Origin of the sequence: Paraburkholderia sp. BCC1876 (genome assembly GCF_902833695.1) — a bacterium.
Taxonomy (GTDB): Bacteria; Pseudomonadota; Gammaproteobacteria; order Burkholderiales; family Burkholderiaceae; genus Paraburkholderia.
In genome coordinates this window covers 284,913-339,791 of sequence record NZ_CADFGI010000008.1, presented here as the reverse complement: position 1 = coordinate 339,791, position 54,879 = coordinate 284,913, and the positions used below count along the sequence as shown (strand labels likewise).

The 54,879-nt window shown below is 61.7% G+C and carries 64 protein-coding genes (2 of these 64 running past the window's edge); 41 read left to right on the top strand and 23 right to left on the bottom strand.

The features are described from left to right. The 7 genes in view from HWY05_RS27510 to HWY05_RS27480 are tightly spaced (at most 12 nt apart) and all read left to right on the top strand, a layout consistent with a single transcriptional unit that may run on beyond the window. Positions 1-109 carry the final stretch of a secretin N-terminal domain-containing protein gene (locus HWY05_RS27510; protein ID WP_176060330.1) on the top strand. Its footprint begins 1,517 nt before the window's first position, so only the last 109 of its 1,626 coding nucleotides appear in the window; the start codon falls outside the window, past its left edge; it ends in the stop codon at positions 107-109. Between the two features lie 8 nt (positions 110-117). After that, on the top strand, positions 118-1,404 hold the full coding sequence (gene pilO2, locus HWY05_RS27505; RefSeq protein WP_176060329.1) for a type 4b pilus protein PilO2: 1,287 nt from the start codon (positions 118-120) through the stop codon (positions 1,402-1,404). Next, positions 1,391-1,978, top strand: a complete 588-nt coding sequence (locus tag HWY05_RS27500; protein ID WP_176060328.1) for a hypothetical protein — start codon at positions 1,391-1,393, stop codon at positions 1,976-1,978. The genes pilO2 and HWY05_RS27500 overlap by 14 nt, the downstream gene beginning before the upstream one ends. A gap of 2 nt (positions 1,979-1,980) precedes the next feature. Beyond that, the gene (locus HWY05_RS27495) at positions 1,981-4,212 is read left to right on the top strand and encodes an ATPase, T2SS/T4P/T4SS family (RefSeq protein ID WP_176060327.1); all 2,232 of its coding nucleotides are present in this window, start codon (positions 1,981-1,983) and stop codon (positions 4,210-4,212) included. Then, on the top strand, positions 4,209-5,351 hold the full coding sequence (locus tag HWY05_RS27490; protein ID WP_176060326.1) for a type II secretion system protein: 1,143 nt from the start codon (positions 4,209-4,211) through the stop codon (positions 5,349-5,351). Before HWY05_RS27495 ends, HWY05_RS27490 begins: the two co-directional genes overlap by 4 nt. 12 nt (positions 5,352-5,363) lie before the next feature. After that, entirely contained in the window at positions 5,364-6,020 is a 657-nt protein-coding gene (locus HWY05_RS27485; protein ID WP_244146713.1) for a type 4 pilus major pilin, read from the top strand. A 9-nt stretch (positions 6,021-6,029) separates the two neighbouring features. Further along, complete coding sequence (locus HWY05_RS27480; protein WP_176060325.1) at positions 6,030-7,247, top strand: hypothetical protein; 1,218 nt, start codon at positions 6,030-6,032, stop codon at positions 7,245-7,247. A gap of 736 nt (positions 7,248-7,983) precedes the next feature. Here HWY05_RS27480 and HWY05_RS27475 read toward each other — a convergent pair. The 6 genes from HWY05_RS27475 to HWY05_RS27450 form a co-directional block, all read right to left on the bottom strand. Beyond that, the gene (locus HWY05_RS27475; RefSeq protein WP_176060324.1) at positions 7,984-9,075 is read right to left on the bottom strand and encodes a CAP domain-containing protein; all 1,092 of its coding nucleotides are present in this window, start codon (positions 9,073-9,075) and stop codon (positions 7,984-7,986) included. Between the two features lie 249 nt (positions 9,076-9,324). Then, on the bottom strand, positions 9,325-9,693 hold the full coding sequence (locus HWY05_RS27470; protein ID WP_176060323.1) for a hypothetical protein: 369 nt from the start codon (positions 9,691-9,693) through the stop codon (positions 9,325-9,327). Positions 9,694-9,703: 10 nt separating this feature from the next. Further along, positions 9,704-9,889, bottom strand: coding sequence for a hypothetical protein (locus HWY05_RS27465; protein ID WP_176060053.1), 186 nt, complete (start codon positions 9,887-9,889; stop codon positions 9,704-9,706). Next, positions 9,886-11,073 (bottom strand): FlhC family transcriptional regulator, encoded by a 1,188-nt coding sequence (locus HWY05_RS27460; RefSeq protein WP_176060322.1) that lies wholly within the window; start codon positions 11,071-11,073, stop codon positions 9,886-9,888. Before HWY05_RS27460 ends, HWY05_RS27465 begins: the two co-directional genes overlap by 4 nt. Before the next feature lie 58 nt (positions 11,074-11,131). After that, positions 11,132-12,412, bottom strand: a complete 1,281-nt coding sequence (locus HWY05_RS27455; protein WP_176060321.1) for a hypothetical protein — start codon at positions 12,410-12,412, stop codon at positions 11,132-11,134. Positions 12,413-12,656: 244 nt separating this feature from the next. Next, on the bottom strand, positions 12,657-13,370 hold the full coding sequence (locus HWY05_RS27450; RefSeq protein WP_176060320.1) for a nuclease-related domain-containing protein: 714 nt from the start codon (positions 13,368-13,370) through the stop codon (positions 12,657-12,659). A gap of 485 nt (positions 13,371-13,855) precedes the next feature. Between HWY05_RS27450 and HWY05_RS27445 the strand changes: the two genes are divergently transcribed. The 7 genes from HWY05_RS27445 (at position 13,856) to HWY05_RS27415 (ending at position 18,620) form a co-directional block, all read left to right on the top strand. Next, positions 13,856-14,206, top strand: coding sequence for a hypothetical protein (locus HWY05_RS27445; protein ID WP_176060319.1), 351 nt, complete (start codon positions 13,856-13,858; stop codon positions 14,204-14,206). A 118-nt stretch (positions 14,207-14,324) separates the two neighbouring features. Continuing rightward, the gene (locus HWY05_RS27440) at positions 14,325-14,753 is read left to right on the top strand and encodes a hypothetical protein (protein ID WP_176060318.1); all 429 of its coding nucleotides are present in this window, start codon (positions 14,325-14,327) and stop codon (positions 14,751-14,753) included. 8 nt (positions 14,754-14,761) lie between these two features. Further along, positions 14,762-15,631, top strand: coding sequence for a hypothetical protein (locus HWY05_RS27435; RefSeq protein WP_176060317.1), 870 nt, complete (start codon positions 14,762-14,764; stop codon positions 15,629-15,631). Positions 15,632-15,643: 12 nt separating this feature from the next. Further along, a complete protein-coding gene (locus HWY05_RS27430; RefSeq protein ID WP_176060316.1) occupies positions 15,644-16,219 on the top strand; it encodes a single-stranded DNA-binding protein in 576 nt (191 codons plus the stop codon). Positions 16,220-16,377: 158 nt separating this feature from the next. Beyond that, the gene (locus HWY05_RS27425; RefSeq protein ID WP_208459115.1) at positions 16,378-16,911 is read left to right on the top strand and encodes a hypothetical protein; all 534 of its coding nucleotides are present in this window, start codon (positions 16,378-16,380) and stop codon (positions 16,909-16,911) included. 252 nt (positions 16,912-17,163) lie between these two features. Continuing rightward, positions 17,164-18,312 (top strand): primase-helicase zinc-binding domain-containing protein, encoded by a 1,149-nt coding sequence (locus tag HWY05_RS27420; protein WP_176060314.1) that lies wholly within the window; start codon positions 17,164-17,166, stop codon positions 18,310-18,312. Between the two features lie 83 nt (positions 18,313-18,395). Continuing rightward, positions 18,396-18,620: a hypothetical protein gene (locus HWY05_RS27415; protein ID WP_176060313.1), complete on the top strand. Its 225-nt coding sequence runs from the start codon at positions 18,396-18,398 to the stop codon at positions 18,618-18,620. 56 nt (positions 18,621-18,676) lie between these two features. On the opposite strand, the gene HWY05_RS27410 is transcribed toward HWY05_RS27415, so the two are convergent. The 4 genes from HWY05_RS27410 to HWY05_RS27395 all read right to left on the bottom strand — a co-directional run bounded on the left by HWY05_RS27410 (position 18,677) and on the right by HWY05_RS27395 (position 20,511). Continuing rightward, positions 18,677-18,922 (bottom strand): hypothetical protein, encoded by a 246-nt coding sequence (locus HWY05_RS27410; protein WP_176060312.1) that lies wholly within the window; start codon positions 18,920-18,922, stop codon positions 18,677-18,679. After that, positions 18,922-19,071: a hypothetical protein gene (locus tag HWY05_RS27405; RefSeq protein ID WP_176060311.1), complete on the bottom strand. Its 150-nt coding sequence runs from the start codon at positions 19,069-19,071 to the stop codon at positions 18,922-18,924. The genes HWY05_RS27410 and HWY05_RS27405 overlap by 1 nt, the downstream gene beginning before the upstream one ends. Before the next feature lie 101 nt (positions 19,072-19,172). Then, a complete protein-coding gene (locus HWY05_RS27400) occupies positions 19,173-19,496 on the bottom strand; it encodes a hypothetical protein (protein WP_176060310.1) in 324 nt (107 codons plus the stop codon). 10 nt (positions 19,497-19,506) lie between these two features. Continuing rightward, entirely contained in the window at positions 19,507-20,511 is a 1,005-nt protein-coding gene (locus tag HWY05_RS27395; RefSeq protein WP_176060309.1) for a PRTRC system protein D, read from the bottom strand. 1,156 nt (positions 20,512-21,667) lie between these two features. Between HWY05_RS27395 and HWY05_RS27390 the strand changes: the two genes are divergently transcribed. Continuing rightward, complete coding sequence (locus HWY05_RS27390) at positions 21,668-22,807, top strand: helix-turn-helix domain-containing protein (RefSeq protein ID WP_176060308.1); 1,140 nt, start codon at positions 21,668-21,670, stop codon at positions 22,805-22,807. 144 nt (positions 22,808-22,951) lie between these two features. Continuing rightward, entirely contained in the window at positions 22,952-24,412 is a 1,461-nt protein-coding gene (locus HWY05_RS27385; RefSeq protein WP_176060307.1) for an ATP-binding domain-containing protein, read from the top strand. 366 nt (positions 24,413-24,778) lie between these two features. Here the strand turns inward: HWY05_RS27385 and HWY05_RS27380 are convergent, their stop codons facing one another. The 10 genes from HWY05_RS27380 to HWY05_RS27335 all read right to left on the bottom strand — a co-directional run bounded on the left by HWY05_RS27380 (position 24,779) and on the right by HWY05_RS27335 (position 31,739). Further along, positions 24,779-25,450 (bottom strand): Lar family restriction alleviation protein, encoded by a 672-nt coding sequence (locus HWY05_RS27380; RefSeq protein WP_176060306.1) that lies wholly within the window; start codon positions 25,448-25,450, stop codon positions 24,779-24,781. 403 nt (positions 25,451-25,853) lie between these two features. Continuing rightward, positions 25,854-26,342 carry a hypothetical protein gene (locus HWY05_RS27375; protein WP_176060305.1) on the bottom strand — a complete coding sequence of 163 codons (489 nt, stop codon included), beginning with the start codon at positions 26,340-26,342 and terminating at the stop codon, positions 25,854-25,856. A 63-nt stretch (positions 26,343-26,405) separates the two neighbouring features. Beyond that, positions 26,406-26,726, bottom strand: a complete 321-nt coding sequence (locus HWY05_RS27370) for an ASCH domain-containing protein (RefSeq protein ID WP_176060304.1) — start codon at positions 26,724-26,726, stop codon at positions 26,406-26,408. Then, positions 26,723-28,063 carry a hypothetical protein gene (locus HWY05_RS27365; RefSeq protein ID WP_176060303.1) on the bottom strand — a complete coding sequence of 447 codons (1,341 nt, stop codon included), beginning with the start codon at positions 28,061-28,063 and terminating at the stop codon, positions 26,723-26,725. Before HWY05_RS27365 ends, HWY05_RS27370 begins: the two co-directional genes overlap by 4 nt. A gap of 117 nt (positions 28,064-28,180) precedes the next feature. Continuing rightward, positions 28,181-29,410 (bottom strand): DUF1173 family protein, encoded by a 1,230-nt coding sequence (locus HWY05_RS27360; protein ID WP_176060302.1) that lies wholly within the window; start codon positions 29,408-29,410, stop codon positions 28,181-28,183. 27 nt (positions 29,411-29,437) lie between these two features. Then, positions 29,438-29,749 carry a hypothetical protein gene (locus HWY05_RS27355; protein WP_176060052.1) on the bottom strand — a complete coding sequence of 104 codons (312 nt, stop codon included), beginning with the start codon at positions 29,747-29,749 and terminating at the stop codon, positions 29,438-29,440. An 11-nt stretch (positions 29,750-29,760) separates the two neighbouring features. Beyond that, on the bottom strand, positions 29,761-30,501 hold the full coding sequence (locus HWY05_RS27350) for a hypothetical protein (protein ID WP_176060301.1): 741 nt from the start codon (positions 30,499-30,501) through the stop codon (positions 29,761-29,763). Continuing rightward, a complete protein-coding gene (locus HWY05_RS27345; RefSeq protein ID WP_176060300.1) occupies positions 30,494-30,739 on the bottom strand; it encodes a hypothetical protein in 246 nt (81 codons plus the stop codon). Before HWY05_RS27345 ends, HWY05_RS27350 begins: the two co-directional genes overlap by 8 nt. A 129-nt stretch (positions 30,740-30,868) precedes the next feature. Continuing rightward, positions 30,869-31,063 (bottom strand): hypothetical protein, encoded by a 195-nt coding sequence (locus HWY05_RS27340; RefSeq protein ID WP_176060299.1) that lies wholly within the window; start codon positions 31,061-31,063, stop codon positions 30,869-30,871. Between the two features lie 124 nt (positions 31,064-31,187). Beyond that, entirely contained in the window at positions 31,188-31,739 is a 552-nt protein-coding gene (locus tag HWY05_RS27335; protein WP_176060298.1) for a hypothetical protein, read from the bottom strand. Positions 31,740-32,249: 510 nt separating this feature from the next. Between HWY05_RS27335 and HWY05_RS27330 the strand changes: the two genes are divergently transcribed. The 11 genes from HWY05_RS27330 to HWY05_RS27280 all read left to right on the top strand — a co-directional run bounded on the left by HWY05_RS27330 (position 32,250) and on the right by HWY05_RS27280 (position 40,601). Beyond that, positions 32,250-32,471 carry a hypothetical protein gene (locus tag HWY05_RS27330; RefSeq protein ID WP_176060297.1) on the top strand — a complete coding sequence of 74 codons (222 nt, stop codon included), beginning with the start codon at positions 32,250-32,252 and terminating at the stop codon, positions 32,469-32,471. 80 nt (positions 32,472-32,551) lie between these two features. Beyond that, the gene (locus HWY05_RS27325; RefSeq protein ID WP_176060296.1) at positions 32,552-32,920 is read left to right on the top strand and encodes a hypothetical protein; all 369 of its coding nucleotides are present in this window, start codon (positions 32,552-32,554) and stop codon (positions 32,918-32,920) included. Continuing rightward, positions 32,920-34,014, top strand: coding sequence for an N-6 DNA methylase (locus HWY05_RS27320; RefSeq protein WP_176060295.1), 1,095 nt, complete (start codon positions 32,920-32,922; stop codon positions 34,012-34,014). The genes HWY05_RS27325 and HWY05_RS27320 overlap by 1 nt, the downstream gene beginning before the upstream one ends. A 285-nt stretch (positions 34,015-34,299) precedes the next feature. Next, positions 34,300-34,605: a hypothetical protein gene (locus tag HWY05_RS27315; RefSeq protein WP_176060294.1), complete on the top strand. Its 306-nt coding sequence runs from the start codon at positions 34,300-34,302 to the stop codon at positions 34,603-34,605. Positions 34,606-34,710: 105 nt separating this feature from the next. Further along, positions 34,711-36,402, top strand: coding sequence for a PRTRC system ParB family protein (locus tag HWY05_RS27310; RefSeq protein WP_176060293.1), 1,692 nt, complete (start codon positions 34,711-34,713; stop codon positions 36,400-36,402). Between the two features lie 85 nt (positions 36,403-36,487). After that, positions 36,488-36,952 carry a PRTRC system protein E gene (locus tag HWY05_RS27305; protein WP_176060292.1) on the top strand — a complete coding sequence of 155 codons (465 nt, stop codon included), beginning with the start codon at positions 36,488-36,490 and terminating at the stop codon, positions 36,950-36,952. A gap of 11 nt (positions 36,953-36,963) precedes the next feature. Further along, positions 36,964-37,182 (top strand): PRTRC system protein C, encoded by a 219-nt coding sequence (locus HWY05_RS27300; protein WP_176060291.1) that lies wholly within the window; start codon positions 36,964-36,966, stop codon positions 37,180-37,182. 96 nt (positions 37,183-37,278) lie between these two features. After that, a complete protein-coding gene (locus HWY05_RS27295) occupies positions 37,279-38,421 on the top strand; it encodes a PRTRC system protein F (RefSeq protein ID WP_176060290.1) in 1,143 nt (380 codons plus the stop codon). 10 nt (positions 38,422-38,431) lie between these two features. After that, complete coding sequence (locus tag HWY05_RS27290; protein WP_176060289.1) at positions 38,432-39,157, top strand: PRTRC system protein B; 726 nt, start codon at positions 38,432-38,434, stop codon at positions 39,155-39,157. Further along, on the top strand, positions 39,154-39,792 hold the full coding sequence (locus HWY05_RS27285; protein WP_176060288.1) for a PRTRC system protein A: 639 nt from the start codon (positions 39,154-39,156) through the stop codon (positions 39,790-39,792). Before HWY05_RS27290 ends, HWY05_RS27285 begins: the two co-directional genes overlap by 4 nt. Beyond that, entirely contained in the window at positions 39,789-40,601 is an 813-nt protein-coding gene (locus HWY05_RS27280) for a PRTRC system ThiF family protein (RefSeq protein ID WP_176060287.1), read from the top strand. The genes HWY05_RS27285 and HWY05_RS27280 overlap by 4 nt, the downstream gene beginning before the upstream one ends. Before the next feature lie 72 nt (positions 40,602-40,673). Here HWY05_RS27280 and HWY05_RS27275 read toward each other — a convergent pair whose 3' ends face one another. Then, positions 40,674-41,018, bottom strand: coding sequence for a hypothetical protein (locus tag HWY05_RS27275; protein WP_176060286.1), 345 nt, complete (start codon positions 41,016-41,018; stop codon positions 40,674-40,676). Positions 41,019-41,355: 337 nt separating this feature from the next. Between HWY05_RS27275 and HWY05_RS27270 the strand changes: the two genes are divergently transcribed. The 10 genes from HWY05_RS27270 (at position 41,356) to HWY05_RS27225 (ending at position 49,551) form a co-directional block, all read left to right on the top strand. Beyond that, positions 41,356-41,817, top strand: a complete 462-nt coding sequence (locus tag HWY05_RS27270) for a glycine zipper 2TM domain-containing protein (protein WP_176060285.1) — start codon at positions 41,356-41,358, stop codon at positions 41,815-41,817. A 91-nt stretch (positions 41,818-41,908) separates the two neighbouring features. Continuing rightward, positions 41,909-42,301: a hypothetical protein gene (locus tag HWY05_RS27265; RefSeq protein ID WP_176060284.1), complete on the top strand. Its 393-nt coding sequence runs from the start codon at positions 41,909-41,911 to the stop codon at positions 42,299-42,301. 10 nt (positions 42,302-42,311) lie between these two features. After that, positions 42,312-42,788: a hypothetical protein gene (locus HWY05_RS27260; RefSeq protein WP_176060283.1), complete on the top strand. Its 477-nt coding sequence runs from the start codon at positions 42,312-42,314 to the stop codon at positions 42,786-42,788. Between the two features lie 372 nt (positions 42,789-43,160). Further along, entirely contained in the window at positions 43,161-44,684 is a 1,524-nt protein-coding gene (locus tag HWY05_RS27255; protein ID WP_176060282.1) for a hypothetical protein, read from the top strand. A gap of 28 nt (positions 44,685-44,712) precedes the next feature. Continuing rightward, entirely contained in the window at positions 44,713-44,850 is a 138-nt protein-coding gene (locus HWY05_RS38450) for a hypothetical protein (protein ID WP_244146712.1), read from the top strand. Between the two features lie 310 nt (positions 44,851-45,160). After that, positions 45,161-45,625 (top strand): hypothetical protein, encoded by a 465-nt coding sequence (locus HWY05_RS27245; RefSeq protein ID WP_176060281.1) that lies wholly within the window; start codon positions 45,161-45,163, stop codon positions 45,623-45,625. A 251-nt stretch (positions 45,626-45,876) separates the two neighbouring features. Beyond that, positions 45,877-46,122: a DUF3717 domain-containing protein gene (locus tag HWY05_RS27240; RefSeq protein ID WP_176060280.1), complete on the top strand. Its 246-nt coding sequence runs from the start codon at positions 45,877-45,879 to the stop codon at positions 46,120-46,122. A gap of 135 nt (positions 46,123-46,257) precedes the next feature. Then, positions 46,258-47,322 carry an ATP-binding protein gene (locus tag HWY05_RS27235; protein ID WP_176060279.1) on the top strand — a complete coding sequence of 355 codons (1,065 nt, stop codon included), beginning with the start codon at positions 46,258-46,260 and terminating at the stop codon, positions 47,320-47,322. Between the two features lie 113 nt (positions 47,323-47,435). Beyond that, complete coding sequence (locus HWY05_RS27230) at positions 47,436-48,347, top strand: hypothetical protein (RefSeq protein ID WP_176060278.1); 912 nt, start codon at positions 47,436-47,438, stop codon at positions 48,345-48,347. A 7-nt stretch (positions 48,348-48,354) separates the two neighbouring features. Continuing rightward, positions 48,355-49,551 carry a VWA-like domain-containing protein gene (locus HWY05_RS27225; RefSeq protein WP_176060277.1) on the top strand — a complete coding sequence of 399 codons (1,197 nt, stop codon included), beginning with the start codon at positions 48,355-48,357 and terminating at the stop codon, positions 49,549-49,551. Positions 49,552-49,625: 74 nt separating this feature from the next. On the opposite strand, the gene HWY05_RS27220 is transcribed toward HWY05_RS27225, so the two are convergent. Together HWY05_RS27220 and HWY05_RS27215 are read right to left on the bottom strand one after the other, a co-directional pair. Beyond that, a complete protein-coding gene (locus tag HWY05_RS27220) occupies positions 49,626-49,931 on the bottom strand; it encodes an H-NS family nucleoid-associated regulatory protein (protein ID WP_176060276.1) in 306 nt (101 codons plus the stop codon). A 172-nt stretch (positions 49,932-50,103) separates the two neighbouring features. Further along, the gene (locus HWY05_RS27215; protein WP_176060275.1) at positions 50,104-50,568 is read right to left on the bottom strand and encodes a hypothetical protein; all 465 of its coding nucleotides are present in this window, start codon (positions 50,566-50,568) and stop codon (positions 50,104-50,106) included. A gap of 410 nt (positions 50,569-50,978) precedes the next feature. On the opposite strand from HWY05_RS27215, the gene HWY05_RS27210 reads away from it, so the two are divergent. The 4 genes in view from HWY05_RS27210 to HWY05_RS27195 are tightly spaced (at most 15 nt apart) and all read left to right on the top strand, a layout consistent with a single transcriptional unit that may run on beyond the window. After that, on the top strand, positions 50,979-52,028 hold the full coding sequence (locus tag HWY05_RS27210) for an ATPase, T2SS/T4P/T4SS family (protein WP_176060274.1): 1,050 nt from the start codon (positions 50,979-50,981) through the stop codon (positions 52,026-52,028). A 15-nt stretch (positions 52,029-52,043) separates the two neighbouring features. Continuing rightward, positions 52,044-52,424, top strand: a complete 381-nt coding sequence (locus tag HWY05_RS27205; protein ID WP_176060273.1) for a TrbC/VirB2 family protein — start codon at positions 52,044-52,046, stop codon at positions 52,422-52,424. Beyond that, on the top strand, positions 52,417-52,728 hold the full coding sequence (locus HWY05_RS27200; RefSeq protein WP_176060272.1) for a VirB3 family type IV secretion system protein: 312 nt from the start codon (positions 52,417-52,419) through the stop codon (positions 52,726-52,728). The genes HWY05_RS27205 and HWY05_RS27200 overlap by 8 nt, the downstream gene beginning before the upstream one ends. Further along, positions 52,722-54,879, top strand: the 5' portion of a protein-coding gene (locus HWY05_RS27195; RefSeq protein ID WP_176060271.1) for a type IV secretion system protein VirB4. The gene runs 305 nt beyond the window's last position; the window shows 2,158 of its 2,463 coding nt (coding positions 1-2,158); the start codon lies at positions 52,722-52,724; the stop codon falls past the right edge of the window. The genes HWY05_RS27200 and HWY05_RS27195 overlap by 7 nt, the downstream gene beginning before the upstream one ends.

Genomic DNA, 54,879 nt, shown 5'->3' with positions numbered 1-54,879 from the left:
GGCGGGTAGCACGACCAACGGCGGCATCGGCGGCCTTACGGGTTCGTGGAACAAGTCGCGGACCTTCCAGGTGGTCATGCTGACGGCGACCGTCGTTCCCTCGATATGAGCGCGGGTATGCACATCACCGGACCGTTGCCGAATGACAGGAAGGCCCGACTCGTCTTCGGGCTTGACTGGCGCGCCTATCCCGTCAAGGGGGCAAAAGCGGAGCGCCGTCGATACGCCGAGGATTTCGGCTCGACCCACTTTGTCGAGTACAAGGTCGGGCAGGAAGCGATCGCGGGGTTTGCCGCGTTAGAGAAGAGCGAGGTAGGCGGCGCGACGCTTTATTCAGGCGCTGCGCGCGTCGCATTGCATCCGCGAATCAGGGCATTGCCGGCCGCGCTCGTGCTGCTACAGGACGAACAGCGCGTTCATCTCGTCTTCGTGGTGAGAGGGGCCGTGCGAAACGACGAGGTGCTGACGCTGGAAGCGGCACTCGAGAGGTGCGCCGCGATTACGGCTGACTGCCGACGTCTGAATCTCGCTCTGGTCACACTCGGCACCGGACCATCAATTGGCGCTGTCGACGAGACATTCCTTCCTGCCGCGCTTCTCGATGATCGCAAGTGCGGCCGCATCGAGAAGCTGCCGATCGCCATTCCTGCCGCGCTCCCGATGATGGTCATCCTTCTTGCCGTCGGAGTCGGCGGCAGCAAGCTGTACGACGCGATGCAACCGCCGCCACCGCCGCCGCCTCACGAGCCGACCTACGCGGAAAAGTACGCGGATGCGGTGCGGCGCACCTTCGCCGCTGCACGCCCGCGGGCGAACCTGCTGGCGCCCGCAGTGATCGCCTCCGTCGGAACCAGCGAGACGAATCTCAGGGGCTGGCGGTTCGATCACGCCGATTGCGCTGCAACCGGCAACTGCGTCGTGACCTATAGCCGGGAAGGCGGCACCTTCGCGGGCTTCGAACGGGACGCATCTGCCGCCATGCGCCCGGTCCGTTTCGATGCCGACGGACTTCACCTGAGCACGCGCGGCCCGGCCGTTCCGAAGGTCGCAGCCGTGACGGTCGCGGAACAGAAGTCGTGGCCGTCAGCACAGGCGCTGATCGATATGCTGCAGACGCCTCCGCAAAGGCTTTCTGTACGGCCCTATGAACTCGACAGTCTGGGCTACAAGGTCACGCTCCAGCCGGCGGCCCCGCTTCTTCCTGCACCTGCGAGCGCGGGCCCCAGACCGCCACATCTGATCCAGGAGGGTGACTGGACCATCGAAGGTTTCAGGTGGCAATCGGTGCTGCTCGACCGCCTGCCGTCGAACATGTCGCTTGACACCGTGAAGGTCGAGTTCCTGATCAAGGAGCCGATTGGAATCCACTTCACTGCGAAGGGAAAATATTATGTCCTCGACTAGTCGCGCCAGTGCGCGCGTTGCCATCGTGCTCGCCGCGATCGGCATCCTCATGACCCCGGCCTTGTCGCATGCCGAGCGTCCGCATCTCACGGTCGACGAGATCGACCAGCTCTCGCGCGACAGGGTCGTGCGGCAGTTGAAGGGGGGAGCGGACAGTGCCCCGCAGGCGGCGAGCGGGGCGAGCCTCGGCACGCCCCTGCCGGTCCCGGCAGACCCGGCGGCGGCGCAGAAGACCGGGCCGCTGAAGCGGGTGGAGTCACCGCGTTCCCGAGCAGAACCCGTCAATTTCGTTGGCGCATATAGCGACGCGTCCGGCGGCTACGTGCTGTACGAAATGGGTGGTGGCGTCTATCCCGCGCATCTCGGCACGAAGCTGATGAACGGATGGACCGCTGAGAAGGTGAGCGGCTTTCTCGTGACGGTTTCCCAAGACAGGCGGGTATGGACCGAGCCGATACGCGGCGGCGCTGCGTCGGGAGTCGTCAACACGCCAACCCTCCAGGCGATCAGCGACCTCGGTGGCCCTTTGCCGCCGGGCGCCGCGATGGCCACTCCGATCTATTCAGGGAAATAGCCATGAGCATGTTCGCAGGAACCGAATCCGAAGAACCGGCATCGCGAGGCCTGTTCGGACGTCTGAAAGGGTGGCGTGCGTCCTTTACCGAGCCCAGCATATCGACCATCCTGCCGACCTCGGAGCCGCGCTTCGAGACTGAAAACAGGGCCATTAATCCGCATCTCATGACGCTCGGCATGCGCCTGCGCAACGGCGATGTCACCGATGTAGATGCCACAGGTGAAACGGCCACTGAAGCCGGCGCGAAAACCGCTGACACGACGCCGGCCGCGTCGGGGTATCGACCGGGCGGGCGGACAGTAGCCGCAGCGTTCGAAGCGGAGCCGGAGAGTCCGGCAGTGGCCGATCCTGAACCGGTTGCGCGCGACGAAAGCGTAGCGCCGCCGGAGGAAGGGGGAGAGCCCCCTCGCACGCGAGCGGCCGCGGCAGCAACTCCCGGATCGGGTGAAGCGTATCCGCTGCGTAGCGTTCCAGACCAGGTACCGCCCGTCGAGCCGCCTCGCGCGGGGAAGCCGGTCAGCGGCGAAGAGAACTCCGCATTGCTCGAGGCGGGGATCCTTTACGAGCAGTGCGGGCTGCCGCAACTTTTTTCCGTTGACGGCCTCGGCCCGTTCAAACGGATCCTGTGCGAGCCGCGTCCGGACGCGACCCTGCAAGTCACGAATGCAGCGCGCCGCGAATTTGTCGCGGTCGACCTGCAGGCGGGTGTCGCGATGGTGGTCGCCACGCGTGAGTTTCACGAAGGTGCGCTGTACTCCACGTACCTCAAGGATCTTGCGCGCGCCGATATCGCGATCCGCGAAGAGATGATCGCGACCACCGACGTCATTGCCGCCATCTACGCTGCAGCGAAGCACCGCGAAGCGGCCGCTTCGGTGCCGGAGTCCTCCCGTGCGATCGGCACGTTCCGCGACGTTATCGAAGCCGGGCACGAGTTCAACGCAAGCGACGTGCACTGGGAGTACCGGGACTTCAACGATGAGGTCGAGGTACGGTTTCGCGTCGACGGCGACATGTACACCTATCGGCACATGCCCAAGGCGCTCGTTCGGCGCGCGCTGTCCGCGGCCTATCAGGATCTGGTCCAGCGCAATACGAATTCCGGCGAGACGTTCCAGCCCAGTGCCTCGCAATCGGCCATGATTCCGATCGTCTCCCGCATGGATCTGCTGAACCTGCGCTGGCAGAGCGCGCCGCTCGTCGGCGGGTTCGACGTCGCGCTTCGCATGCTCGACGGCAACTTCAGGAACGTGAACGTCCTCATGCCCGAAAAGATGGGGCTGGAGGCGAGCCAGCTGGAAATCATCCACTCGCTGGGGAGCGTGAGCGGTGGCATTTCGGTCTTCAGTGGCGAGACCGGGTCGGCCAAATCCACCCTCTTGCGCGCGATGTCCTACAGGATGGCATCGCGTGATCTGCGCAAACAGTATGCGGTCAGTCAGCCTGCCGAGTTTCCGAACCCGTGGCTTTCCGAAATCTCGATCCAGCAGCGTCCTGACGAGTCCGACGAAGATGCCAACCGGAAGATGGCCGAGGTGATCCGGACACTCATGCGGATGGATCCGGACGACCTGACCGTCACGGAAATCCGTGACCGGATCGTCGCGGGCCTCGTTGCCGAGCTCGCGCTCACCGGGCACCCGGTTCGCACGACGCTTCACGCGGACAGCCTGATTGGCGTGCCGATGCGGCTTGCGGGTGGACGCCTGCAGCTGCCGATCGATGAAGTGTCATCCGAGAAATTTCTGAACGCGATCGGCAACCAGAAGCTGATACCGCTGTTGTGTCCGAAGTGCAAGGTCCCAGCGCACGACGTAATGCCGGCGGTCCAACTCGAGCTCCTGCGTCGCAAGTTCGGGCTCGACACATCGCGCATGGCTTGCCGCAGCGACGATGGGTGCGAGCATTGCCGCCTGAAGGGGCTGGTCACGCGCGAGGGCAAGGTGGCGGGCGGTACGAAAGGGCAGACGCTCGCCATGGAGCTGTACCGTCCGACCCCCGAGTTCCTCGACAAGGTCGCCGTGCGCGACTGGCGCGGTGCCGAGACAGTCTGGCGCAGCGAACGCGTCACCGGCTTCGGCGACGCCGATATGACCGGCAAGACGATCTTCGAACATGCGCTCTACAAGGCATCGACGGGGATCATCGATCCGCGCTTCATCGACCGGACCATGCGAACGTTCTCGCAGTATCGCGTCATGGCCGATCGCGATGGGAGGATGCCGTCATGATGCGCAAACTCGTGCACGCGCTCTTCATGATGCTGCCTCAACGCGAGCGGTTGCGCGTGGCGACGTGGCGGTTCGGGAAGGTGCGTGAGAGCTTCTACCTCGAAACGCGCCTCGACGTGACGGCGAAAGGACTTCGCAATCGCGAGACGTTGCTCGAGCGCCTCACCACGCATGAAGGGCGTAGCCGCAAGCGCAGGACGCTGCTGTGGCCGGTGTATCAGGCCGTCGCGCGCCGTATGCGCGCCGGCGACGATTTCGCGCTGGCGATGAAGCCGTTCATTCCCAACGATGAATACGCGTTGCTCGAGCTGGCGAGTACGTCGACGCGCGAGGATGCGGCCGTGCGCGGGCTCGAACTTGCCGAGATGGCCGCGAACGCGAAGCGGGTCCTATCGGGCACGACATCGGCACAGATGGCCTATCCCGCGTTCCTGCTGGTCTACCTCTACGCCCTGTGCATGCTCTTCGGAGGAGCGATCTATCCGCAGGCGCTCGACGTGAAGCCGCTGGAGCAGTGGCCCCCCGCCGGCCAGATTCTCTATGCGCTCGACACCTTCTGCTACGAGCGATGGTGGCTCACGGGCACGCTCGTTGTGGGCCTTGTCTTTACCTACTTTTCGACGCTTCGACGCTGGACCGGAGAGACGCGTAACCGCCTTGATGCGGCGCCGCTGGTGTGGCGCAACCGGCGTGATCTGCGTGCGGCGCTGCTGATCGTATCGCTCTCGGGCCTGTTCGATTCCGGGCTGACGCTGCGTGCCGCGCTCGATCGCATGACCAGGACCGCAGACCCATGGCTGAAATGGCATCTGAACCGGATGAGCCGTCGCCTCACCGCAATGCCGGACGAAGCGATGCGCGCCCTGGACACCGGGATTTTTTCGGAAGAGATCGTCGACACGATTTCCGACGCATCAGGGCGCGACCAGTTCGTCGCCGCCATCAAGTCGTTAGGGAGCACGTCCCTCACGCGGGTCGTCGAGAAGGTGCGGCGCAATGCGCGCATTACGCACTACGTTCTGCTCGGTGTCGCATCGATCATCTTCCTTGTGGCCGGCGTCGGCTCGTACGTCATGACCGGGGTCGTCAGCCTTGACCTTTCCGGAACACCAAACACCCCCAATTTTGTTGCTCACTGAGGTACACACACTATGCAGAAGCAGAAGAAAAACAACGCGAAGGATACTTTGATGCCCACCGTTGCACGCGCGAAGGCTCCTGCCAGCAACGGCAAAGGCGAGCCGAGCCTGCTCCTGCGCATGGGTCGTCGCCGCAGGCAGAGCGGCGAGCTTTCGATGATCGAGTCGGGTGCCGTCATGGCGGGTGCGGCGCTTCTCGCGATCGCGGCCTACATGGGCGGTGCCTACATCTACAACCTGGTGCGCGCGTCGTCGTTCAAGAGCGAGGCCCAGCTGTTCCATTCCGGTGTGCTCAATGCCACGACGACCGACGTGGACTTTTCAGGTGAGACGCTTCAGACGCTCGCCCAGAACCACGCCTTTGATGCGGCTGGTGCCCGTGTGGCGGCCGGTGGTGCTACTGTGCGCGGCCTTTTTGGCGGCAACCTGTCCGCGACTGCCGGAACCCTTGTCGCGACTAATGACGCGTTGATCTTGGGGTATCCGGTCCCGGCAACGGTGTGTGCCCTGAGTGTCGGTGCGCTGGCATCGGCTTACTCGCAGGTCGTGATCAACGGCACGACGATCTTCAGTCCGACGGTCCCATTCAATAGCGGCACGGCAGCCACCGCCTGCTCGTCGGCAGGCAGTACGGCCGCCGTACAGATGTACGTGTCGAAGGCAGGCTAGGGAGCGACCATGGGTGGCAGCATCATCGAAATGGCGATCGTTCTGGCAGCGTCCGCGTTGCTAGTCATGCAGGGCATCCGGGAGGACGTCGCGCATCGTCGCGCGCAACTGCTCGCGATCGAAGGGCAGAACGAGGCGATTATCAACGAGGCGCTGTCGCACTGGGTAACGGATAACTATGCGGCTTTGCTGGCGCAGTTCGTGGCTTCCGGATCGGCCACACTGACGCCGCCGACGATAGACCAGCTTTTTACGAACGGCAACCTGAAGCAGCCGCATCGCAACGGCCCGTTCTGGGGCGGCACATATACGGTCACGATGACGATGGTGCCGCCGACCTGCTCCGCTTCATCGGGCAACTGTCATGTCGCGTACCTCATGTATCCATCGCAGCCTCTTCTCAGGCTTGGGCAGCCTGACGTCGCCGGTGCGTCGCAGATTGCGCAGGCGGGTGGCACTTCGTTCGGCTATTCAAACTACCAGAACGCCTCGACCGTGTCGGGGCTCAACGGGGCATGGCATACGCCCAACCCATTGCCCGGCAATCCGCCGGCGGCCATTGTGGCGACCAACGCGCTCGACTCCGACGGCAACTCGGTGTACATCCGGCGCGACGGTAGTCTGACCTGGACGGGCGACCAGAACGTGAACGGGGTCAGCCTTCATAACGTGAACAGCATTGACGCGACGGGCACAGTGAAGGCTGGGGCTCTGGTAGTCGCGAACGGAACGGAGCAAACCAGTATAGGAAATGACGGCGCGGGAAACACCAACGTCTATCAGGACGGCGCGCTGCAGGTCATACAGACCGGCACGAACCTCTACGCGCCCGTGAACGTGGGCGCCGTAACCTCCTCAGGGACCATCCACGCGGCGAACCTCGCTGTGCCCAGGACCTACTGCGCGCGAAATGGCGACATTGCCGGCAATAGCGATGGGAGAGGGCAGCAGCTCAACTGTCTTGACCACCTCTGGATTCCGATGAGCGGCCCGTGGACGCTCTATCAGACCTACACGGTCTACAACACCACGGTGGTTCCAGCGCCGGTCTGTTCCGCTGGCTCGGCGCCGAAGATCGTGGTGAGTACGCAAAATTTTTACGTCGACAACACGGCCGTCGTGAGCTGGGTCACCCAGGGCGCAGGGCCGTGGACTCTCTATTCGGTCGACGGTGCCGGCGTAGCCATTTCCGCGATGGGAATTGCCTCGACGTATTGCGCCACCTGACGGGAAAATTCGAATGACAAAATCGCCAACGATAATCAGATCCGCCATTGCAGTATGCCTCGCGGCATGCGGCTATACGGCGTTCGCCGCCCCCTATGGCTGTGTTTACGGGTATGAAGACAACACGTGCCTGCAGCCGATTCGCGCTGCTCCACAGGTCGCTCCAACCTGCTCGCCGGCGCCGGGATGGACGACGGTCACTCCCGCGCAGTGGCAAGGTTCGCATTACTCGGCCCCGCAATGCAGTTATCAGGCGGCACCAACGTGTCCTGCTGGCTACGCGCAGACGTCTGCGCCCGGGTGGAATGGCTTGACTTGGAGCAATCCAGGCTGCGCGGCACCGCCTCCGCCCGGCAACATTACTGTACCGGGCGGCGGCTCATCGGACCCGGTCGCCAATTGCACTGTGGCCGCCAACGCCAATGGTTTGACAATCGTGCAGGGTTTTGGACGCTATGCCATCGGCAACACTGTAGACAATCGTTTCGGGGGTAATGGGCCGGTCGCTGCAAATCAATGTGGCGACACAACGACGTGGTATCAGATCGATTGCATTACCGGAGCGGACAACCAGGTGCAATCCATTTATGGGCAGCCAGCATTGCCGGGCTGCGCGGGAGGTGGTGGCTGATCGTGCAATTGAAAGGCCCCATGCTCGACGCATGGGGCCTCTAGCGCTATACCGGTATAGGCCGGATGCCGCAACAACGTTAAGCCGGCATCCGCGACTTCTAACTTACGATCCGGTCACGAACGACTTTGCGATTGAGACCGGCGATCCATCGCGTGCGCCGTTGAACGTCCAGTTGTATGTCGTGTTTGCGGCGAGCGGTGCCAGCGGGAGAAGGAATGCGACGCCGGCCGCCACACCGTTATTAACATCGGCAGTCGCACTGGACGTCGACCCTGTCAACGCTGCCGACGGCACAATAATACGTGCGGGTACCGCAACACCGGCAGCGGTCGTCAGTGTGAAGCTCGTAACGGTCAGCACGTCTCCCTGATTGGCGGCGTTCACCCGGACCATGATCGGTCGGCCGGGAGTGGCGATATCTGGTGCGGGATTGATGTTTTCGGCAACCATTGCGATCGCGACGCCGGTCTCATTGTTCAAGGGCGAAGTAACTATCGCGCCAATCGGCAACTGTTGGCCCGCCGATGTATTCACCGCATTGGCCAACGGCGTACCGGTAACGCCCGCCGTTTGGCCGAAGTCAATCACGCAACTGTAGATTGGATACGACCCGGAACTTTGCTGGAAGCCGATGCCCATCGTCTGTTGGGGCGAACTTATGCTTTGAAGGTGATAGACGGTATTGATGTACTGTCGCAAACAGTCTGTAGCGTACGCCGTGCCAGTGCTCTGGGGCAGCCCAGCCGCGACCACTTCGCCGATCCATTCGGTTACGGGCGTGCCGGCCTTCTGAGCCCGCGACAGAGGCGTGTCGCCGTAGTAATTCGCAAATGAAGACGTCTCGTTGTGCGAGAGCGCGGTGAGGTTTCCGTTAGCGAGGTTCGAATCCAGATACAACGCGTGCGCCTGCGCTGATGTATCGAGGAGCGGATCCTGCGAAAGCTGGCCCACCCCCATCGCGAGCCGGTACGCGTTCAATTGTGCGAAGGTGGCCTGCTGCATCGTGTTCGCGGCATAGGTCGGTGCCGGTACGGAGGTCTGCGGCGTCGTTGCGCCGGACGCCGTAGCGGGCGGTGTGCCCGACCCACCTGCCGGCGCCGTCGAGCTGGAGCCACCGCCACCGCCACCGCAAGCAGCGAGCAACATTGCCGCGGCGAGCGACAGTGCGGTCAGGCCGATTTTCTTGTTCGTCATTTTTCTGCTTCCTCGATCTTCTATTAGTGGCCGCGCCCATTGCACGACCGTATTTCCAGGTTACACGCGCAAAACGGAAGTCAAGTTCACTACCGCCGGCATTACGCATTGCCCCGATCCCGCATAAATGCCCACTTCCAGCGCGTCGACATTTTAGATTTAACGGTAATCGTTGGTAATACTTGAGCGCGTTCTGCGTGAAAGTAAAAACCCGCCTCGCGGCGGGTGGTCAATATTCATGCGTTCTGGTTATCCGGCCTTTTTCCGTCGTCGTCGATGAAACACTCTCAGCGCGACGAACGCCGTTACCAGAAGGCCGCCGGTTACGAAGGGCACCTTCTGCGCAAGCACCGGCACCGCGCGCGAGGCAATGAATACTGCGAGTATCGCGATAAGCAGTTGCGCGAATAGCGGCGAATTGACCATAGAGACCAGTCGCGATGCGGAGCGCCCGCCAGCTTTCGCATACTCCTCGTTGACGGTTTCAAGATTGAATTCCGCTGTCTGCTGGACGCGAGCATCCTGATAGAAGTTTTCGTACCTCTGGAATCGCCCATCACCGCGGCCGTCGAGCCACGCAGCATTGCTGTCATCAACCAGATAATCGAAGTCTTCCATCTCCCGTTCCTCAGTGCATGCGGTCGCTCGCCCATGCGACGGCGCCGACCGCGTTCGTGATGCATGCGCCGTCGACCTCAGCGAAGAACTCACCGGTCTCCGGGTTCTGCCAGCCAAACTGCGCCCGGCCGTCGGCGCTGAATACGACGAGGCCTGCTGGCAACTCTTCGGGCATTTGCAGAGTCGTGTTTTTCATGTTGCCCCCTTGTTCTTGCGCACCCGCTTGCGGCGAGGCCCGAGTTCCTGCGCGCAGGCCGGACACGTGAAGCTGTGGTGCATCTCGACGCGCACGTCGCTGTTCGACACAACGTAGTGAGTCGAACACGATCGGCACGGCGCCGTGGTCAGCCGCGTATCGGCCGCCATTGCGCTCGTCAGGTTGTAGGCACGGTCCGCAGAAATGAGCGGCGTGCCGCCGAACAGGCGCGAATAGATGTCGTGGGTGGCAATCAGCGCCTCGGCCGCGCTCGCTCCGTGGGCGATCGCCTTGCGATACAGCCAGATGTACATCGTCGCGTGCAGTCGCTGGGGGGCGGTCTCGACGAACCATGTGAGCGACATGGCCCTGTTGCCGCAGGGGGAGCTTTTCCCGTGGATCTCGACAAACCGCGCCCGCATCTTGTTGGGGTTCAGCGTAAAGACATCCGAGGCGGTCGACGCACGCAAACCATGCGCCATCATTGCGGAGGCGAACGTCTCTTTCTGCCAGCGTTCCATACGTAGCTCGGAGAACCCGAGAATGCGTGTGGCTTTTGTCGCCTCCAGCGGAGCCGTGAGCATGATCTGATGCGCCACGGCTTCGTCGGTCAGGGTGTCGGCGGTGAATTCATACCAGAAGGTCGTGCTGGTGAACCGCCAGCGGAAGAGTGGCAAACCGCCAATGCGCTGAAGTGCCATGCGGATCTGGCTGCTTCGAAGCGTCCCAAGATATTCGGCAACCGCCGGCGTGATACCAAGCAGCGGCGCTGCGAGCACGCTGGTATGAATCAGGTTACTCGCGAGCGTCATGAACCGGTGGTTGTGGTTGCGGATCGCGAACAGCTCGATCCCTTCTACCGGCGGCAGCATATTGCGCAGCCGATCGACCGCGAGGGTCGTCGGCGTGTCCTCGACAAAGCACCGCCAGTCTTCGACCGTCGTGAGCGTCGGTGCCACCATCAGGAACGGCGTGCGCAGGAGGCTGCGCAGTGACGCCTGATTCGCGCGCAGGTGCTCGATCTCCTTGCGTTCCACTTTGAAGATCTCGTTGAAACGGCTCTCGCTCGCGAGCAGCCAGCGCATAAATTCGACGAAATCGAAGTTGGCGCTCTGGATCTGGTCGGTTTGCCATTCAGGCACGTGCAGACGCTCGACGGCCAGGTATTTTTCTTTTGCGTTCATTTTTAGTTGGTCGGTGGTTCTCTCTGTTTCTCGTGCGCGGCCAGCCCCGGCCGCGTGTTCAGGCTGCCCGCGTGGCGGCAACAAGTTCCGAGTGGAATTTGCCTACCAGATCGGCGAGTCCCTCGAAAAGCGCGCGATACCTCGTCGGATCACCTGCCGCGGTGACGAGCAGTTGCGTCGTGCTGAACTGCTGGGTGAACCCGCCGAAGCTGTCGATCAACGCGTTGACTTCCTTCTCGGCGCGCAGGCTAGCCTCAAGTTCTGCGTTCTTCTCTGCCAGCGCGCTTTGGGTGGACGCAAGTTTGGCCAGTGCTTCTTCGAGAGCTGCTGCCGCTTCGCGCTTGCGACGAATCTGGTCTTCGATGGCGTCTTCCATCGTCTCGAAGCCATCGGGTACTTTCGCTACCTCCACCTTTTCAACGGTAGTCTTCGACTGCGCGTCCGCGAGTTGCTGGTGGAGATTCTTCAGGTCGCGCTCACGTTCGGAAAGCTCGCGCTGAAGGGCGCTGACCGATTCCCCATGACTTGCAAGATCGTTTTTCATTGCATCGACCGACCGGCGATCCTGTTCGACGGATCTTTTCAGCCGTTCGCTTTCTTCGCGAAGACGCTTGTTCTCACTCTGCTCCAGGTCAAGTTGCTGACCCGCATTGGCGAGTTCCGTGCTCATTGTGTCGAGGCGGTTGTTGGCTGCGGCGACTTCCTCCTGCGCCTTCCGGTAGGACTCGACCAGCTTCTTGACTTCCTTGTACGGCATGTCCGGGTTGCCCGACTTGGCGTCGATAACGAGATCGACGAGCTCATCCGGCGTATCGTTGCGGATCAGCAAAGCCATATCGGCGCGGGTAAGCGACTGGACGGCGGCACTGTTACTCGCGAACTTGTCGTAGATCCGCGTGTACGATCCAACCGACGATTTCGAGTGACGATGTACGCGCTCGATATACGCATAGGCAAGATGCGCCGCCTTGTCGCGCACCGCCTTGCGGTCGCCCTGGGCAGCGATAAAGGAGTTGACCACGGTCGTGAGAATGTGGACGTAGTAGCCGCCAATACGCATATGCTCAAGGAGGATCTTGCGGGTGGAATGGGCGACTTCCTCGCTCTCCTGGATGATCGTCCGGATAGCCGATTCGGGCAGGTCCTGCCCAAACAGCATCCGCGCGGCGGCGCTGATCTCGCCTTCAGTCGGGACAAAGTTGCCGAACGTCGGCTCCGCATGCGCGGGCGGTTCGGTCGCGGGCAGCGAACCTGAGGCGCCCTCCAGACGGGTCGGGTCGAAATCGTCGCTGGGCGGAGTCTTTTTGTTTTGCGGAACGATGCCTTTGTTGGTGCTCATTGTGCTTATCCAGTGTGAATAGGAGGAGGGCGCATTCGCTGTCTCGACGGGCGGCGGCGTTACGAATGGTTTCACTAGACACATTCAGTAACATTCAGCCTGGACCGCCTGGCCGTCTTTGATCGTAAGAATACGCCCGGTTTTTCTTCTCTTAAGCGCGAAAGGTGCGTAAAAACGTGCGGCTTTCGGCTGTTATGGGGAAGGTTCTGCCGGCGCAGATAACCTAAAAACGGCAGAACCGGGCCTATCTTGAGGAAAAGGCGTGTCGAGATTTGTCGCTGGTCTGCACACGACAGCGGTGTTCAGCGACGGCCGAGGGACTGGTTTGCGCCACCGACAGCACGGCTCGCCACGCCAGCGCAACGTTCACGGGGCGCTGGCCGGTTGATTCGTAATGCGTCTTGCATAGTCTCAACTGATGGCTAAGATCTGCGAGGCAGATCAGCGTCGGGGGGAGTGCCGGGGACAACACACATCCGGCGGAAGCAAAGGCGCCGTATCCGCTCACAGGCCACATGCCCGGAAGGACGCTGCGCAGGAACGCGAGTTTCGAGCGATTCTGCCGGATGGGTGACTTGCGATCGTCCCGGGTGCCGTCCGCTGCGATCCTGGTCAATGTGTCGACATCGGGACCGGGCTCGATCCGTCCGGTCCAGTTCTTCGTCTCGAAGACGAAGAGCCCGAATGGTGTGATAGCCAGGTGATCGATCTCCGCGGTCGGATAGTCGGTGCCGGGCGCGTGGTGTAGCACGACTGCGCCGGCGTGCAGGTAGAAGTTCTCGCCGCACAGCCACGTGAGGACGCGGCGCAGTTCGGCGTCGACGATCGCTTCGCCGGCGTCGCCCAACACCTCGGCGCGTGTGACGGGACGCGCTGAAACCGGTTGCGCGGCGCGACGCTTCTGATTGACGTGAAAGAGGAAGAAGCTGACTGCGACGAGTAATGCAAATCCGTACATGGTGGACTCCGATTGATTGATGGTGAGTCCAGTCTGCCCATCAAAAATCAAAGTCAAGTCGCGGCGATCGCGCTGGGGTGATCGTGCTTTGCGCCCAACATGTTGGGCGCCCTTAGGCGAAATGATGCCGAAAAGCGTATAGCTTTCGGGTTAAGAAGCCGGCGCGTCGTTTGGTATCACGTCGGGCGCGCAAAGCTCTATGAGTTTCGCGAGCATTCGGCCGCCGTTGCGCGCAGCGAGGGCCTAGTCTTCTCATATCCCCGCGTCTGGCGACGCATCGACTCATGGTATGGCGCGATGCCATGTCAATTCGCGGCACCTGCGCCGCAAATGCCCCTCCCAAACCTTCGTTGAGCCTTTTCGTGCTGGCCGGTCCCGGCTTGCACGAAAGCGCTTCGCGCCGGTTTTCCCTGCTCAACTGAGCATCGAAACCTTCCAGACGTGGTCTGGACATTCCCTGTGCGTTAATTTTTCTGGAGAGAAAAATGTTGGAGCTGCTTTTTAAAGATGCGATCGAGTCACCGTGGAAACTGCTGGCGCTTTGCTTTGTGGTTTACCTCGCGTCGATGTCGCTCATCGTGTTCATTTTCCTCGGGATCCTCGGCTATGCGTGGGTTCGCAAAGCGATCCAGCAGAAAACCAAAGCGCTCGCAGCTGCTGAAGAGGAAGCGGCCCGTGCGGAATCGGCACCTCCTGTCGTTCCCGTAGCGCCCGCCATCGCGCCCGTTGCCGCATCGAACACCACTGCAACAACGGAAGCACCGCAACCGACGCCGAAACGTCAGTATGCGAAATCGGCTGTCGTCATCCAGTTCCGAACAGGCACCCGCAACTAGGCGCCTGCCAACTCCGTTACCACCGTGGATTTTTCCCGGTGGTAACGCCTCAACCCCTTCCGGGAATCCCATTCCCGGCTACGGGTATTGAGATTGCCGGAACCACCGGAGCAATCTCATGACCCCACATGTGGCTGCCTGGCAGCTCGACATATTTGGCGATACCTCGCCCGTCCATTTACCCCAACGCAAACCCGACCCACTACCTGACCCGCGCTGCTGGAGCGATTCTGTGCGTGAGCAGATGGCGGAAGAGCTGTTCTATTTCGCCTGCGACAGCAGAAGGGCCGACAATCTTCCAGAGGCACTTGCGGACTGCGCCCTGTTGATCTCTGATCGCCTGCGTAACCGCAAGGTTGACATCGCGGATTACCGGGCCACGCTCGGCTGGATCATGGAGTACTGGAACGGCATGATTCCCTATCGGCTCGTGTGCAGCATCGGAAGGATCCGTCCAAGAGTCTTCCAGGATGTCATCCTGGATACGCCGCTCCTCGCGCGCGACCTGCGGGAACTCAGGCAGTCGTGTTTCGGCTCGCTGCTGTAGGAGACGCCATGGCCAACACAGCAAACTTCCTTACCCGCATCCTTGCTGAAATTTTTCCCGGCAATGCCAGCAATGCGCGCAACGATGCATCGCCACCGGCGCAAGCGCGTTCCATCCATCCAGCGAATCAACAACGCGGGACCGTCACTCAGGTGGCACCCCGGACCATCGGGCGTGGCGCCGCGAATGAGACTCACATCACCATAGCCGGAATCCCGAACCTGTTCGTCGACGAGGGCGACTGCATTATCCAGTTCGTGCCTGCATTCGACGAGGCGATAAAAGAAACCCTGTTCGGCATCAAGGTGTTGCCCGAGCTCGAGCCGCACTGGTCAGAAGCGGCTACTCACGAGTGCAACCTGAAGCAGGCGATCGCGGAAGCGATCCGCAGCGCGGATCAGGCGGTCGACACGTCGGCTACAGCGCCAGCGTCGCCAAAATCGCCGGCAACGGTTGCCCGGGCGGCCCAACGTCCGCTGGTTCGTTCACAGGAACAACCGGCCGGCATCGAGGACGACGCAGACGTGGCAACCCAAGTTGCGCGTTCGGTGGTGCCGGGTCAATCCGGTTCCGACACGGGTGCCGTTAGAGGGCGGGTGGTCTCATGGGGTGAAGAGAAGTTTCCCGACCGCAAAAAGCCGGGGCGCTTCTACGACTCCTTCGCGATGCACGTTGAAACCGCCACAGGCGAGCGAACGTTGCAGGGCGAGGGACTGAAAGAGGCCATTGCAGAGGCACGTTGCCACATCGGCGACTACGTCTCGGTGCGCCGGCTCAGAAAGATCAAGGTGCCCGCCATTCGTAGGGACGGCAGTCCGAAGCTCGTCGACGGCGTTCAGGTCATGTGGGAAAAATGGCTCTGGTCAATTTCTAAATGAAGGGGTTTTCAAATGGCATCTGTCAACAAGGTCATCCTCGTGGGCAACCTCGGCGCTGATCCGGAAGTACGTTACCTGCCCAGCGGCGACGCTGTCGCCAACATCCGTCTCGCCACCACCGATCGCTACAAGGACAAGGCATCGGGCGAGATGAAGGAGACCACGGAATGGCATCGTGTGTCGTTCTTCGGACGGCTCGCGGAGATCGTTTCCGAATATCTGAAGAAGGGTTCGTCCGTGTATCTCGAAGGGCGGATTCGCACCCGCAAGTGGCAGGCGCAGGACGGCACCGATCGTTACTCGACTGAAATCGTCGCGGAACAGATGCAGATGCTCGGCGGTCGGCCAGGTGGCGATCGCAGGGAACGCAACGGCGACGACGGCAACGACTTCGAGTCGCGCCCGGCACGCAGTGCCGCGCCGGCAGGAGCTCGCGCACCGGCCGCTCGCACAGCGGCAACTGCTGCTCAACAGCGGCCACCCCAGCCTTCCCAGCCAGCCTACGGCGGCGGTGGCGGCTTCTCGGAAATGGATGACGATATCCCCTTCCGGCAGGCCTATCCACGTGCCGCATGGTCCATCTGCTGATCCCGTAAAGCCTCACCTTCGCACGACTGTAGCGGGATCATTCAGCATGCCGATCCCGTAAAACCTCACCTTGTAAGAACGTGTGTCTGTTCCCGTCAGCGATATCGCCGTCGGGCACGGACTGCGCACGTCCCAACGTTTTCCTTTTCTGGAGAGAAATGTTGATCATGAATATCGATAACGAATTTTCCGCTTGTGGCCGGTACTTTTCCTGTTCGTTGAAATTCGTTGCGGTACCCGGACGAACTGGCGTAGCGCCTGAATTTGAAGTCTTTGAAGGTGAACAGCGGCTGAAGGACAGAAGGGTGGTTGTTACCTCCGAGGAGGTCGACGACGACTTTCCGTTCCCGTCGCTTATCAGCCGGATGTTTCCCGATGGCCGCGCGGCGGCAGCATGGTTCCGGAAATCCGGTCACAAGATTCCTGCGGACGTATTGAGGGCTCTGCGGGCTAACGATCTGAAACTGCTTCACGACAGTCAGAACAGAATGACGGTCGGTCAGCAGTTGAAGTGGTTTGGTGCGCTGGTCAGGCGCAGGTCGATTGTGAAGTCGTTTCTGCGTGGGCTGCTGGCGTTCCGGAGTTCGACCATCCCCAAAGACGCTTGGCTGGATGACCTCTGGGCTTACCTCAACGGGCGCGACTTTGCGCACCGTGTCACTTTCTGCCTGTTCGAACGCGTCGCCGGCTGACGTGGCGGCGACTAGCGGGCTGATACCGATGTGATCGTGATACGCCCTCCGGGCGCGTCACGATCCACATTTTCTTCTCGGCAACGCCGCGTATGTGCGCGCCGGCGCTGCAGTCATCTTCCTTCATTTCCCAAACGTCATCTGCTGAAAAAGCTGCCTGCGCCATCTGCGCGCGGACATCTTTTTGAGCACGCGTTTTCACGCCTGTCTCAGGCATCGACCCTAACCCACTTCCTCAAAGGAGAGTGACCAATGAATGCAAACGGACGGGAGCTATCGCAGGAACAGTGGGAGTGGTTGCAGCGCAAGCTCTCGACGCTCAGCCTGTCCCCCGAGCAATGGATTTCCCTTCTTGTCGCGAACGGCGTTCCGGCCGCGAGTCTGACGGGCGCCGCCTGCTCATGCCCTGTGTGTGGCGGCGACGATCGCTTTACGTACGATAACAAGCGCGGCCGTGGTGACTGGGTCTGCCGGAAGTGCGATGGCGGCGATCTGATGGCGGGCGATGGACTCAGGTTGATCTGTCGTCTCAACAGGATTGGCCTGTACCGGCTGATGACCCAGATCGACGGCAATCCGCCGGCGCGACACACGGTCACCAGCGTTGCTGGTGCACGGGCGGCACCGTCTCCCAAACGTAAGGCAGATCCGGCGTTTGTTGAGCGGCGCCTGAACGGGATGTGGGAGCAGGCGCTTGTGCAACGCGAGGGAGATCTGTCGCGTCGCTATCTGCAGGCGCGCGTGCCGGGACTGTCCGCACCGCCGTCGAAGGCGTTGCGCCTTGGCATGCTCGAGTACCGGTATGAGAAGAAATTGATCGGTACCTGGCCCGGTATTCTCGCGCGGTTCGAGTTGCCGGATGGCCGGCTCGGCACGCTGCATCGGACCTTTCTTGAACGGTCCGTTGCGGCGAAGGCGCGGATCGTTTCGGCTCACGGCGAGTTTCTCGACAACAAGCTGAACGACATGACGCTCAACCCGTTGCGAGGCGGTGCGGTCCGACTGATGGAGCCGGAAAACGGCGAGATCGGCGTTGGTGAGGGGCTGGAGACCGTCTATGCCGCGCATATGGAAACCGGTGTGCCGGTCTGGTATTGCCTCAACCGCATCCTGCTGAGCCAGTTCGTAGTTCCGCAGGGACTTGGCATCCGTGTCGTTCACATCTTCGTTGACTTTGACGAGGTCGATCCGCGTACGGGTAAGTCACCCGGCGTAGCTGCTGGCGTCGAGCTGGCCCGGCGACTCCGTGCCGAGGGTTTCACCGTGTCTGTTCATCGGCCGAAACGACGCGGGGCTGACTTCGCGGATCAATGGTCCGCGAAATTCACGACGCCCCTTGGTCTGATCGCGCCTGTGGTAAGGACTGTCGGACCTGAACGCCGGGCGCTCGCAACTGCCTAGCTAACAACATTTTTTTAGCCAGCCCGGTGGGGATATTTCCCCACCGGGAATATCCCATCGGGCTTTTTTCTGTGAGGATGGAAATGAGCTCTTTTCAGGTGCTGGTGGGTGGTCTTGCGATTGTCGGTTCGTCCGGTGCTGCCGGCGGCAACCGTCCGGCGATGAAGTCGGATGCGGCAAGTTTCGACGTGATCGATCGGCGCGGTCAGGGCAATACGCGTTACCTTTTTCGCGATCCGTCGTTCGAGGCAGCATGGGATTTCTGTACGCGTCGCCTCGCTATCGTTGCAGCCGCGAGGCCGCACTAACTCTTAATGCGAAAGCGGCTCCCTCAGGGGAGCCGCTTTTTTTATTGCCCGGGCACTCACCACGGCCGCACCTTGAAAAAGATGATCGCGCGTAGGAGTATCCACAGCGGATACCAGAAGCCGCTGGCCCACACAAAACCAATGCCGCCGACGTACTCAATGTTGCCGGCTGCTTCCAGATCGGTGCGCCCCACATGGACACCATACAAGGCGAGAAGCAGGAAGAGCACGCAGTAGATGGCGCGTTTGGCAACGAACGGCAGCCGGTCAAACGCGCGGTAGTAACGAAGGAGGCGGTCCATCACTTGTCCGTCGACGGATTGTTGAAGTGATCGAACAGCGCGTTGCCCGAGTACCAGCCGGCGACCGCGACGGCCGCGAGCAGAACAAGGCCGACCCACGTGCGCGGTTCGCTAAACATACCAGCGTGAAACAGTTGAAGTGTATCCATGAGAATCCTCTCCGGGTAGTACACCGGGTGAACGCCAATCGACTCCCGGTGCTTTGATTCAATGATGCCCGAGTGGGCGCAAAGTCAAGTTGTTCTCGCGCCTAGAAAAACTCCGAAAGCTGGTCGCCCAGCGACGACGCGCCCGCTGACGCGTTTGTCGCAAAATCGTCAACCCGCAGAATCTGCACGCCGGTTTCCTGAGAAACGGTTGCCTCGGTGCGAGCCCGCGCGACAACCGGCGGCCCTGACGGTTGCGGGGTCGCATGACTCGCGTCTCGTTGAACAGGCTGTCGCAATGCGGACTCTGCGAGAGCACGCAGGCGCATTGCGCGTGCCCTCGCGCTGTGGCAGCCGGAGAGCGCATCGTGCAGCAGCGGCGAGACAAGCTGGTTGATGGTGACGGTCATCTTGTAACTGGCGTCCATGATGTCACCTTTACTTTCGATCGCGAGCGAGCCCAGCTTCTCCGACGGCAAGGAAGCCGCGGGCGTTCGCAAGACACGGCGCGTCGATCATCTCGATCAGCACACGCGGAAATGCCTTGCGGATCGCCGATGCGTAGAGCGCCGCGCCCCCGCCCGACAGGATGATGGAGCGTACGTTCGGCAAACGGCCGACCGAATTCTGCATTTCCTTGACGACCGCATTGATCAGTGGCTGTGACTGCTCGACGTACGGGTCCAGCACGATGTCGCTACCGTAAAAAAAGAAGGTCGTGCGTTCGCGCAATGCCTTGTCAATCCGCTCGATGTCGTCGACGGCCTCGCCCTGGTCTTTCGCGATAAGGGCTGCGATGCGCTGGTAGATCTGCGACGCGCCTCCGGGCAACCCGCCGCTGCGCTTGTCGTCCATCGTGAAACCATTGGCATACACCCAGTCGGTCGTAAAGTAGCCGACGTCGATAACGAGATGAGCGCTGTCCCGGCCGAACTCGTTCTGACGGTTGCTCGAGGCGAGCACGAGCGAGCCGAGCGGTTGCGGCACGACGATGGTTTTCTCGACCTGCACGCTTGCCTGACCAAAATCGAGCGTGCCCGCAAACCGTTCCTTGAGTTCAGCCGAATACTTCTGCATGTTGTGGACCGGCAGGCCAAGGACGAGCCGCTCGATGTGTGTGACGCCAGAAAAGTGAAAGGCGCCAGCGAGCAATGCCGTGTAGTTGTCGGACAGCACGAAGTCGTCGGCGAGGGTGCGGCCGGTGTTGCCGTAGGCGGCGGTCAGTGCGACATCGGGACCGACCTCGTATTCGATACCGTCGATCCGGATGATCGCGACGTTGCGGCTGGCCAGAACCGACTCGCCATAGTTGGAGATCGTGCGGCTCGCGGCGAGCGGTGCCAGCGAGGGGAACATGCCGGTGGCGACGGTGCCGCTCGCGGCGCGGTAAGCGAACTTGGTATTGCCGTATCCAACATCGATTGCGAAGACGGGGGTTTTCAATTCAGACTCCAGACAGTGAAAGTGTGAAAGACAAAGTCGCACTTCATGTATGACTTTCAATCAGGCCGCTGCCGAAGTCGTACTCCATCTATGACTTCGGCATTGCGAACGAACAAAGTCGTACTTCATGTGAGACTTCGAGCGTGATTCAAGTCTATCGAGCGCCTGTCAAAGTCAAGTTGCCAAAGCGCGCGTGATCAGGCGAGCTTTGCGACTCTCGCCGCCGCGCGTGAGGCTTTATGCTGTTTCCGACCTACCGCGTCCCAGACGCATCGATCTGCAGTAACAGCCAGCAACGGCATGCGCTCCCGGCGCATTGCCTCATCTGTCCAGGCCGCACAGTGAAGCGGCCTTTTTCTGAATCAGTTCAAGTCCATACCGATCCAACATGAGGGTCATGGACACCGCGATATCCATACGATTGGCGACGGTTCGTCGCACTGAGACGCGATGAGGACATGTGGACCCGGACACCGGACAGTCCAGCATGTCGCTCATGGCGGTTCGCACGCGCCCTTTCAGCACACGACGCTGGGTGCGTTCAGGAGGCCCGACACACTGCGGCCGAGGTGAACGTGCTTTGGGGCGGGGGGAGTCCTGCGACGCCGGGAACACCGGTGAATCGCGATCCCCTGTACGGAAGACACACGGTAGGCGCAGCCGTAGCCAGAAATGCGCAAAAGGAATCACCAGGCAGTTAGCCCGTACGTCTCACCGCGGCAAGCGCTGAGAGGCGTCCGGAACGCAGCGGCGCGTTTTGCGCGCAGCGCGTTACGGGCTGGCAGGGTGGCCAGAAGTTGCAGTGACGGAAGTGTCGGAGCGCGGTATCGGCTCCCGGCACACCGGAACGAGCAGGGCGGACTTGCGCGCAGCGCAGATCGGCCAGCACAGCAGCAGATGGACGGTCGGAACGCAGTTCTTCCCTGCGTCGGGCTGATCGGATGGAATCGCTAAAGGTAAGGAAGGCAGGACCCCGCCGTGGGTGAAACGGTGAAGCCGCCGGGCAGGCGGTGGTGGCAGTGGCAGTGGTGGTGGTGCTGGTCGGCGAGGCGCGATGAACACATCGGTAGGGATGTGCGCGCGAGCGACTGGAAACCGGAATTGAATGGCGCGCGCCGACACGCGCTCCGGCGCGAAGGCTAGGGAAAGGGGAAAAATGGCAGCGATACTCAACGTGCGCGCGACGGTGCGCCGCTATGCATTGCCACAGGCGTTTGCAGCTGAACTCGTTCGGCTACTCGACGACCACGTCAACGAGATTCACAGCAGAACGCGCGTGAGCCGCAGTGTGCTGTCCGTGAAAACGCAGGAGCGTCGCACGACAGCACTGTGTAGCGCGTTCGTGGAATTGCGTGGAGGCGGCTTCGCCCTTGAGAGCCCCTGGTCGCTGCGGGAGAAACACGTCCGATGGCTGGTCGCACGGTGGGTCAGTGACAAACAGAGCGGCGGCACGATTGAGAACAAGCTTACCTATCTGCGCGCGCTCTCGCAGTGGATCGGCAAGCCCGCGCTGGTGCGCACGCTCGGCGATTACGTCGATCGCGCAGAACATGGTCTGAAACGCAGCTATGTCGCGACTACAGACCGGTCGTGGTCGTCGAACGAGATCGACGCGGCCGCGAAGATTGCCGAGATTGCGCAGACGTGCCCTTACGTCGCGATTCAACTGAAGCTGCAGGCGGCGTTTGGTCTTCGCGTCGAAGAAAGCTTCCTGCTCAGGCCGCTCGAGGCCGTGCGGGACGCGCAGACTCTCGGAATCCGGCGAGGGACAAAGGGTGGTCTCGCGCGCGAGGTGCCGCTTGAGGCGAAAGTAGGGGTGCTGGAGGAAGCCGCAAGGCTATCGAATGGCACGACGGGGTCGACTGTGCCGGCCGACCGGACGCTTAAGCAGTGGCGAGACTGGTACTACTACGTGCTCGAGCGGCACGGTGTGACAAAAGCGGAACTGGGCGTGACGAGCCATGGCCTGCGTCATGAGTACCTGCAGGTGCTCTACGAGAAGATAAGCGGCGTGCCAGCTCCAATCAAGGGCAGCGACGCGCGCGCGGAGCGTGGCTTGCACGAGCAGGCGATGCAGCGGGTTGTGGCCGCCGCAGGCCATACGAGAAAGACCAAAGCGAACGCTTACCTGTCTGTGTTCGGGCTGAAGGAGAGGCTTGAGCGGCAGCGCCGCCCGCAACCGTCCGCAGCCGAGGTGGAGCGGGCGCTTCAGGACAACGCGGGCAACAAGAGCCATGCTGCCGCTGCGCTAGGAATCTCAAGGCAGGCGCTCTACCGGATTCTGGGCGGCTCCTGAGACCAGAAGTTGCCTTATGGGAAGAGGCGGGAAGAGGCGATAGCGAACGTCGCGGCGTCTCATGAGCACTCGCTTCGGCGTCAGCGGATCGGTCGGCGGATCGATTTCCGGCACACTACGGGATTCGTGCCGACCAGACCCGTCATGCAACATTTCCACAAGCCTACAGTCGAGCAGCTCGCCGTCCTGGATGCGGTTGCCGCCGGTGGCAATCTCAAAGTCAAGGCGTGCGCCGGCGCCGGCAAGACGTCGACGCTTCAACTGGTCGCCGGCCAGCAGAGGGACCAGCGCGGCAGCTACCTCGCTTTCAACCGGGAGATCGCGGAACACGCTCGGCGGCGCTTCCCGTCGAACGTGATGGCGCGAACGTTTCACTCGGTCGCATACGAGGCGGTTGCTTCCGCGCTGACATCGAGGGCGAAGCTGCCCACTGAGCCCCCGCACGAACTGGCCGCTCGCTATGGACTTGGGTGCGTCGAAGTTCCGGCTATTACCGGCAGGATTGTCCAGGTGACGCCGTTCGATCTTGGCCGGATGGTCGCCGATGGTCTTGGCAGATTCTGTCGCTCCCCGCAGTCTCAACCCGAGCAGTTTCACATTCCGGTCGACGAAAAGATTGATGAGCGGGCGGCCGACTGGCTGCGGGCGTCGCTGCTACCGTTCGTCCGCCGGCTGTGGAACGAGAGTACGGACCCGCGGGGGCGGAGCGCAATCGCGCCTGATGTGTATCTGAAGGTATGGGCGCAGCAGGATCCGAGGATCGACGCGGACTTCATCCTCTTCGACGAAGCGCAGGATAGCGATGGGGTGATGCTTTCCGTGCTCGACCGCCAGCGTCACGCCCAGATCATTTACGTCGGCGACCCGTACCAGCAGATCTACGAATGGCGCGGCGCAATTAACGCGATGGCGCAGATCGACGCGCCGGAATGTGCGCTAACGGAGTCGTTCCGCTTCGGACCGACGTTCGCGGCGCTTGCCAGCCGCATCCTTGGGCTTCTGGGCGAGCGAACGCCTGTTCGAGGGCAGGAAACAATCGGTTCCATCATCTCGCTGGATCCGGAGCTCGCTCCCCCTGTCGACGCAATCCTTTGCCGGAAGAACGTGACGGCGATCTGGCAACTGGCGATGGGTGTCGAGGCAGGACACAAGCCGGCAATCCGGATGAGTCCTGCGGAGATCGTAGCGTTTGCGGATGGTGCCGATCAGCTGCTGGCTGGCAACCGGGCGTTCCGGCCTGCGGCATTTTCGCTTTTCGAAACGTGGAGCGACGCGCAGTCGTTCGCACGCAGTCCATTCGGCGGGGACCTGCTGCCGATAGTGCGGATTGTCGACGAACTCGGCACCGGCTACCTGCGATCGCTGGCCCAACGTGTGACACCGGAAGCGGATGCTGACTACGTGATCTCGACGGTGCACCGGGCGAAGGGGCTCGAGTGGCGGCGGGTACGGATTACAAACGATTTCCGTTTCCAGATGGTGGACGGCCGCGTCTCGCTCGAAGACGACGAGCTACGCCTTCTCTATGTCGCAGTGACGCGGGCGCAGCACATTCTCGATCTTTCGGAGTTGGGGTTCGATCTGATGCGATTGTTTAACGCGTGACATTGACTGGGGACGAACGATCCCCGCGTCGAATGGACATGAAAATCGTTGCCGTTAAGCGGTGCATCGAGCCGCGGCGCTCCGTCACAATGAAATCTCTCTCAGGTTCCAGACGGCCCTCGGAAAATTCTGGAACCACTTCAAGCCGGCCTCGCGCCGGCTTTTTTTTTCGCAACCGCTGGCACGGCAGGCTGGGTGTGCTGGACCGCGCGGAACGGCCTGACGGGCAGCGGCGCGGTACCGGCACTCGCGCCGGGCGTCGAACCGTACCAGCGACGGTGGCACCGGGTCGCTGCAGATCGTGGAGCATGGAGCGGAGCGGAGAACCGGACTACTGCACGGTTCGCGTCGTGCAGATCCTCGCCGCTACCAGCGGTTGCGATCGGGCAGACCATCAACCGCGGCAGCGGTCTCGAACTCGTAGAGAACGTACGGATCCCGGTTTGGGTTGTAGACCTTGGGAAACTGGATGTAGCGCTCGCCGTCGATATTCACCGAGTGCGCGTGGTGTACCAGTTTGCGATACCGGGCGGCGTCCAGCAGGGTGGGCTCGACCGGCCAGGTGTCCGCAGTGACGACCGTCGCGTCAAGGAGACGCCGCGCGAGCATGGCGAAGACCGGGCCCCGTGTTTCCCAGTCGTCTTCGTTGCGCGCCAGAACGTTGAGCACAAAAAGCATGTCCGGCGCGCCAAGTTCCTTTTCGACCAAAGTCCGCAGTTCGTCCGCGCCTGCCGGCGGCCGGTTCAGCCGCCTGTTCCAGATCTGCCCCACGCGGTCGAGTGCTGCATGCCTGTCGTCGCCAACCGGCTCCCATGGGGTGGTCATGCCACAACCATCGCAATAGATGCAGACGATAGCTTCGGTCTGTGGAGCACTCGGGGGGCGCGGCATCGTGTCGCCGATCTCCGGCGGCCCCGCCTCTCTACCGAAGACGCCATAGTCGAACTCGTCATCGCCTATCTGCGCGACGACCCGCTGGGACCGCCCTAAGGTGGGCCGTCCACCACAGTGGTCGCAGGGATAAAGTTGCTCGTACATGCGAGGTAAATGAATGTTTTGAAAGGTGCGTGCATTATTGCCCCTATGGATTAAATCTAAAAGCAGGATTAGCGCTGATTTATGCCGCTAAAATCGTTCCGGATACCGCGTGAACCAATCGACGATGCGCGCGCCTGATCCTGCGCTAATTACTGGTCGATCGCGGTTACGGCCGGAAAACCGTTGTGCAGCATGCCGTCGAGAAGTCGGACGGCCGACGTTTTACCGACTTTTCGCATCCGCACATCAAGCCCAGGCTGGCCTTCGCCCGGGGCGAAACAACTAACGGGCCGCACCGTCCCGTGCAGTATCGCTAAGTCCAGGTCTTTGCCCGGCAGGAGGGCTGTCTGGCCAGCCTGAGTGAGTGTTGAACGTGTGGTCGGTCCACTCAATGCCCGAATTCTCACTCATGAGTCGCATCCGTCCTGCTAGTCCGGGTGGAACCGGCTGGTGTCGGCAGCAGCGCAGGGCGCCCGTGGCGCGCCATCTCCTCGGCGTGTCCGAGGAACGCCTGGAAGCTCTGGTCGCAGTGCCGGTCGACAGTGGCGCCGGCGCCCGCGATCTTTCGGTCCGCGGGATCGTAGCCGGCCGTGCGTAACGCAACGAGGCTGCGGCCGTCCCCCAGCAGCCAGAAGTTCCAGCGGATCGCGAAGTGCCACCACGTCTTCGCGCGTTCGAGCTCGGCCCAGCTCGCGCTGAAGTCGAGCACCGAGCCCAGACTGCTGAAGAAAACGCAGCGCACACCTTCCGGGTCGGCCGCCGCCGCGACGATCTGTCGGCCCGCCGACAACGAGAGCGGATTTTGCCAGGCTGTACTCAGGGCCGGGTAGTGGCACGGCCACTCGGGCGAGCGCCGAATGACGCGATTCAGGAAAAGGGAATTGCCTTCCATGTGGATCTCCGTTGAGGCCGGCGAAAGTCGACGTACAACCAGAATGCCTGCAGGTGAGTGAAGTCAAGTTCCGGTTGTGGCCCGGTGCAAGACTTCCAGCGGGACGGTGGGCGCGGTCACGTCGATGGCGAATACGTCGACCTGAAAGGGGCCGAAGTGGGGATGCAACAATGGCTGCTCGATGTATCCGCGCCAGGGCTTGAGCATCTGCAGGTCGACATTGGAGCGGGCGGGATAGCCGAGCGTCAGCAGGACAAAGTCATAGCGACGGTTTTCGATACGACGTCGCCAGTATGGCGTCGCCAGCCTGTACTCCCACGGCTTCGCGCCGCTCTTTATGTCGTGGAAGTAGATGGCTTTGAGCCGGAGCGTAAGAACGTTCATGACTGGGTGTCCGAGCGTTGATTTCTCGCGTGCGCTTCGGTGCCGGGGAGCGGGCCGGCATCGGCCGCAACCTTTGGCGGCGCTGCGTGGTGAGAGCTTTGCGCCTGTGCAATGAGGCGCCCGGGTTGCCTGGGTCCCGGGTTATGTGGCTGGATGGCCGCGAGTCTCGCGGCAGCTGACGCGAGAAGCTTGCGTGCGGGACCACCGACCCCGTGCGGCACGAGCGCGCCAGCCGCGTCCATCTCGAGTAGCGTCACGATGGCGCGAACCAGGCTGTTCGTGTCGCAATCACTATCCTCGGGCGTCGCAGTCGCGACTTCGCGGGTGAGTGGGGCCGCACGCATAGACTTCGCGATGTCGTGGATACGATGGCGTGCTTCGTTGAGATCCTGACGCATCGACCTTTGATCGGGCCTTTGCGCGACGATGACGACGTTTGCGAAGTCCTGGATCGCGGCATCGAGCCGGTCGGTATCCCAATCATCAACGTGCATCGACTCTGTGCGAAAGGCGGCGAGAGCGGCCTGGAAACATTCCCATGCGTCTCGAGCGCCCTTCAGGCCGTACTTTCCGTCGTCGCGGAGAGATTGTCCCAGCAGTCTGAGCGCGTCCGCACGATAAACCGCGGGCACGTCGCGCACCCACGATGACTCGAAAGCTGCGCGTTCGACTGCCGCCGGAACGCTTTTAGCAGGGATGGCGACTGGATCGACGCGTTTGCTTCCGTTACTGTTCTGATCGCCCATGGCGGCGTAATCCGTGTTGTCCCAGACCGCACCGATGCCGCCGCAGTCGCCGCATCCCGAACCGAGATCGCACTGGAATCGCTCGCTGTACACGTAATCTCCAACAGGGTGGCCGTCCGCCGACTCGTGGCAGCCTGCGCAGGTTCGCCATTGACCTGAACCAGAGTTGATAACCTCGGCGACGCCGGCAAACTCGACAGGTAAAGGGCCGCCGGGTTCTTCGTGACGATCGGCTGCGGCTGCGGCTGAATGGCAGGTGATGAGACCAACGCTCGCGCCAACGCGCAGACCATCGATCCACGCATCGCCCAGCGCCAGCGTGGCGGCGCTCGCCTCGTTGGGAAAGGTCTTCCTGAGCCACTCGCGGAAGAATTGGCGGTGTGCGTCGGTCCAACCCGTGAGCGCCTCACCCGGAGCCGAATTCACGAGATCCAGCAGCGCGGTGACGCGTGTGTGCAGTCTGCCGGCGAGTCCGAGGACGGTCGCCAACTCGTCCGACGGGTTCAGCAGTGAGCCGTCGCCGGAATAGGGGGGCGTGTAGGTTGCGATGTCGGCCAGGTCGCGGACGATATCGATGAGCAGGATTTTCATTTCTGGATCCAGGCTGGAAGGTGGGTGCCGCGCGATCGCGGCGGCCTGGAAACAAGCATGGCGGCAACTTCGCGAAGTCAAGTTGTGGAGCGTTGCCGCGTTGCCGTGTTGCCGCTTCTATCCTGCTGGCGGCAGCGTGAGCTGCATAAGCGGAGTCTGGTCGACATCCCATTCGATCGCCGGTATTCCACGCTGGAGTCGCAGTTCCCGCTTTGCCTGTTTGCGCGCTTCATAGGCTGGCATGCCGTTCATGCCGTAAACCTCGACGTGGTATCGCGGCGCGGTGTCCGTGAGTTCGAAGTCGGGCAGCATCTCTTCGCCCTTCTTCATGCGCATTGGCTTCTCGAAAGCGCGGTGCTCCGTCACAAGTCGGTTTGCAAGGACGACCTCGTGAATTGAGTCACAGGGAAGGAAGGTTGCCGAGCAAAGCATGGCTGCGAGATCGACCAGTCGCAGGTGCCCTTTCGACGTGCGTTCAACGAGAAGGATGGCGACGACGCGCGCAGAGCGATCACCCAGCGCGCGCCAGGCGTGTGCGAAGGTTTTCTCCGCGTGAGCGACGAGATCGCTACTGCAATAGTACTTGCGCGCGCTCTGGCGAAGCGAAAGCGAATAGCCGAACTGCGTTCGCGCAATCTCATTCATTTCGCCAATGACCAGCCCGCGGCGACTGGTTGCGCCGGCGATCGCGACGGCGTCGAGGAAAGCGTCGAACTCCGCATTGATCGCCGCGCGATCGGCTTCCTCATACCTGCGCATCACGTGAAGCGCTGTCTGCGCGGACTCGCCATTGATAACCGCGTCCCCCAGCTCGGCGAGCAGCATCGCGTTGCAGATGCCCCAGTGCCGGCTCGTAGCAAGCCCGTTCCACCTGTTCAACCGGGAGGTCATCCACAACGTCTGAAGGAACGCGAGCAACGACGCGGCGCGCCGGGCGGCCCCTGAGTGACCGGGTCGACCGGTGCGGCGCGCGCCCGATGCAGCCTCGCGCTGGACGAGTGCAATGTCGAGCTTTGCGTTGATCCCGACCGGCGTAGCGACGATCGCCGCAGTGGTGTCGACGTTCCCACTGGACGATTGGGCATCGTGGTCCTTGTAGAACGGGCAGGCCGGCGCGTTGGTGTTGCCTGGAAAATGTCGGTGGCCGTCTTCCGGCCATCCAGCGAGGTGGCAGAACTTCCCGTAGCGGCGGATCACGAGACGAAGTGGCTCGCGGCGTGGGATGCATAGGCAGACGGCATGGCCGGGCGTCACCTTGGCGCGTTCCAGCCGCGCCAGATAGCGAGCCGGGTTTTCCTGAACGTCAGACAAAGCAAACGGCGCGCTATCGAAGAATACTTCTGTCATGTTTGCCTCCGTGGACCTAGCCAGGCCCTATTGCTGGTCCGGCCTATGCTCGCGACCCGTAGACCTGTCGGTGAGAAACCATTGACCGCTGCGGAGCAGGGTCACGTGACAGCCGGGATGGCGAGCCTGTACTCCCATACGCTCATCCTCGACGTTCGCGCGCGTCATGTCGGATTTGCGCCGTAGCCGCCAGTTCACGACTGCGAGAACGAGCAGACACAGGCCCACTGCGACCAGAGAAACGGATGTTGTCGCGCCGAGGAGGGTGGCAATCTTTCGAATCGTCGCTGCAAGCAGGGCAATCGTAGCGATGATGACGGCGTGTTCTATCAGGGACACGGGAGAACTCTTCACACTGCCGGGTTCATTGCCGTGCCCGCGTCGTGCGTCCCGGCGGTGGCGCATACCACCTGCACATCGCCCCGAGCCGCAGTACCTGTCGAACGACGCAACCGCCCTTCTACCTGATGCCGGAAAACGTTGGTGATCGGAAAGCGCTTTGCCAGGAAAAGCATCCCGCCGCCCGCGACCATGGTGAACGATCCTGCTTCGACAAGAATCTTCTTTGCAGCGAGAGCGAGCATCGGTGTGCCGGACAGAAGAGGCGTTGGGTCGCTGAACATCGCGCGCCACCCGGAAAGACTCGCGATGACGCTATCCGGCGCGATGATCGACCCGAGCACGAACGACCAGAACGCTAATATCGGCATGCCGACCACCGTCACGAGCAGGCATCGCATCAGGAAGCGACCCAGTTCAAGGAACTGCCCGACGTAGTTGCGTGGATCGAGCAAGGCCTCGATACGAAGTGCGACATAGTCGCGTTCCGTGATTGAGCCGACAGGAACGGCGTTGACGGAGATGGTCCATGCCGCGGACCCTGACGCGTTGGCAAACCGTAGGCGAAGGCTCTGTAACTTGCGTCGTCGGGCGAATTCGACACTGAAGGCCGTCAGGGCCGCGAGGCCGGCGGCCGACAGGGGCGCGCTGCTGGCGGTCACGGTGAGAATAGATGAAAACGCGACCGCAAAAAAAGTGCAGACAAGGGCGGCGGACCCCCAGAATTCCGTACGGATCCGTTGATTAGTCATTTGGCTCTCCGGTTTGTGTGATGGCGGTGGTGGACGCGACGGTGCCAGACGCGATCAGCGGCATTGGCCACGAACGAAGCCAGATGCCAGAACGATGGCGGGCATCGTTGATGAGGGCTGGTTCGCCGACGGCTTCGGCGAGGTCTACCAGGAACGAGTCGTTGTCCTCGAGCCACAGCAGTACCCAGGGGTGGCTGCGCAGAAACTCTGGCGTCTGGGTTTGAAGCAGTTGCGCCAACTCGTGGGTCTCGTCGATGCGCTTGACCAGCCGCCGGCAGTCCCGGCCGGCCGGCCAGACGGGCGACTGCTGCAGTCGAAGTGCGACGCAGCAGTCTTCTGATCAACGTGCGCATTGGCTCCTCCAGCGCTAAACGATGACGTCTACGAGATCTTCCTGGCCTCGCCAGAACGACTGGTCGAGGTCGTCCATGACGGTGACGATGCCGTTTTCCAGGTCGTGATCGGTGACGACGCCCTCGCCAAAACTGTCGATGCCGGTCTGGTAACACACCCGACGAAGTTTTAGTGAGTCCGGATCCTGCTGTTCGGGTTGCTGTGCCATGTCGATCCTGAGAAGAAGCCGGGCGCGCACACGCGCGTGTAACGATTCTCGACAGGAACTGCAACGGCCGACGGGCAAATGCCATGCGAAATTCGCTGCCTTTCGCGTCACCGGCGCGTTGACGTCATTGGCCTGCGATCGACGCGTGCAGCGTGAGCTTGTATCGTTCGTGGAGTTCGACAGTGGCGGATCCGCCGGGAGCGACAGTCATTGTTTTGCTATCAGTCCAGCCGTGGGTCAGCGGTCGCTGTGTCGCGAAACCGTCGTTCTGGATCGTCTGCATCCCGTCGAGTGTCTGACGATCGATCCACGCCGTCAGCGTGAGCGCATCGGGTCGGGCATCGGCCAGAGCGAGCCGGAAGCTATTGCCGATATCGGCCGTCTCGGTGGTGCATTTCGGTTCGTTGGTGATGACGCCCGAATCGGGGCTGCAGGATGCGACGTAACTCACGCGGACGAAACTGGTGCCCATCTGGAGCGGATGCCGCCTCGACAGAATGGTGCTACCGCTTTGAACGGTACGGCCGGACGCGTCCGCGAGTTGGTAGTCGATCACGTACGCGCTCGCTGTTGGCTTCATGGCATCGACGCTCGGAGCCGGGTCAGCGTGCACAGCAAGAGTTGTGGCGAACAGGATGGATGGGACAGCAATGCAGGCGAGTAATGGCTTAACCATCGAAGCTCCTCGGTGATGGGGGATCCGCAAGGGATTGCGGGTTAAGCGATTATGGAATTCCTGATCTGAAGACCCGACTCGATAGCTGCATCAAATGCGACTGCTTTCCGCGTGCTGACGAACAGCGCTACCGGCGAAAGCTGTATGGTTTTCAGCCTCATTTCGCCTAAGGGCGTCCAACACGTTGGGCGCGCGGGGACTTTGCCCGGATTTTGTGCGATGCCGACTAAGGCGCTGCCAGGCATGACGTCCGTCGCACTATCCACAGTGTTATCCCGGCTGGATTGTGGATAAGTCGCCACGATTCCAGCATCCATCCTTCGCCAAAGCGGCGCAGTTTCGTCGCGCATACGATCGTTTGGAAGAAGGCAACGGCCGCTATCATCATCGGACCTACCGCGCTTGCGCGCATCGAACTGGCCCGCCTCGCGCGGGCACTTTGTTTTTGAACGCCGACGGGAAGCACACCCGTTCCGGGCTCGCTCCTGTCGCACCGCCTACGGGAGCACGATGAACCGACAGCGGATCCTCCGCTTTTCGCTTGCAGTATTTGCAACGTACAGGCTGCCGCACGACAAGCTCGTGCGGATCGCCAGATCGAAACGACTCTATTCAAGCTACTACCGCGCCGCAGCGCTTCGGCATCTTGTCGCCGATGCGCCGCTCTCGGTGACCGGCGGCCGGCCGTTTGCCGAGCGGCGTCGACGAGTTCGCGCGCATTACGGCATCTGATTTATCTAAACCTTTCTTTTCCCGCTGGGGCATGTCCCCCGCGGGGCGTGCCTCGTCCCATCTGTTTTAAGGAGCCAGGCATGTACAACCATTTTGTCCAGACGTTCATCGATGCGCAGACCGCCGCGCATCGCCATTACAGTGCAGTTGCTGCCGTCGAGAAACGTCTTTTCGGCGCCACCCGCAGTCCGGCCGTTCGCCCGCAGACCGTCGACGAGATCCAGACCGAACTGCGTCGCGTGTATTCGACCGTCGCAGCCCACATCGTTGCAAAAGCTCGCTTGCGGCCGCCGGCAGGTGACGCTATCGACTGCGAAAAGTTGTTCAGCGTTGCCGGGTTCGATATCGAGCGCTCGCTCGCGCGCGGCGAGGTGCCCGACTTCGACCGCCTCGCTCAGACGCTCGAATTGCAGTTGGGCGGTGTTCGTGCGCCGGCGGGAGAGATCTGATGGGTCGCCAGCAGCGCATCGAACGGGCGGCGATGGGGAAGGATCCCTACAAGACAGCCATCATCAGGCTGATGCGGGAATTTTCCCCGTCCCATGATCTGCACGCGGTGTTTTCGGACTTCGTTGAAGTCAGCGCGATCGCAATCAGCAACCGGGTCGACACGGCCCGGTTCGAGGTCCGCGAGAAGCGCTACCTTGAAATCGCCGCGAAGTACACGCGCGACGAACTCGACCGGTTCGCGGCGATGTTCGCGGAGCTTCATCTGTGCTACAGGTCTCGCGTCGACGACCTCGGAGATCTGGGTGTCGCCGATATCCCGGGCCATGGACTCGGCGACGTGCTCGGCGAGATCTTCATGGCCCTTGAACTTGGCAATGCGCAAAACGGCCAGTTCTTCACGCCTTACAGCGTGTCAGTGCTGATGGCGATGATCGCGATTGGCGACGGCGCTTCAGTGAAAGCGCAGGGCTTCCTCACGATGCAGGAACCGGCGTGCGGTTCTGGCGGGATGGTGGTGGCGAGTGCCCAGGCGTTGCATCAGGCGGGCCTCGCCTATCCTGAAGCATTGCACGCGACATGCGTTGACGTCGACCGGCGTTGCGTTCACATGGCCTATGTGCAGCTATCGCTCCTGGGCATTGCGGCCACTGTCGTGCACGGCAATACGTTGTCGCTGGAAGTCAAGGACGTGTGGTACACGCCTGCCCATATTCTGGTCGGGTGGAACCACAGACTGCGCCGGCGCCGCGATGAGAAAGCGGACGCCCGTCACCTTCCGGAGGATTCGGATTCAGGCGCGGCCCCGCTTCGTATGCCCGATCCGGAGGTTGCAAACGCACAACAACCGGATGATGCCGATGCGTCGCCCTCGCCCGTGCCGACGCTGGCGATTCAAACGACGACCCCTGATGATGTTTTGCAGGGGGAAGAGGGCGACGTAGCTGTCGCGGTGCAAAGCGAATGCGAACTGCATAGTCCGGATCGATCGGCCTCGCTCGTCGAACTGTTTGAGCAGGTTACGCACGACAAACGCTCCGCGGTATGCGAAGCCGTCACGATCTTTGACCGGATCGAACAGATGACTTTGTTCTGAACGCTGGTTATGCTCATCGGGCTATTTGCGTGAGCAGCATCCACAAGAATGCACGTGTGTGTTTCAACGCCCGGTCTCCAGACCGGGCTTTTTTCGTCCGTTGCAAACGAAAGCCGGTCGGTTTTCCGCGTCTTTGCATCGGCCTGCATAGGTTTGAAAACTGTATCTTTGCCGGTAATTACCGCGTCCCTGACGCATCGATCCGCCGGCATGTCCGGCAGCACGTTGTTAAACCCCATCGGGAACCATTCCCGAACGGGACAGGTTCCCCCCTGGAGAACCTGAATGCCAAACGCCTATCTCGATGTTCGCGCGGCCTTCGCGCTCGCGAAAATCGCCACTATCACGGACCCCGCAAGCGGACGTCTGGAGCTGATCGCAGCGGATGCGCAGGCCCTCGGCTATCGCGATGCCGCCTTCAGCCCGGCCAGTCACCTCCCCATCCCGATCTTCTTCGCCGACGAACCCCGCCTTGCCGAGGCGTGGAAAAACGGCGCCGTGGCTCTGGAATCGGAAGAGGAGACTTCGGGTATGTGTTCATTCTGTTTCAAAGGTCATGAGCTGTGGGCATGTCCCCACCTCGCTGACTAGGTCACCCGCGTCATCGACGCATCGAAACGCCGGCTAGCCCGGCAACCTGAACCCCAACGGGAACCACTCCCTGTCGGGGGCCGGTTCCCACCCGGAGAACCTGCAATGCAACAACAACTCACTGCTCCCCTCAAGCGCATCAGAATTGGTCGCAATCCCCGCACGTACTTCGATCCGAAGGCGATGTCGGAGCTGACTGAGTCGATCCGCGCAAACGGCGTTGATACGCCGATCATCGTCCGTCCAGTCGTTGAGGAGGATTTTGACTACGAGGTTATCGCCGGCGGCCGTCGCTATCGCGGCGCCATGGAAGCTCATGGCGAAGATTATGCGATGCCCATCGTTGTAAAGGTCGTCGACGACGTCGAAGCGCGGCGTATTGCGCTTACCGAAAACATCCAGCGCGCGGAGCTGTCTCCCGCCGAGGAAGCCCGTGATGCTGCGGAGCTGCTCGGTCTGCAGGGCGGCGATCGCGACGTGACGGCCAGGATTCTTGGCTGGTCTCGCGCGACGCTGGATAGCCGCCTTGCGCTGCTGAACTGTTCGACGGCGGTGCTCGATGCATTGAGCGAGCGAAAGATCAATATCGCTCACGCCGAACTGCTGGCGGCGCTCTCGAAAGAGAATCAGGACAAGGTCCTGCCTGTCGTTGTCGCTGAGAAGCGGTCGGCCGCTGATGTGCGCAAGCTGGTGGAATCGGCGTCGTGTGCGTTGCCTCCGGCCATCTTCGACAAGACGGACTGTGCGGGCTGCCCGCACAACTCGTCGACACAGGCGCAGATGTTTGGCGAAGCGATCGGAACGGGAAACTGTACCAACCGAACCTGCTTCAACGAGAAAACGGAGAAGCAGCTTGAAATGACAGCGGCAGGCCTGCGTGACGAGTTCCAGACCGTGCGGATCGTGCGTGCCGGGGACAACAACACGCGCGTGCAACTGGCTGTCGATGGCGCGAACGGCGTTGGTCTCGAACAGGCGAAAGCCTGTCACGGTTGCGCAAATTATGGCGCAGCGGTGAGTGGCCTTCCTGATTCGACCGGTAAGGTCTATCGCGGCCAGTGCTTCGACACCGTCTGCAACATGAAGAAGGTGGCGGCACGCATCAAGGCCGATAAGGCTGCGAAACAGCCGGAGAAGGCTGACGACGCGAAGTCGGCGCCGGCGGCGAAGAGCGCAAACGGCACAGGCAGCACGGGCAGCAAGTCAGCCAGTGCACCGTCTTCCACCAATCCCTCGGTCACGGTCATCGCCGAGTCCGAGAAGGTGAAGGCGTATCGGGTGAAGCTATGGCGCAAGGCACTGCGCGTAGACATCGGCATGAATCACGAACTGGCTCGCCAGTACCTGATTGCCATCGTGCTGAGTGGGCATGCCCGTCAGATCGATGACGCGTCGTTCCGCAAGCTTTTTGAGCGCATCGCGGACGGTGAGGCGCCACTTGCCAATCTGCCTGAAGCGATCGATGCCGTGCAGGCGACGAACGAGGGCAAGCTGGCCGACCTGATGATCGCAATGCTGTTCGCTGCAGTCGAAGGGCTCGATGTGATTAACCTCACCCAGCTTTGCAAGTCGCACAAGCTGGACCTGAAAAAGCACTGGACGCTCGACAAGGAGTTTCTGGAGCTGATCACGAAGTCCGAAATGACCGTTCTCGCGGACGAGCTTGGCATTCGTGCTGCGCTCGGCGACGACTTCAGAAAGGTATTCGCGAAATCGAAGCCGGAGGTCATCGAGGCGTTGCTCAAGGTCGAAGGCTTCGACTACGTGGGCAAGCTGCCGAAGGTTCTGAAGTTCTGATCTGGCGGGGCGCGTTCAGCGCCCCGTTCCTCCTTTCTATGTATATGTCGCCTTGAGCGGCCTTTTCACTTTTCTGGAGTCAACCATGTTTCAGCAACTCGAAGCGCTTGTGCGCTCGTCCGGCAAGGTTGTAATGACCCTGCAGGCGTCCGGCGACCAGCTGGCGGTGTTTGTCGTGCCGCAAGGCGCGACGGACCCGGCGTTGCGCCAGCCACTCGTCCTCACGGCGACGGCAACTGAACTCGACGAGGGTTTCGCCAATGCGCTGTTGACCTATGCGGGTTCGCACAGATCGCTCGAGGAACAGGTCGCAGTCACCGCGGCGATTCTCGACGAAGCGACTAAGTCGCAGGTCGGCAAGGCGCAGAAAGCGTTGCAGGGCGGTTCGAAAAAGGCGCAACCCGCGCCGGCTTCGAACAGCGCGGCGGACGAAGACCGGAGCGAAGACGAAGACGAGGCGCAAGCGTCGGACTCGACTCCCGCATCGGCGACGGACGCACCCGCATCGTCCGGGCCTAAGGGCACGGATCTCCTGTCGCTTCTCGGTTAAGGAGATTTCACATGTCCATCTCCATCGCCGCAGTGATCCGCGAATTTGCCTACAACGGCATGAACCTGCTAGATCCGGGCCCCGCGTTCACGCCCGACCAGGTTCGGGATCTTTACACGGCGCAATATCCGGAGCTGACGACGGCCGCCGTCGACGGGCCCGAGATCAAAGGCACGTTGATGCGCTACACGTTCGTGCGCGCGGCGGGTGCAAAAGGCTCCCGTGCGTAGAGACGCTTTGTTCAAGGCCCTGTCCGGTAAGGATTCGGCATTCAACCAGGAACCGCCCGAGAGGGCGGTTTTTTTATATGACGAGGAAGCCCGCTCATGCTCTTCGACCCTGCAACAACTGATTCACACCTCACTCTCGGCGCCGGTGGGTCGTGGCAATCGCCACGCGCTGCCGTTGCCCGACGTGGATCTGCCGCTGATTTTTTGACGATTCCGGACGTCGCCGACGATGTTCCTGTCGAGGCGCGCGTGCAGTGGCGTGCCGACGTGTCCCTGACGGGACTCGCCAGAAAGCATTTCCTGCATGGTCCGTTGCTCGCAGCTGACGTGAGCAATCCGATTGATGCGGGGGACGCGTTCCAGCAGGCTTTCTTTGCCTGGGTGAAGCGTCAGACCGCATCGCTCAAGCGCATCACGCTAAAACCGTGTCTCTTCGACGGCCTCGCAGTGCGGGATGTTCTCCAGCACACGGGCACCGGGAGCAACGACGAAGATCCTACGTCGCTGTTCTTTACGCTCGAGTCGCCCGAAGAGTGGCTCTGTTCCTTCGGGCCAATGCTAGGCAGGTTACGCGCGGCCCACCCGTTGCTCCTGCGTACGGTTATGTCTGTCATCAATCGTGCCGCCTGGCGTACGGTCTGGCTGCGCACGCCGGACTGGTTCATGTACGAGTTCTCCTGCTGGTACTGGGACGGCGACGAGAACGTCACCGACGCGGATGCTGAGGAGATGCTCAAGGAGCGATTCGGCGAAGACGCAGAGGCGCGAAAAGCATATCTGCCTTCGACGGTGAAGCCCATGCTCTGTCCTGAGGATGCGGAACCGTCCTTCTTCTCGGGCGGCCGGTGGCGGCTTCGTCGGGCGTTGACCGATGACGAGCTGCTCACCCTGCGTAACAGAAGCAAAGGAACGGTTCGGCGTGTGTGCACCGAATTGCTCAGGCTTAACCGCCTGATGCACGGCACGCGCCGGCGAAAACTGTTTAACGCTTCGTATGAGACGAACCCCGTCTACGCGGGATGCGGGATTGTTTTCGATGGCAACGAGTTCATCGGCGACATCCTCGACTGTCATTTCGATAGCGAATCCCAGAGTGGTGAGGCCACGACCTATCACGGCTTCATCTCCCTGGGCGCAAACCCGCGCGCGATCCGCCGGCAATACGCCGACTGGACGCTCGCGTTTTCAATCCTCAGCCGTCTCGACAGCCTGTTGGCGCTCGTGACGCATATTCTTTAAGGAGTTTCCCATGACCGGTATTACGACTGGCCGCGCCAGCGCGGATGTGTCGCTGCAATCCGCGTTGCTGCTCTATGGCGCAAAACCTGACGAACCGGTGTTCGCCACGGCGCACCCGATCGCTCTGGTAAAAGGACGTCCCACGATCGGCGCTGGACGGCCGTTGCAACGTGACGCGCTCATTTCGGCGCTCACGAAGCTTGCGAAACACGCTGCACCCAAAGCGGAATTTCTGCCGCCAACAGTGCTCGGCATGTCTCCTGCTGCTGTTACGTGGTGGTGCCCGCCGGCGTTGCGTCGGGTGTTCTTCAAGTGCACTACGCTTGGCGAACGCTCGGCGATCGTGCCGCATCCCGGCCTCGTGTTTCAGGCGTCGAATGTCGGTTTTCGCGTCTTCGCAGTCGTGGATGCAGATCGGCCGACCGCCGAAACCAGGCTGTTCGAGCCGCCTTATTTCAACACCTGGGACAACGGCGGCATCTGCATTGGGACTGCACGTGTTCCAAAGCGCGTCGACGTTGCGTCGATCCCCCGCTGGGAAGCGGGTTTCTTTGAGTCGGCATTCACCCATCCGAACGCGGGCGGCAAGCGCGTGAGCTATACGAATGGTGAATACGCTTTCTGGCGCGACATGCTCGACGGCCAGTTCGGCGAAGCGTTCCCGCTCGAGTGTCTTGTGCCAACCAGGTTTGCGTTGCTGACGCTGGTGAATGGTCGTGTTGGGGGTGTGGCATGAACGCACTCGACACGGTTCTGCACAAATCCTTTCCGTCCGTCATGGTGCCGCGCAGTGAGGCGGTGCAACCCATGATTTCAAGCGGTGAACGGTTGCTGATTGCCGCCAACGGTATCTGGCTCGAGGTGCAGCGGCCGTGGATTCGCGTGGTTCGGCGCATCGCGCGGTATGACGTGACCACCGCGATTCCGTACGGCGACGTTGCCGAATCGACGGAACTGCTGTGCGGCGCCATACCCGCAGAGCACGTCGCTGCTTTCTACCGGATGGCGCACGCCGCGCTGCCCAATGAAGCGGGGGCGTGGATTGTCTGGAATCGGCACACCGGTCAGTTTCGCACGGTGTCGCTGCCTTCGTTGTCGCACGGTCCGGGTCATCTCAGGTACGAGCGGCCTTTGCTGGATGACGGTGAAAGCGTTGTGGTGGACTGCCACTCGCATGGTTCGGGCGGGGCGTTCTTCTCCCGCACGGACAACGAAGATGATCGGCATGACGTGAAGCTCGCGCTCGTGCTCGGCAATTGTGATCGGTCGCCGTCGATGGCATTCCGTCTGTGTGTGAAGGGTATTTTCGAGAAGCAGGGCGGAATTCCCGGAGCGTGGCAGGTGGCGTTGGAAGCGGAGGTGGTGGCATGAACACCGCCATCAAACACTGCATCCCTCAACACATGCTCACCCAGGCCTGGCGGGTGGTTGTCGTGGGCGCTGGCGGCACCGGTAGCGCATTGCTGCCAAGCCTCGCGCGCCTGCATCACGCCATGATCGAGCTCGGCCATCCGGGCGGAATCGAATGCACGGTGTATGACGATGACACGGTCAGCGAAACGAATGTCGGTCGGCAGGGTTTTTATCCGAACGATGTTGGCCAGTACAAGGCGCTGCTGCTTGTGAACCGGCTCAACAACCTGATGGGCACGCGCTGGGTTGCCGAAGCACGCCGCGTCGATTCGAGTGTCCGCCTTCAGGCGGACCTCGTGATCGGTTGCGTCGACACCCGGCGCGCGCGCCACGCGATTGTGCAGTCTGCAAAGCGTGGATCGTGCCGCTATTACCTTGACTGTGGAAATGAGACGGACCGCGGTCAGGTCATTCTTGGCGAGTTCGGCAAGCCACAGCATGCGAGGCTGCCCCATGTGGGCGACCTGTTTCCGGACCTGCTGAATGCGAAGAATGACAAGGGCGATGATATGCCGTCATGTTCGATGGCCGACGCGCTGCGCAAGCAGTCGCTGGTCATAAATCAGGCGATCTCGGTGCAGGCGTTCAATTTGCTCTGGACGCTGTTCCGCACGGGTTCGCTGTCGTACTCGGCCGTGTTCGTGAACCTCGCAACGGGGCGCACGAATCCGGTCCCGATCGACCCCGCAGCATGGGCCAGGTTTGGCTACGATGCACCGCTGCTTGTTGCACGCAAAAAGCGCAGGCCGAAGTCCGCACCACGATGACCGAAGCTGTGTGATGCCAAGAAGTCTGGTACTTTCAATCAGCGCCGTCTCCCCGTGGGGAGCGGCGCTTTTTTATTTGGTGCGCGCGTACGGCTCCGGGATGTGGAATGCGGCGGCAATAGCGCGTCCGAGGACCGGCAGCGCGCCTACCTCCGCACCGGTCGGGCAACCGTCGAGCGGCGGAACGGCGGAGGCCGCCACGATTTCATCCAGGCGCCATGCGGGCCAGCGTGCGGCCAGCCCGATAGCGGCGAGCGCCTCTTCCCGGATGTCCCGCAAAAGCTGCCAGGTGAGGGGTGAGCTGGCGGCATGGTGACGCGTGGCGATGGTCGCAACGACGCGGCTCACGTCGGTCAGAAATGCCGCCTGCGCGCGTTGTTCAGCCAGTACTTCATCTCTTGATAGCTCTTCCAGCATCTTTCCGTTGTATCCCACCAGTCGTTGCCCTGATTTTAACGCGCCGGCCTGTAGTGCCCATATCTGGCGGGCGCAATACGTGGCGGTCCGCCGCGGCCGGCAAAAGCGATAGCGATTTCCCAACGTTTAAGTGCCCGGAAGTCTCCCGGCGCCCATAGACTGGTTCTGTTTCCCGCGCTACTGCGCATCGACCCAACCGCACCGGCCCAACCGGTACGCACGTTCTCTCAGCCGACCCCTCGGCACCTTCGCGGGCAGCTCACCGCTCGCGCTTTTTCTTCCCAGTCAGGGCAACCATCCCTGACGGGACGGTTGCCCTTCTTTTTTAGAGGCAACCATGTTCAAGATCTTCATCAGCATCGTCCTCCTGTCCCTCCTGAGCGCATGCGCCGCTACCGACTTCGGCTCGCCGAACACATACCAGCGCTATGACGTTCAGCGCGCGGGCTCGCTCGAAGAAGGCACCATCGTTCGCGTGCGCAACGTCACGATCGAAGCCAGTTCGGATAACTCCGGTCTGACTTCGCTTCTGAGCGCAGGCGTCGGTGCGTTTCTCGGCACCCGCACTATCGGCAATGGCAACGGGCGTTACATCGCCGGCGCCATCACCGGAGCTGCATCCGGTTTCATCACGCAGAAGATTTCGTCGGTCCTGTCGCATCACGCAGGGCTGGAAATCATCGTGCACACAAACGCGGGCCGCACGCTGGTCGTCGCCCAACCCGACGACCAGCAGTTCTCTCCGGGTGATCACGTCCTTCTCGTGTCCACCAACTCGGGGCTGCGCGTCACGCATTAACGTAATCCACCACACCGGCATCCGCCGGTCATTTCCTGCATGGCGAGGTCTTCCGGAAGGGAGCCCCGCCGTTTTCTTTTGCGAGCCACTTATGCTGAAAATCCCCAAGGTGTTCTACGCCGATCGCCGCAGTGCGGGCGTGTCGGTGGACGCCGCCATTACCGATCAGGCGACCCGCATCCTGCGTCGCGTCGCGCGCGATCTCCGGCTGCGTTCATGTGAGCATGAGATCGTCGCTGAATCGGCGCGCCCCGGCCGGGGCTGCCGCGTCACCCTTCGCACCCCCGCCGTCATGCTGGAAGTGGCCGGGTCGGCCAACCGGCAGTCGGTGGCCATGTCGTTCCGCACGCGCCGCGGCCGTTCCGATCTGTCGGGCGGCGGTGACAACGCCGTTCCGCTCGAGCAGCTCGCGTCCCGCGATGGATACGACTCGTTGCTCGGAGGCTTGCGGCTTGCCGCTGGCCTCGACGCGGATCGCCGGTAGGGAGAGAACGATGGAAATCATCGATATCGTCGTCGAATATCCGTCTGGCCTGACTATCACGGATCGAGCGACCCTTATCTCTGAATTGCGTCAGGCCTGCATTTCGGAGCGGCTGGCGACCGTGCTTCGGGAGTTTGCCGTGACGGAAGCGCCGCCGAAGATCACGACATCCATTGCCGGGCTTACCGTGGTGCTGGATCAGACTGTTGGCGGTTATCTGACCGTGCCTGAGACTTCGCCTCAACCTTCGCAGCACTCTTCCTGGCTCCTTAGGCGGCTGCGGGCGTTTGTGCCGGAATCGAAAGACCAGCGTCAACAGTTCGGCCGGCTGATGCATACCCTGTCGGCCGGATCGCTGATCGGCGCGATCGGTTTCTGGCATTCGACGTCGGACTGGACGCCGGGAAATATTCTTAGCGAGGTCAATCTGTTTCTGGCCTTTGTGATAACTTACTACGAGGGCATGGTTTCCATGAAAGGAGAATGAGCATGGGTTTCAGCTTCTTCGCTCTTGGCATCGCACTGGCTTTCCTCGGTCTGGGGATGATTGCGGACAGCAACAATCGAAAGCAGGCGAACGAGCGTCAACATCCGCGGGTTCCGCGGTAGTTATATTTCCCGGCCGTTTTCACAGGCCGGAAAATCTGAATGAGCCGCACCTTCGGGTGCGGCTTTTGCATTTCTGGAACCTCTTCTCATCGGCCGTCTGATGACGGCATCGTCGGTGCTGCTATGGATCCATCTGACCCGGCCGCCGTTGTGTCGCGGCCGCCCGTCATTGACTGATTGACGTCGTTTCTTCCCGTTCGGGGCAATTGCCCCACGGGGTGATTGCCTCTCCAATTTTTACGAGGCAAACATGTACATCCTGACCACCCCTATCGCCCAATACGCGTTTCAGACACTGATCGAAGTGTTCCAGCTTTTCCGGACTGAGGCGACGCTGCAGCCGCTGGCCACATCTGACTTTCGACTCACACGTAACGGCGACCCGGTCACGGTAACCCGTTTCAATGGCGCGCTCACTGTACGCCACGGGTTGACGGCGCGCGACTTCGCGGCCCTGCTCGTTGATGAAGTCACACGCGCGTGGTTCATGCTCGACGGCGCGGTAGCGGCGCCCTGGCAGCTTCGCCGGAAACACTGGGAGAGCTTCCAGGCGCTTTCCGCTCTCGACCGCGATGTGGGCATGCTGTTCTCGTCCGCCCAGCTTGAGGTGGAGAAGGCCGCGACGCGGAATCGCGGTGAGTACTTCCGCTTTTCCGACCTGATCCGTGCAGCGTCCGTAGAGCGGCTGGGCTTTGGCTTCGAAGGGCCGCGTGAACCCATTACCGGCTATGTGAATGGACGGCACGAAGTTCACGTCGCGTATGCGCTGGCCCTTGACCGCCCGGTTCCGGATGCGGTCGTCGCAGACTACCTGGCCATGGACCAGCCTTTCAGGTATGGCCTTGAATGGGCGGCACCACTGCTCGAACTGCCGGCGCTACGAGGTGCGTTGCCGCCGCGCAAATGGAGTGCACTGGCGCAGGTTCTCCGTCACGCGAAGGTGTCGCTAACCAGCGAGTCCGCCGATGCGTATATCGCTGCTGTCCGGGCGCTCCCGGAGGCAGCCGACACCATCGCGATCGACAATCGTCTCTTTGCTGCGGGGCTGCTTCAGGCGTGGGCACTGCCTGAGCGGTTCATGTCCGCAGTCGACGTCGGCACGCCGGTTTCCGGGCTTGCCGCGCGCCTGCGGGAACTGGCCGCCGACAGTCGACGCGCCGAAGACCTGACGCGCGCTGAGGACGGGTGTGCGAAAGGGCTTATCAGCACCCGGCTATCCGTCCTGCAACGCCAGATGGCCCTCCTTGATCACGGCCGTTCGACCTATGAATGGCCTAACCGGGTGGCGACGGCGGTCAACGAGCGCGACGTCAGGTATCTGCTGTCGGTGCTCGATACGCCAGACACCCGCAACAGTCTCACGAAGCAGGCGGTGCGCGAGGTGCTTGGTTTGAAGCTCCGCGGTCTTAAACCGGCCGATCGGCGCCGTGCGGTCTTTGCCCTGTGCGGGTTCGACGAAGCGTCTCAGACGGCATGGGAAGCCGATGAGGCGGCCCGCCGTGAAGCGGCCCGGCGCGCGGACGACGCGCAACGGGCGAGAGAAGCGGCCGAGGGTGCGAAGTACCGGCGTGCCGATGGTTCAGTGGTCAGCGGCGCGACTCACGTCGACGAGTCGATCGCAGCGGGTTTTGTCGAGATCCGCGACTGGCGCAAAGGTGCGGCGCGGGCATACGCCCTCGTCAATCCGCTTAGCAGCGAAGGTCGTGCGCTCAGAGCAAAAGACGGCACCCTGGCGTACGCGAGAACCGTGCTGGACGCGCGGCTCGCCGCGTAATTACCGGTTCGCGTTTCGGGAGTCCCACGTGAAATACATCATCGTTGAGTGTCTTGGCCAGTACGGCTGGGAGAAAGACCGGTTTGTCGATGCGTTCAGCAAGACGTTCGACACCGTCGCAGCGCCGAAGCAGGCCAGCATCTGGCTTCGCTTCGAACCGGAGTGAGATCGCTGGTGGCTCGCGAACGGCGATTTCACCAGCGCTGGCGAAAACGTACTGGCCGCAGCCCATGCGATTTTGCCTGCCGGCATGACGCACAGCGAAATCGGGCGGACAGTCGCCGCGCTTGTCGTGGAGTTGGAGCGCCGTGTCGCAGGGTCGTATTCGGTTCGCCTGCTACAAAAATAGCGGCGAGACATCGCTTTTAGTCACTGCAGTTCAGTCGTTTCCTGGCCCTCCCTACGCATGCGTACGGAGGGTCCTTTTATTTCCAATTCAGCGTACTTCTATGGCGCTATTTTTTAGGGAGACCGCCATGCGTTTTGATCGCACGCCGCGCTTCGAAGGCCTGACGTGGACTGCACGAAAAGAGGCTGCGTACCTCAGAAGACACAAACGGGCGCAGGACAAAATTGACCGCGATTTTCCGCTGTTTGCGCATCAGTTTGCACCGGCACCGATGAACGATGTCGATGCCGAAAAGGAGCGTCGCCAGCGACTGGCGTTGGCCGGTGAGCAGCGTATGCGCGACCTTGACGCAAAGCACTGGCGTGAAGGGAGAGCCGCATACTTCGCGTGCGGGCGCGCCGTTCGAGAGCGGATCATGGTCGAATGGACGAGCTGGCGCGGGCCTGCAAAGGCTCTTTATTTTATTTACGTCGTTGAGAAGCACAGCGGCGCGGCCGAAGAGCGCGCGCGTGAGTGTCGCGCGCGGGAGGCTGCGTTGAGGGCACGGATTGAGCAGCAGTTCGACGCTGCAGCTTCCCTGCCGCTTTTCTAGTATCGTTTGAAACGGCCGACGCATCTGCGTCGGCTTTTTTTTCGTCCTGTGCGCGATCGCGCGGCTTCAAAGCGGCATTAAAAATTCAGGCTTTCGGACCGGATCTTTGGTAGACCGCCTCGTACACTCGCAGTATCACCCGCGTCGTCGACGCATCGAACCGCCGCACACCGGCATCTCATCCAGCCCCGCCAGGAATCCGTCCCTGCGGGCGTTTTCCGGTCACCGGGCGCACCTCTACGGAGCTTCCCATGACTCAACCCATCACTGCGGATACCGCCGCGCCCATTCCAGTCGCCGACGTCGAGTCTGCGATCAACGTATGGCGCGCCCTGTCGTCGGCTCCTGCCGGCGTCGACGACGGCATCGTCCTGTGTCGCGAGGCTCGCGTTCTCGCGGACCTCTACGGGAAGATGATTTTTGATCGCCTGCACAGCGTGCCGGCATCAACGCTGTCGGCTGAGCAGCTCGCTGCGCTGAACGGCGCCCGGCTGTAGAAAGCGTTTTCCGGAAGCAGTTTTCCGCGTCGTCCGACGCGTCGCACCGCCGCGTTGCGGCACCTCAACTTTCCCCACAGGGACCACGTCCCTGCGGGCGTCGTTCCGTGGGGTTTTTCATTTTCAGGAAAACCCATGAACGCACCCGCACCCGCAACCGCGGTCGCCACGCGACCGACCGTTACCCCTTCCCAGCTGACCGAGCTGCTCACGGCCTACATCCCCGCGCGGCTGCCGGTGCTGATTACCGGGAGTCCGGGCATCGGCAAGAGCGATATCGTCGAGCAGGTGGCGATTGCGACCGGTCACGATCTGCTCATCAGCCATCCGGTGGTCGAGGATCCGACCGACTCGAAAGGGCTGCCGTTTCCGTCTGACGACGGCAGCACGGCGAAGCATCTGCCGTTTGGCGACCTCGAGCTCGCGATGAACAGCACGAAGCCGCTGATCTGGTTTCTGGACGATCTGGGCCAGGCGTCGCCCGCTGTTCAGGCGGCCAAGATGCAGCTGCTGCTGGCCCGCCGAGTCGGCGACCACAAGCTGCCTCCCCATGTCACGTTCGTCGCAGCAACGAACCGCCGTTCCGACAACGCGGGCGTGACCGGGATCCTTGATCCGGTCATTTCGCGCTTTGCGACAGTGGTGGAATTGCAACCAACGATCCGGGACTGGTCGGAATGGGCGTCTCGCAACAACGTGCCGCCTGAACTCATCGCCTTCGTGCGCTTCCGGCCGGATCTGTTGTCGGTCCGCAAGACGACCCGCGACATCGAGAACTCGCCGAGTCCCCGAAGCTGGGGGTTTGTGGCGAAGACGATGGGTGTCGTGCCGTCTGCACTCGAACTGGTCTCGTTCACGGGCTCCGTGGGGGAGGGTGCAGCGCTCGAGCTGGCCAGCTTCCTGCAGATCTACCGGCAGTTAGCGTCGCCGGATGCGATTCTTCTGAATCCCGAGACCGCAGCGATTCCCGACCAGCCTGCGGCGCTGTATGCGACCTGTGCGGCACTGGCGAACTACGCGAGCGAAAGCAATTTCGATCGCATCCTGACCTACACGAACCGAATGATCCACGAGGAGCACCGCGAATTTGCGGCGCTGCTCGTGCGTGACGCAACGAAACGCACGCCGGCGCTGCAGAACAACCACGCGTTCATCCGCGCTCAGGGTGGCGCGATCGGCGACATCATCCAGGGCCGCTAGGCCCGCGACGTTCTTCCTGTTTCCCCCGCTGTTCAAAGCCACGACCTGCATCCGCGCGTCGTGGCTTTTTTCCTTTCCGCTCTACCCATTCCCTTAATTTTCTGGAGTTATCCATGAACATCACCAATATCCAATCCAAAGTCATGCTGTGCTCGGTCAACGTCTCTGCCTGGGGCGCGCGTCGCTTTGACCAGAAGGCCACTGAAGAAGTCGAGAAAAACCATCGCGCGAAGAACATCGGCCGCTTCAACAAGCGGCTGCTGCCGGAACACGCGCCGAGCTACGCGGAGGTGGTGTCGATCGGTGGGCGCATCCGCTCGTATTTCTACGCGCACACGCTGAAGTACGACCAGCTGGCCGTGCGCCTGCTGCCGACGATGGTGTATATGGAATTTGCCGATCACATGCGTTCGTTGAAAGACGAATTCGATCTGGCCGCTTCCGTATTTCTGACCGACTACCTGACCCTGAAGGAACAGGCACGCGCGGAGCACAACGGCCTCTTCAACGAGGCGGACTATCCGAGCCTTGCCGAGCTGTCGGGCAAGTTCGGCATCAGGATGGCCGTGTTGCCGTTTCCGGACGCGAGCCAGTTTGGTGTCGAGCTGCCTGCAGACGTGCTTTCGAATCTGCGGACCGAGATCGATCAGCACGTGATCACGTCGATTTCGACCGCGAACAGCGATCTGGTAGGCCGGCTTTACGACGCCGTCTCGAAGATGGCTTCGCGCCTGTACGCGACCGACAACGTGCGTCTGGATGTTGCCAACAACGTGCGTGAACTGTGTGAGCTCCTGCCGAAGCTGAATTTCAGCAACGATCCGAAGCTCACGCACATTCTCGAGCAGGCGAAAACGCATCTGGCCGTGCATTCCGGCGCCGACCTGAAGCTGTCGAACGCGTTGCGTTCGCAGGTGGCGGCGAAAGCACACGAGATCGAGGGGCTGATGGAGGCCTTCATGGGCGGCGCGCCGGCGGCAATCGTCGACGAGCCGTACAACGCGCAACTGCGTCTGGTCGCGTGAGGTGGCCATGGATCCGCGTATCTCGAAGCAACGTACGGCGCTGGTCCTCGACCAGCCGTTTTTTGGGGCGCTGGCTTTGCGTCTCAAGGTGGTTGAGGATCCGTCCTGCGACACGTTCTGGGTCGATGGCGTCTCGCTGGGCTACAACCCGGCGTATGCCGCGACGCTGAACGATCTGGAATTGCGGGGCGCGCTCGCGCAGAAAGTCCTTCAGGTGGCCAACGGCCATTGCTGGCGCATGGGTAGTCGCGATCAGAAGCAGTGGGACGATGCTTCTGCCGAGGCGGTCAATCCGATCGTGAAGGACGCCGGCATGCTGTTGCCGGCCGGCGCCGTGCTGACGCCCCGCTTTAAGGGCAAATCGGCTGAGGAGATCTACGCGCACCTCGCGCGGGAAGCAAGGCAGAAGGAGAAGGGCGGCAAGGATGGCAACGGTGGCGCAAAGCCGGGTAACACCGGCCGGCCGCAACCCGCGAACGGCGCGAACACATCGTCCGCGGCGCCTCCTCCCCATGCCGTGCCGTCCGGTGGCGAGGTCAGGCAGTACCGTGGAGAGGATGTCGCGGTGAAGGAAGCGGAATGGAAGGTAGCCGTGCTACAGGCCGCGAAAGCAGCCCAGATGCGCGGCAGTCTGCCCGGCGGCCTTCAGGCGATGGCCACTCAGGCGGTCGAGCCGGTTGTCGACTGGCGCGCGATCTTGCATCGTTTCGCACAGCAGTCAGCGCCGACCGACTACAGCTTCGCGATGCCGAACCGGCGTTATCTGCACATGGGACTGTATCTGCCGTCGTTGAATGAACCTGCTGTTGGTGATGCGGTGTTTGTTCGCGACACCAGCGGCACGGTGTTCGACGAGACACAGTCGCAGTTTGCTGCAGAGATCATGGCGGTGAACGACAGCGTACGGCCGCGCCGGCTTATCGTGATGGATTGCGATACGCGTGTCACGCAGGTGCAGATGTTCGAACGGGGTGAGCCGGTGGAGCTGCTGCCGGCGAAAGGCGGCGGCGGTACCGTTTTCGTCGAGCCGTTCCGGCGGCTTCTGGAAGAGGAAATCCAACCCGCCTTCCTCGTCTACCTCACGGACATGGACGGCCGGTTCCCGGATGAAGCGCCATCGTATCCGGTGCTCTGGGCCTCGACCACGCCGTTGCGGCGCGCCAGAAAGGCGCCGTTTGGCGAAACGGTGGAAGTGATCTGCTGATGGGCGCACGCAAGCGCCATATTTCTGAACCCCGCCCGGCTAGTACAGCCGGGCTTTTTTTTCGTCCACGATTTTCACTCGAAGAGGTCGGCCTGGACGTAGCGCTTGCCGCGGCGGCCCTTCTCCGGCTCCTGCTTCGGCGCGATGCGGAAGAAGGCCGGATCGACGCCGGCATTTTTTGCTGCGCGAAGCCAGTCCGGCATTTCGCCCAGACCATTCCAGTCGTTGCCCTTGGCGTCGCGATAGAGGGGAGGGTGGTCGAGTTCGTGCTGGATGGATGCCGCGAGCGCTTCGAAAGTGATACCGAATTCGGCCATGCGTCGGCGAATCCAGATAATGAGGCGGTCTCGCGCCTCGCCGTCAGCAATTTTCCCAATCATTCTGAATCACCAGGTTCCGGTTGCCGGAAATTATAGCGACAGGCAGAAAAAAGCCCGCCTCCTGGGCGGGCTGAATCCATATCAGAGGAGACATGGAGGAGACGGAATAAGTATAAACCCTTGCGCAATCGCGCGACAGGTCTCGCCAAAAATGCCCGGCCGCACGACGGCGTCACGCCAGTTTGCGCTCCGCCCGCTGGTCGGATCCACCCGACTGGAACCGGTCGAGCCGCTCGCTTGCCTCGGCGACGGCCCAAAGCGGCGCGCGGCGCAACTGTTCGTCGTAGGTCGTGACGATCGCCGTGAACAGGTGCGTGCCATGGTCATCCAGCTCCCAACGCCCGGTTTCGCGGCCGTGGTCGAAGGAACCCGCGATCGCCGCTTCCGCGGCTACCAGCTGCTCGTGCCTGGCCGCTCCATAGCCAGCCTCTGCAAGGAACCCCGTCAGGATCATCGTCTGTGTGAGCGTTTGCGCATCGGTCATGCTGCCGGAGCCGGCACGCATCAACGCGAGTGCAAGATGGACTCTGAGGGCGAGCTCGTCGGCGGTCGCCCGGGGCATCGGCAATAGCATCGCTTTGACGCGTCGGGCGCGCGCAGCGCTGGTGTTTCGCGAGATGGGAATGGTTTTGGGCATCGGTTTCATTCGTTGTCTGTTGCACGGGATATCGGCCGGCCGCGCTGCAACATGAGTGGTTCATTGCTCCGGACCTGGCCTTGTTCGGGCAGCCGTTAGAAAGGCAGCGTCGTGCTGGCGAAGGTCGGCGGCTTTAACACGACCCGCGCGCGTTGCAAATCCCGAAAGCTATGCGATTTTCGTGAGCATAGCGGCTATGGGCGTCCAACATGTTGGGCGCACCAGGAGGCCTTGCTGGCAGAGCGGTCCCTTGCGAGCGCGAGCAGAGGTCACTGTCCTGAAGCATGGCGGAGCGGTCTGGCGCCTTCAGGATCATCGCGCCGCAGTGCGGGTTGCCACGCCGCAAAAGCGGTCAAATTTCGCGACCCTTTCGGTCCGCCGTCGGGATGCGCAGCTTGAACAATAGCTGCATGTCTGAAACGCTCGAAAATACCCTGCTCAAGATCCGCCCTCTCGAAGAGAGCGCGGTGAAGATGTTTTTCGAATCGCTTCGCCCGTTGCGCGAGCATTTCGACGCGTCGGACGTTGCTGAAATCATGATCAACAATTTCAGCAACGTCTTCGTCGAACGCCGCGGCCAGATGCACCGGCTGGATCTCACGCTGAATCAGGATACGCTCAACGGGGCAATCCTCTCGCTGGCCACCTCGGTTGAAAAATCGGCACGCGCCGGTACATCGCAAGGAATTATCAACGCCGGTCACAAGGGGCTGCGCATCGCTGCCGTCATGCGTCCCACCGCTATCGATGGCCATGCCCTGTCAATTCGCAAGCACAGCGACAAACATCTCGAACTCGACGACTACGTCGCGATGGGCGCCTTCGCACGTGTGAACGCGTTGCAGGAGCGCGATAACCGGGACCTCTTCTACCCCGGCATCGAGAACGAAGCGCTGATGGAGGCCGTGTGCGAACTGATCCGGCAGCGCAAGAACATTCTTGTTGCCGGGGGCACGTCAACCGGCAAAACCACGTTCCTGAACGCACTCGCCGCGCAGATTCCAGCGGATCAGCGCGTCATCACCATCGAAGACACGATGGAGTTGAAGCTGCGCGTCCCGAACCTGGTGCGTTTCCTCTCCAACCCTGACAAGGGTGTCACGACCGAGGCGCTTGTGGCGCTCTGCCTGCGCTTCAGGCCAGACCGGATCATCGTCGGTGAAGTCCGAAGCGGCGAGGCCTATCACTTCATTCAGGCTTTGAGCACCGGACACGACGGCGGACTGGGCTCGATCCACGCGAACGATTGCCGTGGCGGGCTGAGCCGCCTGGAAAGTCTCGCGATGCTGGGCATCCCGCCCGGGAGCCGCTGGGAGTTGGGCGACATGCGCAAGGCGGTCGCCGACTGTTTCAACTACGTCATTCACATGCGCCGCACCGGCGAATTGCGTCACGTCTCCGAGATCGTCGAGATCAAGGGTTTCAAGGATGGGGACTACGTCCTCAATCGCGTTTTCTAACTGACTGGAGTATCGATGAAGAAGCACCTGATTGCCCAACTCGCCCGCGCCCGCGCGGCGACCCGCACCGCTGCCGCGCGGCTGTTCAGCCGCAAGGAGATTCGCAGCACCATCGTGGCGGCCGCGCTTGCGTGCTTCGCGCCGATGGCGTCGGCCGTGGACATGAGCGATCTCGGCTCGGCCACCGACGTGATCTGCCTGATCTCTTCCTACGTCAGCGGCCCATGGCTGTACGCGATCGGCATCGTGCTGATCATCATCGGCGCGGTCGCTATCGCCAACTCGGAGAGCTCGATCGGCAAGTTCATCTCGCTGGTGCTGGTCGGTCTCGGTATCGCATCGTGCGCGATTCCGATCGTCAAGAACCACCTCAAGATCAACTACACCTGTGCGTAAGCGGACCAAGGTCAGCCGCTCGCTGTCGCGACCACGCGAAATCGGTGGCGCTGACCGTGGGCTCGCGATCGCGAGCGGCACGCTCACGATCCTGCTCTGCTACAGCAGTACGACGCCGGCGTTTCTCGTTGTCGGCTTCGCACTGCACTGGCTGCTGCGCTGGAAAACGTCAAAGGATCCGTGGTGGCGCCTGGTCATGATGGTCTACAACCGCTACCCGGATGTGTATGAGCCGGTGCCAACAGCCCGGTGCGCGGCGCGCTTCAAACGGCCGTACGGCTTCGATCAGGATCTTCCATGCTGAAAAAGACCTTCACCAAACGCGGCATTCAGGAGATAGCGCCGTGGGCGACGATGGTCACGCCCGAACTTGTTCTGGACAAGGACGGGTCGCTGCTGAGCGTGTACACATTTGAGGGCATCGACGCCGACAGCCCGAATGCGTCCGATATCTCGGCTGCGCGGGATAACCTCGACCATGCGTGCAAGAACTTCGATCACCGCATCACTGCATGGTGGCGGCTGTCGCACCGGCGCATCAAGGGCGAAATCGAAGGCACATTTGCCGCGTCGATCGACGATCGCGTCGATGCGATTAACCGCAAGCACGTGGCGAGCGGCAAGTACTTTCGCAACTCGCACTCGGTGGCCCTCGCGTATACGCCGGAAACCGGAATCAACAAGATCTTCGAAAAGGTCGCCTATCACATGACGGTGGGCGGAAAGTCTGTTCCGGTCGCCATCTTCGAGACGATCAGGGACTCGGTCCTTTCGCGCAGCGCGTTCGTGTTCGACATTGAGCGGTTGACGTCTGATATCAAGCGCTTCGAGTCGGTGCTCGACGCTTTCAAGGGCGGCGTGACGCGTCTGAAAATGAAGCGCCTGCAGCTTCAGAACGCGCTCGCGTTCCTCCACCAGACCGCTAATCCGTCGGTCCCGCCGCGCAGGGTTCGGTACCCGGTCACGATGCTGGACACGCACCTGACCGAAACCGTCGCGACGATCGGTGCCGAACATCTGATGTTCGAATCCGCGTACGGCACGCGTTACGCGAAGATCATTGGCGTGAAGGAGTGGATGGGCTTCCAGGAGGCCGCGCTCGACGTGCTGGCAGAAGTGGACGCGGAGCTGGACGTGTGCATCATGTTCCGGTTCCTCGATACGACCAAGGCGTCGGCCTACATCAACAAGATCCGCAAGTTTTACAAGGTCGCGGCTTTCAACCCGTGGTCGATGGTCAAGCAGTACTTCACGAAGGAAGAACAGAAGAACGACGAGGGCCGCGAGCGGCTCGCCGATGAGGCCGAGAAGGCGCTCGCCAAACTGGTTGCCGACGGCCAGCAGTATGGATTTGCCAATATCTCGGTGATCGTCTACGGCAACACCATCGAGGAGGTCGACGACGCGACGCGCGAGGTGGTCGGCCGCATCGGCAACGCCGGCTTCGGTGTCATCGTGGAGCGTGAAAACCTGTTCGCCTGCTGGGCGTCCTCGCTCCCCGGGCGCTGGGACCAGCAGCGCCGCCTGCAGTTTGTCGAGACGCCGGCCGTCTCCGATATCGCGCCGCTGCGTAGTGTTGCCGAAGGCCATACTGTCAACGAATGGCTGACGGAGCAGTCCGGCGAGAAGACCGGTCCGCTCACGATGCTGCCGACGCGCCACAAGACGTTGCAACGGGTGAACCTCCATGTACCCGGGGGTGCCTCGCACCTGCTGATCCTCGGCCCGATCGGCGCCGGCAAGACGATCATGCTCAATTTCCTCATGTCACAGACCGGCCGCCACAAGGCGCGCCGTGTGCGTTTCGACAAGGACAGGTCGACACGGATCCCGACTGTCCTCGCCGGCGGCAATTTTGTCGATGCGACCGGCCGCTTCGAGGCGGCAACATCGGTGAATCCGCTGTCGCTGCTGCATGACGAGAAGCACTTTCCATACGTTGCTGAGTGGGTCCAGATGGCGATCGAGGACGACGATTTCCGCTGCACCAAGCCGCAGGAGCGGGTGATTTTTGAAGCGGTCGAAACGCTGGGCAAAGGGTATCCGCGAGAGTTCTGGACACTGTCCTTTCTCAATACGCTACTGCCCGACGAGCTGCGCGAGCGGCTCGCCGTCTGGACGAAGGGCGAGAAGAACGGACGCTTCTTCGATCACGTCGACGATGCATTCACTCTCTCGGATGACATTTCGATCGAGATGGGCGACCTCTTCCAGAACTTTCAGGAGGCCGCCGCGCTGTTCATGGATTACGCGTTCTACCGGATTGCCCAGTGGCTTGACGGCAAGCGCTACACCGTGATCGAGGTCGAGGAGGCGGGCTTCTTCTTCAAGAATGCGCGTTTCTATGAACGGCTGGAGATCTGGGCGGTGACGATCCGGAAGCTGAACGCCACGTTAATGATGGCAACCCAGTCGCTCGCCCAGGTCGCGCGGATCGCCGACTTCGAAGTGCTGA

Coding starts and splice junctions, on each gene's coding strand:
- HWY05_RS27225 (WP_176060277.1), top strand. CDS start 48,355: ATGGATCCGCGTATCTCGAAGCAACGTACGGCGCTGGTCCTCGACCAG.
- HWY05_RS27220 (WP_176060276.1), bottom strand. CDS start 49,931: ATGATTGGGAAAATTGCTGACGGCGAGGCGCGAGACCGCCTCATTATC.
- HWY05_RS27265 (WP_176060284.1), top strand. CDS start 41,909: ATGCTGAAAATCCCCAAGGTGTTCTACGCCGATCGCCGCAGTGCGGGC.
- HWY05_RS27370 (WP_176060304.1), bottom strand. CDS start 26,726: ATGAACGTTCTTACGCTCCGGCTCAAAGCCATCTACTTCCACGACATA.
- HWY05_RS27305 (WP_176060292.1), top strand. CDS start 36,488: ATGTTTCAGCAACTCGAAGCGCTTGTGCGCTCGTCCGGCAAGGTTGTA.
- HWY05_RS27235 (WP_176060279.1), top strand. CDS start 46,258: ATGAACGCACCCGCACCCGCAACCGCGGTCGCCACGCGACCGACCGTT.
- HWY05_RS27470 (WP_176060323.1), bottom strand. CDS start 9,693: ATGGAAGACTTCGATTATCTGGTTGATGACAGCAATGCTGCGTGGCTC.
- HWY05_RS27425 (WP_208459115.1), top strand. CDS start 16,378: ATGTTGATCATGAATATCGATAACGAATTTTCCGCTTGTGGCCGGTAC.
- HWY05_RS27400 (WP_176060310.1), bottom strand. CDS start 19,496: ATGGACGCCAGTTACAAGATGACCGTCACCATCAACCAGCTTGTCTCG.
- HWY05_RS27415 (WP_176060313.1), top strand. CDS start 18,396: ATGAGCTCTTTTCAGGTGCTGGTGGGTGGTCTTGCGATTGTCGGTTCG.
- HWY05_RS27475 (WP_176060324.1), bottom strand. CDS start 9,075: ATGACGAACAAGAAAATCGGCCTGACCGCACTGTCGCTCGCCGCGGCA.
- HWY05_RS27485 (WP_244146713.1), top strand. CDS start 5,364: ATGCAGAAGCAGAAGAAAAACAACGCGAAGGATACTTTGATGCCCACC.
- HWY05_RS27460 (WP_176060322.1), bottom strand. CDS start 11,073: ATGAACGCAAAAGAAAAATACCTGGCCGTCGAGCGTCTGCACGTGCCT.
- HWY05_RS27450 (WP_176060320.1), bottom strand. CDS start 13,370: ATGTACGGATTTGCATTACTCGTCGCAGTCAGCTTCTTCCTCTTTCAC.
- HWY05_RS27385 (WP_176060307.1), top strand. CDS start 22,952: ATGCAACATTTCCACAAGCCTACAGTCGAGCAGCTCGCCGTCCTGGAT.
- HWY05_RS27350 (WP_176060301.1), bottom strand. CDS start 30,501: ATGACTAATCAACGGATCCGTACGGAATTCTGGGGGTCCGCCGCCCTT.
- HWY05_RS27375 (WP_176060305.1), bottom strand. CDS start 26,342: ATGGAAGGCAATTCCCTTTTCCTGAATCGCGTCATTCGGCGCTCGCCC.
- HWY05_RS27380 (WP_176060306.1), bottom strand. CDS start 25,450: ATGTACGAGCAACTTTATCCCTGCGACCACTGTGGTGGACGGCCCACC.
- HWY05_RS27290 (WP_176060289.1), top strand. CDS start 38,432: ATGACCGGTATTACGACTGGCCGCGCCAGCGCGGATGTGTCGCTGCAA.
- HWY05_RS27245 (WP_176060281.1), top strand. CDS start 45,161: ATGCGTTTTGATCGCACGCCGCGCTTCGAAGGCCTGACGTGGACTGCA.
- HWY05_RS27500 (WP_176060328.1), top strand. CDS start 1,391: ATGTCCTCGACTAGTCGCGCCAGTGCGCGCGTTGCCATCGTGCTCGCC.
- HWY05_RS27270 (WP_176060285.1), top strand. CDS start 41,356: ATGTTCAAGATCTTCATCAGCATCGTCCTCCTGTCCCTCCTGAGCGCA.
- HWY05_RS27445 (WP_176060319.1), top strand. CDS start 13,856: ATGTTGGAGCTGCTTTTTAAAGATGCGATCGAGTCACCGTGGAAACTG.
- HWY05_RS27260 (WP_176060283.1), top strand. CDS start 42,312: ATGGAAATCATCGATATCGTCGTCGAATATCCGTCTGGCCTGACTATC.
- HWY05_RS27230 (WP_176060278.1), top strand. CDS start 47,436: ATGAACATCACCAATATCCAATCCAAAGTCATGCTGTGCTCGGTCAAC.
- HWY05_RS27320 (WP_176060295.1), top strand. CDS start 32,920: ATGGGTCGCCAGCAGCGCATCGAACGGGCGGCGATGGGGAAGGATCCC.
- HWY05_RS27365 (WP_176060303.1), bottom strand. CDS start 28,063: ATGAAAATCCTGCTCATCGATATCGTCCGCGACCTGGCCGACATCGCA.
- HWY05_RS27210 (WP_176060274.1), top strand. CDS start 50,979: ATGTCTGAAACGCTCGAAAATACCCTGCTCAAGATCCGCCCTCTCGAA.
- HWY05_RS27240 (WP_176060280.1), top strand. CDS start 45,877: ATGACTCAACCCATCACTGCGGATACCGCCGCGCCCATTCCAGTCGCC.
- HWY05_RS27340 (WP_176060299.1), bottom strand. CDS start 31,063: ATGGCACAGCAACCCGAACAGCAGGATCCGGACTCACTAAAACTTCGT.
- HWY05_RS27285 (WP_176060288.1), top strand. CDS start 39,154: ATGAACGCACTCGACACGGTTCTGCACAAATCCTTTCCGTCCGTCATG.
- HWY05_RS27420 (WP_176060314.1), top strand. CDS start 17,164: ATGAATGCAAACGGACGGGAGCTATCGCAGGAACAGTGGGAGTGGTTG.
- HWY05_RS27325 (WP_176060296.1), top strand. CDS start 32,552: ATGTACAACCATTTTGTCCAGACGTTCATCGATGCGCAGACCGCCGCG.
- HWY05_RS27390 (WP_176060308.1), top strand. CDS start 21,668: ATGGCAGCGATACTCAACGTGCGCGCGACGGTGCGCCGCTATGCATTG.
- HWY05_RS27330 (WP_176060297.1), top strand. CDS start 32,250: ATGAACCGACAGCGGATCCTCCGCTTTTCGCTTGCAGTATTTGCAACG.
- HWY05_RS27335 (WP_176060298.1), bottom strand. CDS start 31,739: ATGGTTAAGCCATTACTCGCCTGCATTGCTGTCCCATCCATCCTGTTC.
- HWY05_RS27280 (WP_176060287.1), top strand. CDS start 39,789: ATGAACACCGCCATCAAACACTGCATCCCTCAACACATGCTCACCCAG.
- pilO2 (WP_176060329.1), top strand. CDS start 118: ATGCACATCACCGGACCGTTGCCGAATGACAGGAAGGCCCGACTCGTC.
- HWY05_RS27310 (WP_176060293.1), top strand. CDS start 34,711: ATGCAACAACAACTCACTGCTCCCCTCAAGCGCATCAGAATTGGTCGC.
- HWY05_RS27315 (WP_176060294.1), top strand. CDS start 34,300: ATGCCAAACGCCTATCTCGATGTTCGCGCGGCCTTCGCGCTCGCGAAA.
- HWY05_RS27465 (WP_176060053.1), bottom strand. CDS start 9,889: ATGAAAAACACGACTCTGCAAATGCCCGAAGAGTTGCCAGCAGGCCTC.
- HWY05_RS27275 (WP_176060286.1), bottom strand. CDS start 41,018: ATGCTGGAAGAGCTATCAAGAGATGAAGTACTGGCTGAACAACGCGCG.
- HWY05_RS27455 (WP_176060321.1), bottom strand. CDS start 12,412: ATGAGCACCAACAAAGGCATCGTTCCGCAAAACAAAAAGACTCCGCCC.
- HWY05_RS27405 (WP_176060311.1), bottom strand. CDS start 19,071: ATGGATACACTTCAACTGTTTCACGCTGGTATGTTTAGCGAACCGCGC.
- HWY05_RS27215 (WP_176060275.1), bottom strand. CDS start 50,568: ATGCCCAAAACCATTCCCATCTCGCGAAACACCAGCGCTGCGCGCGCC.
- HWY05_RS27440 (WP_176060318.1), top strand. CDS start 14,325: ATGACCCCACATGTGGCTGCCTGGCAGCTCGACATATTTGGCGATACC.
- HWY05_RS27300 (WP_176060291.1), top strand. CDS start 36,964: ATGTCCATCTCCATCGCCGCAGTGATCCGCGAATTTGCCTACAACGGC.
- HWY05_RS27410 (WP_176060312.1), bottom strand. CDS start 18,922: ATGGACCGCCTCCTTCGTTACTACCGCGCGTTTGACCGGCTGCCGTTC.
- HWY05_RS27435 (WP_176060317.1), top strand. CDS start 14,762: ATGGCCAACACAGCAAACTTCCTTACCCGCATCCTTGCTGAAATTTTT.
- HWY05_RS27490 (WP_176060326.1), top strand. CDS start 4,209: ATGATGCGCAAACTCGTGCACGCGCTCTTCATGATGCTGCCTCAACGC.
- HWY05_RS27480 (WP_176060325.1), top strand. CDS start 6,030: ATGGGTGGCAGCATCATCGAAATGGCGATCGTTCTGGCAGCGTCCGCG.
- HWY05_RS27360 (WP_176060302.1), bottom strand. CDS start 29,410: ATGACAGAAGTATTCTTCGATAGCGCGCCGTTTGCTTTGTCTGACGTT.
- HWY05_RS27295 (WP_176060290.1), top strand. CDS start 37,279: ATGCTCTTCGACCCTGCAACAACTGATTCACACCTCACTCTCGGCGCC.
- HWY05_RS27255 (WP_176060282.1), top strand. CDS start 43,161: ATGTACATCCTGACCACCCCTATCGCCCAATACGCGTTTCAGACACTG.
- HWY05_RS27205 (WP_176060273.1), top strand. CDS start 52,044: ATGAAGAAGCACCTGATTGCCCAACTCGCCCGCGCCCGCGCGGCGACC.
- HWY05_RS27495 (WP_176060327.1), top strand. CDS start 1,981: ATGAGCATGTTCGCAGGAACCGAATCCGAAGAACCGGCATCGCGAGGC.
- HWY05_RS27430 (WP_176060316.1), top strand. CDS start 15,644: ATGGCATCTGTCAACAAGGTCATCCTCGTGGGCAACCTCGGCGCTGAT.